Raw genomic sequence first — 49,434 nt, 5'->3', positions numbered from 1 at the left:
AATTTTATCATAGAAAGCTATTTAAAGCATTTATTATTTTAATTTACAGACTTTTTTTCACATTCTCTTAAAAAATAAAGTTTTAGTTTTAATTGGCAACAAAATAACTCCAGTGAAAATCACTGGAGTTACTTGAAAGTTTATTTATTTTTTCATCAACTCTATTTGACAAAGAGCGAAAATTTATTTGTGTTTTCATCAGAACTATTTAATAAAAAACCAAAAAATTAAATACTTTATTCTATATCCAATTAAATACAAATTTCTTCTATATCTTTTAGCATTTTATCTAGTAATAACTCTTGATAACCAGCTTTTTTCTCTATTTTTATCTCCTCTATCAACTCTTTGAAATAAGTATTTTCTATTTTATCCAACTTTTTCAATCTCTCATCAGAGATAATATTTTCAGAAATAGATATTTTATAATTTTCTTTTGAAAAACACCAAGGAACTATATTTTTATCTCTTTGAATAAGTTTTTCAGCTATCTCTATTCCCTCTGGATCAAAATCTCCAGAATAATATATTTTACATCCTGCTTCACACAACATATCAATTAAAATCAATGCTGCTGTTTTTAATTGCCCAGAGGTACATAAAATTGATATATTTCTATTTTTAAAACATTCACAAAGATAGGAGAAAACCATTTGATTTTCTACAATAAAAACTTTTTTATTATCACTATCAGCTTTTACTATTTTAGATAGATTAGATAATGTAACTAGATATTCTTCAGAGTTTTTTATAAATTCACTATATGCTCCATGTTCCTCTAATTTTGTATATAATCTTATTCCAAAACAAGCCACATAATTAGATACACTATCAACTTCAATATTAGCTTTATAATATACCTCTAAAATATTCTCTGCTCCCTTTGTCTCTTCAATATCAAATAACAAACATAGGAGATATATTAAAAAATTTCCAGCTATACTTCCCCTATCAAAATAGTGTGGAGATTTAGCTATTTCAGCTCCTAAAATAGCAATCTTAATTCTTTCATCTAAATTGCTTAAATAATTAACTGCTTTTAAGGATAAAAATATCATTCTCTCTGTTTCAAAGTTATCTTCTCCATATTTAAAAAGATACGATTTTTCAAGAATTATTGTATCTAATAATTTTTCTATCTCTTTATTATAAAGAGATTCTACTTTTAATTTTGCTCTTATATTTTCAAAAAATCTTATCCTTTCCTCTTCTATAAATTTTTTCTCCTCTTTTTGATAGATAATCTTCTCTTGAAAATACTCTTCTAATAGTTCTATTAATTCAACATTATTAAATCTTGACTCTTTCAAACCCTTTTCAAAATCTGACATTTTAAACTTTATTTTTTTATTGTCACTAACTATACCTAAAAATTTTTTTATAGCCTCTCTCTCTTCTAAAGTTGGATTGTTTAGTATAATATTTCCAGAGATTTTACCATAAGATCTCCATTTTTCTCTCATCTGTTGAAAAATATTTTTATATCCTCGATTATTTTTAAAATAGGAAACACACTCCTTTAAAGTTTTTTCCATTATTTTTCCTTTCAAATTTTACTAAAGTTCTAAACTTTTATTTTTTCCATTCCATAAGAAACGATTTACAAGTATCATCTTTTTATCTCTCAAATTAGTTAATTCAGCTATTCTTAAATTTTTCACTGATTCATAGCAACCCCATAGTTGTTGAGAGTTCATAATATAATCAAAATCTAACTTCTCTATCAATTCAAACATACTATCTATATTCTTATCATCTATTCCAGCAAATGCTTCATCTAATGCAATTATTCTTGGACAATCCTCTTTTGCTTTTTTATATTGAGCTGATGCTGCTGCCAATAGTGGAATATATATTGACATCGCCTTTTCTCCACCACTAAACTTATTATAAGCATCATTAGTTAACTCTTTTTTAGGTTTACCCTCTCTGTGAATATAGATTTTAAACTCAAACCACTCTCTATAATCTAAAACTTTTTTTATAGCTGCCATATAACTGTTCTCTTCTTTTTTATTATCTTCAAGTTCCTCTCTGATGAGTTTTAGTTTACTTTTAAAGTGACTAGATATTTTTTCTAAATCTTCATTTGGTAAAAGTTCAACATCTTTTCTTAATAAAACCTCTAATTCTTTTATATCTAGCTCATTTTCACTTAATTTTTCCTTTGCTTTCCAATCTAATGAAAATTTCAATTCCATCGAAGTATCCATCTCTAACATAATTTTTGTCATATCTTTTATCCACATTTTGCTTTCATAGATATAATCATTTATCTTATGCCCTATATTTCCAGTTAAAATATCTATTATTAATTCTCTATCTTTTGCCTCTATTGCTAACTCCCCTTGAATAATCTCATCTTGTAATATTTTTTCAAAGTCATATAAAGATATCTTCTTTCCATTTTTTATTACTCTGATAAAATTTCTTTTTCTACAGTAGTTTGGATCTTCATCAAAAATTTCTTCAATACCTATCATATACTTTTCTAAACTACTCTTATTTTCAATAAGTTTATCTTGTAGTTTTTTACTTACTGATTCTACAGCTCTATCTTTTTCTCTTTCTTTAACTAAATTTAAAATATCTTCCAATTTTTCTATTTTCTCAATCTTATCTCCATTTTTAACTTGAACATATCCTAATTCTAACTCTTCTTTATATAGTTTTTCTGTTTTTTCAACTACTATTTTTTTCTCTTCAAATCTCTTTTTCTCAATATTGTAATTTTTATCTTTCTCTTCTAAAAGCCCTTTTATATTAGAAATAATTTTTTCAGATTCCATATACTCTTTTTCCAATTGTGATTTTTCATCTTCTAATTTTTTTAACCTTTTTGTAGCCTCTAAATTTTCTGGAGAGTTTAAAATTTCATTTATTTTTTCTATTGAATTTTGATTTCTCTCTATCTCACTTTCTATTCTTCTCATAGCCATAGAAAAGTAATCTAGTAACTCTTCGTTTTTTATCTCAGAATCTTCTATTGTAACTATTTTATTTTCAGAGATATTGTAATTTCTAATATATGATTCTAAATCATATATAGCCAACATATACTTTTCACCAGTTATTTTTGCTTCTTCATACTCCTCAAATATTCTACTAAAAGGAAGTATTCTACATCTTTCAATAACCTTTTGATTCCACTCTCTCATACTTATTTTTATTTTACTTAGTTCTTCATCTTCTATTTCAAATCTCTCTTTGGCTCTTTTTAAATTTTCTTCACTTTCCTCTTTTAATTTTATTCCTGTATTAAGATTAGAAAATTTAGGTATATTTTCATATTCACTTTTTAAAATAGATAATTTACCATCTATCTCTTTAATCTCTTTTTCTAACTCTTTAATATAATATAGAAAATCAGCACATCTCTCTTCCTTTTCTAAAATAGTTTGTTCTAATTTTCTCTTTCTATTGTTTACTCCTATAAATGAAGCTTCTTCTCTACAACTACTATACCCTTCTAAAACTCCATTTTTAAAATATCCTGTCTTCTCTAAAACTATCCCTTCAAAACTAGAATCATTTTCTTTTGTAATGATACTCTTTAAAAAATCTTCCACTGGCTTTCTTAATTTTTCATCTATCTCTTCTATAATCAAACTTTTAAAACTAATTTTTTTATTTGGATTTTCAACTGTTTTAATAATTGTATCTGAATATTTTTCTATTATTTCATAAGCTCTTTCTCTATCTTCATAGGCTATAATTAAAGAGTCTAATAATCCGCTATCTTTTAATTGTGATTCAAGAGTATTTCTTTCTTCTTTAGATAAAGTTTCTGAAAAATCAATAGCTTCATATAAAGATATAAAATTTATTCCCACTCTTTGTAACTCTTCTCTACATTTTACAACTTCCTCTTTTCTTTTAGGTGGTTCTTCCTCTAATTCTTTTAATCTATTTAACTCCTCTATCTCTCTATCATACTCTTCAGTTTTTATTTTTAATAGATGATTTTTACTTAATTTTTCCTCTTGAAGTTCTTGATTTTTACTATTATAATTTTTTTCTACTACTCTTTTGATCTCTTCAGCTTCTATTAATCCCTCATATTTTTTTACTAGCTCAATTATCTTTTCTAAATCATTTTTAGATAGCTTTAAAAATTCATTTTGATCTTTCATTGTATAGAAATCTTCAATAAGAGAATCCCTAGCTCCATCTTCTAGAAGTATTGCCTTTTGCAACTCATCTTCTTTATATTCCATCTCTAACTTTAAATTATTTACCCTATTTTCTATTTCTCCACTTTTAATTGATAATTCCCTATATACTTTTAAAGCTTCTAGTCCTAAATCTATCTGTTCTCTATAAACTTCTAAATTATTTTTTACCTCTTCAATTCTTTTACTACTCTCTCTATCATATATAATATTCTCATTTTCTATGCTACTATTAAATAATAAAGTTTCATTTATCTCTTTCATCTCTTTTAAATGCTTTGAAATTTTATTTTTTATCTCATTTAATTTCTTTTCTTCTTCATGCTTATTTATTGAATCTTTTTTCAATCTTTCCTTATACTCTTCACATTTTTCTTTATTTTCTAAAAACTCTTTTTCATTATCCTTTAGTCTCTTTTCAAGTTCAGCTAAATTTCTTACATGTTTTTCTAAATCCATAGCTTCAACTATTTTAATCTCATCTTTTATCTCATCTAACCTTTTTAAAATATTTTCTATCTCAATAGTTGTATCTGTTTTTTGATTTTTTAGCTTCTCTATCTCCTTGAAATTCTCTCTTAAAGTTTTTTCTAATTTTTCATACTCATTTTTTATTTCTTTATATGTATTAGCTTTTTTCCACAAAATAAATCTATTATATTTATCATACTCACTTTTCAAAGTTAATAGACTCTTCATCTCTTTTTGACGCTCTTCATTGTTTAATTGCATATTATCCATTGTTTCCAATGTATCAGCTAATATTCTTAAATCTTCATCTTCTAATACTTGAAGAGAATCTTTTAATATACGATAAACATCAACTGGTTTTATTCCTGTTGAAAGTTTAGATGTTCTTATTTTTAATAGAAAATTTATAAGCTTTTTATAGTAACCTATTTGCGAGAAACCAAAAAGTTCTTTATTTACCATCTCTATATATTCTCTTTGAGTAGTAGCAAATTTATTTTTATCCCCCAATCTTCTTAATAAATCTTTCTCAGAAAAAGGTGTTTTTACTCCCCCACTATCTTTATATAATTCAAAATCTTCTCCTATTCTTCTACCATCATTGAGTATAAATCCCCAAAAAGACATCTGTTTTCCCTTAGAGGCTTTTTGCCCTATACCTAAAGTTAGATACTGTTCTGTTGACCCTTTTTTCAATTCTAAGAAAATATATCCTGTCTGTTCATCCTTTTCTCCATCTTGTAAAAAATAGTACTCCATTTTTCTACCTGTAGAACCGAAAGGATCTAATCTCTCTGGACTTCTATCTCCATCTAAAATAAAACTTACTATACTTTGAGTTGTTACAGATTTTCCCGATCCATTTGACCCTCTTATCAAAAGTTTTCCATCTTTTAATTCAAATATCTCCTCATCATAGAGCCAAAAATTTACAAACCCTATTCTATTCATTTTCCAACGATTACTCATCATTTACCCCTTTTTTACTTTTCTATATTTTCCTATCACTTTTCCAACTGCTGGATAAATAATTAATTTATCCTCAGATACCTTCTCTATAAATTTCCACTCTTCCATATATTCAATTATATTTTCATATAATTTTTCCAGTTTCATATCTCTATACTCTTTACTCCAATTTATTCCATATCTATTCTTACTTTCTTCTATAAGTGAGATCATCTCTGCTTTAGAAATTTCTACAAAATCCTTTATCTCTCTTTTTAACTCTTGATTAACAATTTTCTTTCTCAATTCTCCACAAATTAAAAGTACTATATCTGAAAGTGTACCTCTTTTTTTAGGATGAATCTCTCCTAATAGATCTTCATCATCAAAACCTAAAAAAGCAGAGTTTTTATGAACATGTAAATTTCCTAAAAGATATTTTTTTAAATTACCTTCTAAAGCTGGTTTTTGATTTCTAATATAGATACTATCTGCATCTTTTGTTTCCTCCCAATAAACAGCAGGAGTAGTAAGAAGATTTCTGTATATTCTATTAGTACGTTGTTCCCCCTTGTCCATGCTTATATCCTCTATTTTCTCTGTCTCAAAATCTTTGTATGAAGTATAATTAGATATATCCTTTTGAAAATCTACTGCAAAATATCTAGAAAACCCTGTTTTTTCATAGAGAACATCTATTTCAACACTGTTATTATATTTATTAATATCCCCATCATTTTTTCTAATTAATCCTATACTTTCAGCATATTTAAAAGATCTTACTAAAGATTGTCTATGTGAGTAATTCAACCAATCTATTTCAATATACTCTTTTATATAAATCTTTATTCTATCTGTTAAACTACTTAAAAGAAATTGCTCTCCATCCTCTTTGTCTTCTAAAATCATCAACAGACTACATAGTATACAGTAATCCATTGTATCTTTAAATTCAGCTATCCCCATAAAACTCTCTGCTCTAGCTGGAGTCTTTTCCAATTTTATCAATCTATTATTAAAAATAAGCTTCCAGCCTAATTTTTCTGAAAAAAATCTCTCTATCTTTAATCTATTATCTTTTATCTCATAATACTCTTCTCTATTATTATCTCTAATTAACCAAAAGTTTTCTAGCAGTAATCTTATTCCTTTGCTTTCTTTCAATATCTCACTCAAATTAATCCTCCAAAAATTCAAATATATATTTCGGCATTTCTAAATTTCCATCTTCACATTTTAAAACCATCTTCTCATTTGTTTCTATGATTTTATACCTTTGACCATACTCAGTTCTACTAATTTTATCACTAGAAAGATTAGCCATTGTAATTAAATTTAAAATAAATTTTCTAAATTCAGCTGAAATCTCTCCATCAATTTGTGAAATATCTAAAATTCCCTTATCTAAATATTGAGTTATCATTTTTCTATCATTTTCTAATTTTCTCTTATATTCTAATCTCAATTTTTCTTTCAATTCTCTTCTATCTTCAAATCCAGTTTTTTCAACTCTTGGTTTATAAGTTCTATTGTGTGATTCTAAAATATACTCCATATAGTTTCTATTTTTATCCTCTCCCTCATCATACACACTACTTTCACTACTTATTGTATTTGGAGCTCTTAAATTAAAGTGTCTTATCTTTTGGATTCCAAATAGGTGTGATGCTAATTTATGTGCTTCTTTAATATCTTGACAATCAATAAATAAACCTATAAATTTTCTATACTCTGCTTTTCTCTCATTTCCCCAATTCTCTCTTTGAGTTATAAAAAAGGCTTCTTGTACAATTCTTCCTATTATCTCTTCAGTAATATTCATAATCTGCCTATATTCACTTTTTCTTTTTTCATTTGAAATGAACCAATTTTTTAGTGATTGCCATTTCCCTATAATATTTTCTCTCAATCTATTCTTAAAATTTTCATCAACTTTGAACTCATTATTTAGGTTTAATTCTTGTTTCTCAAACTCTTTTTCTATTATTAATTCCAATATTTTATCTTCCATTTGAAACTCTATTTTCTTTAAAGTTTCTTCCATCTTACTACTATATTTTTGTAAGTTTTTTATAAAATTTTTAAGAATATTAATGAATTTTTCCTTGTAAAGTAAAAATTCTGTTGTTTTCATAAGTTCTTCACTTTTTTTACTATAAAACTCTTTTAAATAATCTTGATAGTTTTGATTTATCTGTTTAAAATCCTCTTGAATAATTCTCCAACAATCATAAATACTATCATCACTCACATTTCGGCTAAATAAAAAACTAATTTCCTCTAAATTACTAATCATTCTTGAAATATAATTAGTTGATAAATTTCCTGATTCAAAATGAATATTTTCTAATGTTATTGTCATTCTCTCTATTACTACAGCTTTTTCACTCATTGAATATCTATATTCGCGATTTTTAAATTCCTCTATGGTATTTACTTTTTTAGTATCTTGAATAGCTATTAAATTTCCCCAATCTACTAAAGAATCTAAATCTGATTTTATCTTCTCCATTGTATAGTTTTCAAATTCTGGAAACCCCTCTATTTTATTCAATATATCCTCTTTATATAGATGGAAGTTCATCTTTTCATATTCGTTGAAAAAAATCCTCATTATTCTTCGATACTGTTCACTTTTGGTTGTTGATAAATAAGCTGTTTCCTTTATCTCTCTTAAAATATTCATTTAATCTCTCCATTTTTATTTTTTCGTTGTTTTAATTATAACATAATTAAAAATTTTTTTATATTGCTAATATAAAAAGTGCCAATGTTAAAAAACATCAGCACTTAAAATTTTAGATTTTATAATTTTTTTAAATTAAGTTTTACTGGCATAGCATAAGTTGTAGTAATTTTTACGATTGTAATATTATCTACTATTTCAACAGAAATATTTTTATTTTCTTTTTCTAAACTATACTTTCCATTTAAAATAATAGTTGAAGTATGTGGAATAGAAGGATTACCATTCCATTTTCTTGAATATATACTTACCTCTTTTAATTTTCCATTCTTCTCATATTGACTCTCATCTTTTCCCTCATATAATCTTAAATCAGGATCTACAAAGCTTAACTCTAAAGAATTATCATTAGGTTTAATAAGTATTAAAGATGGTGTATCTACAGATTTAAGATATTTATCTTTAATATCTCCACTTTCAAATAAAGCATATCCTCGCATTTTAGATATTTCATCTTCTACAATATGAGCATTGTAATCTTGTTGTAAAACTTGATAATTAGAGTTTTTCTTAAATCTTTCTTGTTCTTCTTTATCTCCTTTTACTAAAATAGCATATTGATATTTTTGATTTTTAGTATTTTTTCCATGATTGATATATGCCATTTCATAATAATTTTCTGTAGGAGTTCCTTTATTTTGATCTAAAGAGTTTTGTAATCCATTTTTATACTTTAATTTACCCTCTACAACTTTATATAGATTATTTTGAGTATCTAAAATAAAATCACTATTTTTTATTTTTTCAACTTTACTAATCCTGTTTTTATCACTTAAATAATTTTGGAAAAGAGTTGTATGAGTTTCATAATCACTTCTATTCTCTATATCACTTCCTAATAGAATTACTCTATTATCAAATAGAAAAACTGATTTTCTAGCTCTATGAGTATCATTGTATTTAGAGTGTTCATGAAGTTTCATAGCAAACATACCATTATTATTTAAAGAGTTTCCTCCAGAGAATGTTTCATCTGAAAGTAACATCTCCTCAACCCCACTATAAATATCAACTTGAGAGATTGGAGATTTTAACTTATCTATTGGTAAAGCAATTGCTGTTGTTCCTGGGAAGTGTGACCAATCCCATCCTTGTTGAACATAACCACTTTCAATTAAAGAGTTTTCTAAAATTTGGAAGTTTCCATAACTCATATATCTTCCAAATAGATTATTTTTAATATATGTTTCATTTCCTACTAAATATCTGCTATATCCTTTAACACCTATCAACCAATTATCTCTTCTATGAAGTTGTAGAGATGACATATTCATTGTCCAAGCTCCTTGAGGAGTAGTTTCAGCTTTAAATCCTAAAGAGCTTAACTCTTCAGCAAATCTACCTTGAGGAGCAAGTCTTAAATATGCACTAGCTAACTCACTATCATTTCCAACTTTTTTTCCTAAAGCTAAATATCTAAAAACTTCATCTGATATTTGGAATCTGTCATCTGGGTGTCTTCCACTAATTGAAATTAACCAAGTATGAGTATTAGAGTAAACTCTAGTCATAAGAACAGCTTTTTTTACAATATTAAATGAATAATCATCTAAGGCAAAAGCTGTATTTCCTAGATAATACATAATAGGAGTTAATCCTTCAAAAGCTCCTTTTGCATAAGCAGGATAGTTTTGCATATGGTGAAACATACTTCCATCTTCCTTAAATCCTCCAAGTAACCCTGGTGCATAATCAATAGATTTAGTAAGATAATGATTTAATTGATATAGTTGACTTGCTGTAACTTTATCATCCTCATTTAATAGTATAGCTATAAGCATTCCTGGTAACATAGTATTTAACACATCAGCATTAACACCTTTTATCTCACTATCAGGAGTATATAAAATTCCCATAGCACTATACCAAGTTACCATTTCTTTAGCTTGTTTTAAACTTTTATCTTTTAATAGTGGCTCTTTCATTAAGAAAATACTTTGATATAGTTCTCTAACTTGATACCCTAAATGGTGAATTGTCCCTTGACAACTTCCCTTAGCCCATCCTTGTTCATATAGATGATTAAGACCTTTTTTAAAAATTTCATATATCTCTTTTTTATATTTTTTATCCTCTGTAGAGTTATACATAAAAGCTAACTCTCTTAACCAACTACCATACTCTTTAATTTGTACATCTTTTAAATATGATTTTTCCTCTTTAGAAAAATCTTTGTAAAGAACAACTGTTTGTGGTGAAACAACTGTCGTAGTCAGATATTCTTGAAGTTTTTCTCTATTTTTTTCTATTAATTTTGAATTAACTTTTTCCTTTTTTATAATATCATTTTTAAATCTATTCTCTACACTTCTAATCCCTTTAATCTCTTCAGAAGTTAATTTTTGTATATCCTTATTTTGTGAAATAGCATTATAATTTTTGTACAAAGCCATCCAATGAGAATTTACAGCACTATCTGCTTGTAAATTTACAAAGTCAACTTGTTCATCTCTAGCATTATGTCTCGGATCAATTAAAATACTTGTATAAATTTGATCTATATAGATTTCTCCATTAACATTAGGAGCTATAAAAGTGATTTCATCCATATTTTCTTCAGCTTTTCCATTCATATCTCTATCATATTGAACCCACATTGTTCTCCAACCAGTAAAATTCATATTAATAGAAAAATAAGATTTTACCTCACCTTTCTTTTTAAATTGAACTTGCATCTTGTCATCTATAGGCTTTTTATTGTAGATCCACATAACAAAACTTGAACGAGCTTTTTCTTGTTTCCCTTTTTGAAAAACTTTGTATCCTACATCTCCTTTAATTGTTAAAATAGAATTTTTTTCAAAATCCCATTTTAATGATGAAGTTCCATCTTTAAATTTTTCTTTTGTTATTTCAATTTTAGAATTCTTACCAATAATAAAATTACTAGGAATCCCTTTTTCAAATTGATATAAAGTATTACTATAAGAAGAAATTGAAATAATAAAAACAAATAACAAATAAAAATATTTTTTGTACATAAATTTAAGTCCTCTCTTTATAATAGTATTGCTAATTTTACTATAATGTTATTTTCTTGAAAAGTAAATCATATATATTCTAGTAAGAAAATCGAAGATTATCTTTTTATAAATAATCCTAAAATTTTAGTCAATTTATTTAAATATATAGTTATTTTATAAAAACTACACCTATAATCTTAAAGAATTAAGATTTTAGGTGTAGTATAGTTAATATATTAAGTTATAAATTTCTTATAATTTTTTTAATTTAATATATTCTGATGTTCCGTTATTTCTTAAATCAATTTTAATTTTGATTTTTTCTTCTGATGTTATTGCTTGAATATTTTCTGTTGAAGATTCTATAACTTCATATTTACCATCAACTTCTAAAACTGATTTGTAATTTGCAAGTTGTGTTGGATCACTTACCCATAGTTCTAAAAACTCATCATTTTCTTTTAATAGAACTGATAATGTAGAATAAGCTTTTATTCCTAACTCTTTTGTTGGCGAATCTTTCCAGAAGTTTATTCCTGTTACTCCTGATTTTTTGTCTTTAATTATATGAGCTTCTTTATCTAACTTTACTATTTCAAATCTTGAAACATCATAGTTATCTACTTCTTCTTGTGTATACATTGGTAAAATTATATATGCAAAACCAGATTTTTTAGGATTTTTTCCATGATTAATATATGCTGTAAAGTAATCCTTTGTTATTTCTTCTGTTGATGTTCCACCAATATTTTTCCAACTTCCAGTTCTAGTTTCTTTTTTCAAGTTAAGTTGTGGAGCATAAACTATTTTATATCCAATATTTTCACCTTTATAATTTTCATTGAAGTTTAATGAAATATTTTGAGGATTTTCAATAACAGTATCTTCTTTAATCTCTTTTCCATTTAAAATTATTTTACCATCTTTAATTATTCTGTTATCTATAGTAGTATGAACTTCACCATCTTTACTATTTATATTAGAAGCTGCTATCAATATTGCTCCATCATCTGTCATGAAATATGATTTTCTCATTTCTGTAGCTTTATTCCATGATATCATATCCATTCCAACAAAAGCTTCTTTACCATTACAACTTCCTCCTACCCATGCTTTAGAAGTTGTTTGTCCTCTTCTCTCTCCTGATTTATCTCCTCTTTCTCTTAAACTATTTGTAACTCCAGGAAGATGATATCTATCTACTGTTGGCCAATATTCAGTAAATGTTTCTGAGTCAGTTCCGTAAACATATGTCATTCCATCTCCAATATACCAACCTTTTACATTTTCATTGTTCATAGTCTCATAGTTAGCAATTCTTGAAGAGTGCATTGATAGTACAAATTTTCCACCTTTTTCATTTATAGAAACTGCTCTATCCATAGCCCCATAAACTTTTGTTCCTTCAACTTTTAAAGTTTTTATACTATCATCATTTATTATATCTCTTATTATTGCTTTAGCAATTTTATTACTTATTTTATCAATAGTATTATATGAATTATTTTCAAGAGCAACAGTTTTTATTAATGATTTTATTTCATCTTGATACTCTTTTCCTGCTCCAATAGATAATAAAGATAATGAAGTAAGAAGATCTTTTCCTCTTGAAATATCACTTGAATTATCTCTTGAAGTTGCTCTTCCACTAACAGAATCATTTATTCCACCATTAATAAACAAATATTTATATCCATTTAAAATTGATTCATAAACATTATCTATTCTTTCGTCTTTAACTTCAAATTGTGTTCCTGTTGCAAGCCATAATACAGACCCAAGACCATCAAATAATACTGAAGCATATGTTCCATTATAAGCAACATTTCCATGTTGAATAAATGATCCATCTTTATAGAATCCATCTCTTGTTGTTACATACTCTCCAACATCAGCCACTGCCTTTGCTCCATCTATAACTTGAACTTTATCTTCCATTAATACTCCTCTTAAGAAAGATATTATAGAAGTATCTATTCTATTTCCTCCAGTTGAAACTCTTTTATCTGGAGATGTTGAATAAGAAGCTGATGGACTTACTCCTGAATACTCAGCAAATGGTTGGAAGTATTGTGAAGCTTTTAAATACTTCATTCTTTTTTCATAAGGAACATCATCATATAATAATACCATGATATCATTTAGATGTTTTGGGATACCAAGTTCCCATTGCCACCAGTTTCCATTTTCAGGTAATCCTTCATGATAAGCATTGTCATAAAGCCAATCAAGATACTCTATTAATTCTTTTTTTATTTCAGGATTTTTATAGTATTTTGTATTTGGAGTAGCATATGCTTTTGCAATATTTTTAATATTTTCATATGTTCTCATTACATGAACTCCATCGCCCATGTTTTCATATCCCTCTATTAAAAAAGTTCTATCTTGATTTTTATTTAATTTAGCATAAGAAGTATCTGCTTGTTTTTCATTTCCTAAATATGTTTCCTCTAGCTCTTCTTTGCTCATCTTAGCTATATTCGATTTATTAGGAACACCTGTTAAATATTCTAGCCAATTTTCTCTTATTTTTTTATAATCTGCTCTTTCTGATTGATTTATCTCTATTTTTTGACTTTCTTTAACAGCAACTTTCTTTTCCTCAGAGAAAGAAGTTATTGTTAAAGCTAATAATGTGAATATAAATATTGATTTTTTCATTTTCTATCTCTCCTTTTCTCTAATTAAAAGCTGTAACTAATTCCAATATTTGGTCTAAATGAATAACTTCTTGTAATATCTCCATAGTTTGCTTTTGAATGATCTTTAACTTTATTTTTAATATCTAATAATGTTCCACCTATATTTAAAACAACTCCTGGAGCAACTGGGTGATAATAGTTAAATCCATATCTTACTTCATAAGATTCTCCTGTTTTAATTCCATTTTTATCACTATACCATTGTCCATTTCCTAATGGTACTCTTATGTCAAATTTAAAGCTAGCACCATTTCCAAAATAATAGATTGCAGTTGGTCTAAGTTGTCCTAATTGATATCTTGCTGATGCTCCATAAAAATCTGTAACAGGATTTCCATTTTTATCATAGCTTGTTATCTTTACATTTGAATTATCATACCATCTATCATCTCTAAAGTAGATTAAACTCATTCTCCAATTATTAAATCCAGTGTAGATTATTCCATACTCATTTTCCATTAGGAAATCCATTTGCCCCTTTTTCTCTCCAGTATAGTTATATTCAAATACTCCTGTTGTTTTTCCTGTAAATGTAAATCCATTTCCTAATTCATATGTAAAGTTTGGAGTTAATCTTAATTGATGAACCCCTCTTTGAGCTCTTCTAGCATATTTTTTATCTGAGAATCTAGGTTTATTAGAAGTTTCATTTCTATATCCTATATTGATTCCATATTTTCCTTTAGAATATGTATCTGTCCATCTAGCTTCACCATGAATTCTTGAAGCATGACTCTCTTCTTCATTTCCTTTACGAGTTCCAAATAGATCATTAGACTTATAATATCCTTCAAAATAGTATGACCATGCTGTTTTTTTATCGTTTAAACTTAAAGTAAATTTAGGTTTATATTCATTTGAAGTTGCATAATCTCCACCTACAAGATTTCCATTATAATCCCAATAAGTTCTATCTGTAGCATCTTCATTTTCAAGCATTAAACCAAATGTTCCTCCCCATCTATCTGAAGCTGGTTTATTATTTTCTAATCCATAGAATAAAGGAGCAATTAGATTTTTACCCATTGTATCCATTTTATATTCAAACCCTGCACTTACTAAATCTGCATCATATTCATCAGAGAACATTGAAGTATATCTTGCATTAACTGCTAAATCTTCTGTTAAATTTAACTCTCCTAAAATACTATATGAGAATATATTCTCTCTTTCTGTTGTTTCAACTTTATACTCTCTTGAAATTCCTTTCATATCTATTCTTTTTCCATCTTTTATATGTCCAAGTTCTGTTTCCCAAGCAAAATCTGCTCCTATTCTATATTTTTTATCAAAAATATATCCAGAATTTTGAACCATAAATCCTGCATTTGGAACTATTGAATAATATGATTTATCATTAGAACTTCCTTTTCTTACTGTTAATTCTTCTGCTTTAGCATGATTATTATCCTCATCTTCAGTTATCATTCCTTGCATAATTGCATTTACATCAAGCCCTGTATAAAAATATGCTCTATTATAACTATCATCTTTTAATGTATAAATTAATTTTGATCCAATACCAAGTGTATATGTTGGATAATTTGATTTAAATTGTTCATTTACACTATCTTTTCCTTCCCCAAAATTAATATTTCTAGTTACTCTATTATGTGTATATACAAAATTAGCATTTGAATTTAAAGACCAATTATCATTAAATGTATGATGATAATATCCTCCAAAATATGCAGCATCTACATCTATATCTCCATACTCTCCTGCATCAGCTTTTCCTGTTGATCCTCCATAAACAATTCCTAATCTTCCATTTTTTAGAATTTGTTTTTCAGAAATTCCAAATGCCCCTTTTTCTCTATAATCAACATCCATAAGTCCACCAAATTTATGGTTATTATCAATATATGCTACATCTTGTATCCATGAACTAACTGGTCTACTAACTAAATAATCTCTTGTTAATACTCTATTTTTTATTGTATTTGAAAGTGTTCTAGAATTTACAGCAGCTATATCAACTGTATATCCATGAAGCCCTCCTGAAAGTTGAGTTAAAGCTTTATTAAACTCTCCTTCAGTTTTTATTGATTCTAAAGCATCTCCAGCTTGATTATATAACCCTTTATTACTAATTGTAGTATTTTGAAAAGCATCTGTAAAATCTTTTAATTGTGACTTATTTAAAATTTCAAAATAATCTTTTTTATTAACAACTAATTTTCCATTTTGATTTTTATATTTCCATATAACTGTATCTTCAAAATTATTTATATCAAACTTAACATTTGTTCCTAAAATTTCATTAACATCATGATCTCCTTTCCCTACTCCTTGAATTTTTAAAGAAACATTTTCTTTAAAATTTACTTCTTTCGCATCAATTAACTTATTAGTATCTCCATTCATACTAATAGTTAAACTAGAATTTGAAATTGTTAAATTTCCTAATTCTTTTTTTCCATCTACTTTATTTAATTCATTTTTAGTTGAAGTTAAATATTTTTCTGTTTTATTATTATAATATAACTCTATTTTAGAGTCTTCTATTTTAGCTTCTCCACCTCTAACTGTAATAGCATTATAATTTTTTACATCTAAATCTTTATACGATTTATCTCCACCCTCAAGAGCCAAGATATCTACTCCAGGAGTTTTTTCTGTAGTACTTCCTTGAATAGTTCCAATTATACTACTTCCATTTTTTAAATATGTAGTTGCATTTCCACTACCTATATTATTAACTGCAATTCCATTTGTAGCAATAACATTTCCGCTATTTACAAAAATAGCTCCTACTGTTCCAGTTTTATCAAATTGAATACCAGTTCCATTACTTACTGTTAAATTATTATTATTTGTAAAAGAAACCCCATTTTTTAATAATGAAACTCCTACTCCACCTTTAACTATTATATCTTTATTATTAATAACACTTCCATTTATACTTCCTAGTTTAACTCCAGTTCCACTATTTACAGTTAAAGTCCCATTATTCTCAAATCTATTTTCCCCTTTAATTTTATCAGGAGCATATAAGTCTACACCTATACCACCATTTATTGTTATATTTCCTTCATTTATAAATAAATTTTTTCCATTTCCTAAAGGATTTTTTTCCGGATCACCATCTTTATCTTTATAAATATTAGTTTTTACTCCTGTTCCACCATCTACTACAATATCAACTTTATTTGTCACTTTTAAACTTTTATTATCTCCAGAAGTCAACATAATCCCAACATCTTTTGTTTTTACAGGATTTACTTCTTTTGTCTGTTCTTTTTCATTACCATATTTATTTGGATCTTTACTTTCTTGTCCATTATAACTATTATAATTAGCTCCAAAACTTGTAGTATTTATTAGTAATATAGCCATTGCTAATAAATACATTTTTTTCTTTTTTTCCCTCATTTCTCCTCCCAAAACATATTTTATGAATAATTTTTCATTCAAACGAAATTCTTTATAACTTTTCGTTTATTTTTCAAACATAATAATAACATTTTTATTCATTAAAATAAATCGCTAACATTCTATCGACGTTTTTCTAGTTATCATTTTTTTTATTTTATTATAAAATATTATTATTTCATTTTTTTAGTGTTTTTTATTCAATTAAATAAAATCTTAAAAAAGTAAAATCTGTTTTTTTTATCATTACTTTATTTTTAAACTTTCTATTTTTTTATACTTTTTTATTTAATTTTCTCTTAAGAGTTTTAAAAAATTTTTTAACTTATAATTTTTTTCTTAATTTTATTTTTAATCAACAAAATTCTATCAACTTTTTTCTATTTATTTATTATTTTAGATTATATTTTTAGTATAAAGTATAGCTAAATAAAAAAAAGTTAGTACTAATTAAGTACTAACTCCATTCTTTTTGATCTATTTATTCTAATCTTTCAATATCTCTTCTAACTCTACTTCTAATTTTTTTAAAGCATTAGCTCTATGACTAATTACATTTTTCATCTCTGGCATCTCAGCCAATGTTTTTCCATATTCAGCCACATAGAAATGAGGATCATATCCAAACCCTGTATCTCCTCTTGGAGTATCAATTATCTCTCCTTCTACTTCTCCTCTAAAAGAGTAAGCTCTTCCATCAGGTTTACCTAAAGTTATTACACTTACAAAGTGTGCCTTTCTATTTTCTATCCCTTGAAGATTTTTAATTAATTTTTCATTATTTGAAGCATCTGTTGCTCCCTCTCCAGAATATCTAGCAGAATAAACCCCTGGCTCTCCATTTAGTGCATCTACACAAAGTCCAGAATCATCAGCTATTGTTATCATTCCAGTAAATTTAGCTATCTCCAATGCTTTTTTAGCTGAGTTAGCTTCAAATGTATCTCCATCTTCCACTACTTCAGGAATTTCAATTCCATCTTTTATTGATAAAATTTCAATATCCTTTACATTTTTAAAAATAGCTTTTATCTCATCTATTTTATGTTTATTTCCAGTTGCTAAAAATATTTTCATAATTATTCTCCTATTACTCTATTTTGTAATTCAATAATCTCATTAATTCCAGCTTCTGCTAAATCAAGAAGTTGATTTAATTCAGCTCTTGTATAAGTTGCCTCTTCTCCTGTTCCTTGTACCTCTACAAATCTTCCCTCTCCATTCATAACAACATTCATATCAACCTCTGCTGCTGAATCTTCAGAGTATTTAAGATCTAACATTGGAGTTCCACCAACTATTCCTACACTTATAGCAGCAACATTTGATATAATTGGATTTTCAGCAAGTATTCCTTCATTTACTAATTTTTTCATAGCTAAAGCAAGGGCTATATATCCACCAGAGATAGAAGTTGTTCTTGTTCCTCCATCAGCTTGGATAACATCACAGTCAATAGTAACTGTTCTCTCTCCTAATTTATCTAAATCTATAGCTGTTCTTAAAGCTCTTCCTATTAATCTTTGAATCTCCATAGTTCTTCCAGATAGTTTTCCTTTAGCAGATTCTCTTTGATTTCTCTCTCCAGTTGCTCTAGGTATCATTGAATATTCAGCAGTTATCCACCCTTTACCTTGTCCTTTTAAAAATGGTGGTACTTTTTCACTAACTGATGCTGTACATATAACTTTTGTATTTCCAAACTCAATAAGTACAGATCCTTCAGCATAAAGGTTAAAATCTCTAGTTATTTTTATCTTTCTAAGTTGATTTTCTGCTCTTCCATCTTCTCTATATTTTACACTTCTTAAATCTTCTTCTATTATTAATTCTTTTGTTTCCATTCCTTTTCTCCTTATTTTTTATACTAACACTGCTTCTTTTTCTAACTCTTCACTCTCTATATTTTTTTCTTGCTTACCAAATTGTATCTCATATAGATGTCTATATAGTCCATTTAATCTTAAAAGTTCTTGATGATTTCCTACCTCTTTTATCTCTCCATTTTCCATTACAACTATCTTATCTGCATTTATAATTGTAGATAGTCTATGAGCTATTACAAAAGTAGTTCTATTTACCATAAGTTTATCTAAAGCATCTTGAACCAATCTTTCTGATTCTGTATCCAAAGCAGATGTTGCCTCATCTAATATCATAATCTCTGGATTTTGAATTAGAGCTCTAGCTATTGCTATTCTCTGTTTTTGTCCACCAGAAAGCATAGTTCCACGCTCTCCTACCTCTGTTTTAAACTGATTAGGCAACTCCATAATAAAGTCATAAGCATTTGCCATTTTAGCTGCTTTTACAATATCTTCCTCTGTAACCCCAGCCTTTCCAAAGGCTATATTATCATAAACAGTTCCACTAAATAGGAAGCTTTCTTGAGGAACGACTCCAATATAGTCTCTATATTTTTTTAATGAAAGATTTTTAATATTAATTCCATTAACTTCTATATTACCTTCTGAAACTTCAAAAAATCTAGGTATCAGATTTACAAGAGTTGTTTTTCCACTTCCACTTTTTCCAACAAAGGCTACTACTTCCCCTGCTTTAACATCAAGATTTATATTTTTCAATATCAATTCTGGTGAATCATCATAATGAAATGATACATTATTAAAACTCATAGTTTCAATTTTACCATTAAGTTCTTTTTCATCTCCATAGTGATCTTGCTCAACTGGAACATCTAATATTTCAATTACCCTATCTGCTGATGGTAATGCTTCTTGAAGATCATTGTTTTTATTTACAAGTCTTTTTAATGGTTGGCTCATCAATCCTAAAGCTGTAACAAAAGATATTAGATCTCCAGCACTCATTGTTTTAGCTACTAAAATTTGATATCCCCCATAAGAAGCTACTAATAGTACCATTATAGTTGTAATAACTTCATTTATAGGAGAAACTTTAGCCTTTATCTTAGTGCTTCTATATGATTTTTGAAACTCATCCATACTTATCTCTTTATATCTCTCAACCATATCATCACTATTATTAAAAGCTTTAATTACAAATACTCCTGATAGTGTTTCTTGAATAAAAGCTGTTACTGCTCCTGAAGTATCCTGTCTAATTCTTCCAGATTTTCTAATCTTCTTAGTGTATTTTTTTACTACTCTAATCATTAAAGGCATAACAATTAAAGCTATTAATGCAAGAATAAAATCTACTTGAAACATTCTAAAAGTTAAAGCTATAACTGTTAAAAACTCTTTAAACATATCAAATATGATAAATCCTATTCTTCCCAATGTTGCAGAGTCACCAGATAATCTAGCCATTATATCTCCAAGTTTATTTTGTTTAAAATAAGACATTGGAAGATGTTGTAAATGTGTGTATACATCTATTTTTATATCTCTTTTTATTGTCTCTGTAACATAGTTAGATGATATTGAAGCAAAATATCCTGTTAAAACTTTAGTAATAGTAGCAACAAAAATTCCAACAATTACTAGAACCATCATTTTAGCATTTTTATTTACCAATACATCATCTATAAGATATTTACTTAACCAAGCTGGAACTGCTCCCATTGCTGAACTTATAGTAGACATTACTATAACTGCAAACATAACCCACTTATATTTAAAACTATACCTTAAAAAAGTATTTAAGGATTTATTTTTAAAAATTCCTAATTTTTCCTTCATTATTCTCCTTTTATAAGAAACTCCCCATAACTTTTTATTATATTATTACCAGAAAGTTTTTCTCTCACCTCTGCTATATCCTTTGCAACCTTTTCTTTGCAATTCTCAAAATGATCTAAATATTTTTCTATCTCTTGAACATTACATCTCTCCTGTAAAAGTTCTGGATAAACTTCTCTATTTAATGTTAAATTAGGTAAAGAAACAAAACCTAATTTAAGTATATGTCTTGCTATAAAGGCATTTATAAATCCTGTTTTATATATCACTACTACAGGTATTCCCAATAGAGCTAACTCCAATGTTACAGTTCCTGAAGCAGCAATAGCAGTTTTACACTCTTTTACATATTGAGCCAAAGTTTTATCTTCAATCTCAACTTCAAGATTTTTATAGATAGTTAAATCCTTCTCTATCCATTTTAAATGTTCTCTACTTGATAATTTCAATAAAAATTTCTCATTTTTTCTCTTTTCTATTAGTTCTAACATAATAGGAAAAAGTGATTTTATCTCCTGCTTTCTACTTCCAGGTAATAGTAAAATCTTATCTCCTGTTCTTTCAACTACTGAGTATTTATCTACAAAAGGATTTCCAAAATATACAACTTTTACTCCCTCTTTTTTATAAAAATCAACTTCCCAAGGAAATATGACCATTATATGATCAGCCTTTACAAGTTTTTTTATTCTCCCTTTTCCCCATATCCATAATTTTGGTGGAATATAGTAGAATACTTCAACTTCAGGAACCTCTTTTTTTAAAAGCTCCAAGAACTTTAGATTAAATCCTCCATAGTCTACTAAAATAACTTTATCTATCTTCTCTTTTTTTATAAATTCTATATATTCATTGGCTTTTTTCTTCAAGAAACTATATTTTTTTATTATCTCTGTAAAACCCATTATAGCTAACTCTGTTATATCTTGAATAATCTCTACCCCTTGAGCTTTACTATGCTCTCCTGCTACTCCATAGAACTTTATATTTTTATTCTCTTGATGTATAGCTTTTACAAGATAGGAAAGATGGAGATCTCCTGATACCTCTCCTGTTGATACAAAAAATTTCATAAGCATCTCCTTTAAACCTTTACTCCCATTATAAAGAGATTATTTTCTTCAGCTAATTTTATAGCTTCATCTCTATTTAAAAATAGCATTTTTCCAGCTTCCCCAACTATTCCTCTAGCTTTTATTGCAACAGCTCTCTTTATAGTCTCTATTCCAACAGCAGGTATATCAACTCTCATATCCTGTTGAGGTCTAGACATTTTAACTATAATTGTTCTATCTCCTGCTAACTCTCCTCCACGTAAAATAGTTTTATCTGTTCCTTCGATTCCTTCAAGAGCAACTACTGAGGAATCCTTACATACAACTGTTTGTCCTGCATCTACTTCACTTAGAGCTTTAGCAGCTTCCATCCCTATTTTTATAGTTTTAAACTCTTCAGAAGTTGGAACTATTTTAGTATAGCATCTATCTTCAAACATAAAATTTTTCAAAAGATAATTTTGAGGTAAAACTTTTATTCCATTTAATCTAAAAAATGCTATAACTGCAAAAAGGAGAGTCTCATCCTTCTTGTCAGGTAATCTCTTCAGAAGTTCCTCTCCATATTTGTCTAATTTCATCTCTTTAAAAATAAGTTCTTTTTCTACTTTTCCAAGCATCACTATTTGATCTATTCCATTTAGAAGAAAATGTTTTATTATTCCTCCTACTTCCCCAATATTAAATGCTTTAAAAGAGCTGTATTCTTTAATTTCAGGTTCAATAGTATCAAAAAGTCCTATTGGGAAAACACTGATATTTTGCTTTTCAGCCTCTTGCAAGAAATAAAGGGGTAACTTTCCATTACCTACTATTATTCCTATCTTTTCCATTATCTTGTTATCCCCCTGTTACTTCCATTGATAAATTCTAGAAGATATTTTATATTTTTATCCTCTCCATATTGTTCTTCAGCTTGTTTAATTGCCTCTTTTAATGGAAGTCCATTTCTAAATATTATTCTGTAAACTTTTTTAAGATTAGAAAGCTCCTCATCAGTGAAACCTCTTCTTCTTAAGCCTATACTATTTAATCCTCTTATCTCTGCTTTATTTCCTTCAGCTAATACAAAAGGACAGATATCTTGATTTACAGCACTAGCTCCACCAATCATAGAATATGATCCTATTCTACAAAATTGATGTACTGGTGTAAGTCCTCCTATTATAGCAAAACTATCTACTACCACATGTCCAGCTAATGTTACATTATTTGCAAGAATACATCCATCACCAATAATAACATCATGAGCCACATGAACATAAGCCATCAATAGATTTCCACTTCCTATTCTTGTTTCCCATCTATCATCTGTACCTCTGTGGATAGTTACAAACTCTCTTATTGAGTTTCTATTTCCTATAATAGTTTTTGTTGGTTCATTTTTATATTTTAAATCTTGAGAAGCTTTTCCAATAGAAACAAATGAAAAAATTGTATTTTCTTCTCCTATTTCTGTTATTCCCTCTATAACTACATGAGATTGTAAAACTGTATTTTTTCCTATTTTTACATCTTTTCCTATAATACAGTAAGGTCCTATTTTTACTCCATCTTCTATAACTGCTCCCTCTTCAATGATAGCAGTGCTATGAATTTCTACCAACCTAAACTCCCCCAATCTTATTTATCTGTTATACAGAATGTAAATGTCGCCTCACAAGCTACTGTTCCATCTACTTTTGCTACTCCATGAGCTTTTACAAAGTTTCTTTTTATTTTTTCTACTTCAACTTCATAAATTACTTGATCTCCAGGTCTTATAGGACTTTTAAATTTTGCCCCTTCAACTCCTACAAAGTAAGGAACTTTCCCTTCAATTCCATCCATTACAAGTACTCCTAAACATTGAGCCATTCCTTCAACAATAAGAACTCCTGGCATTATAGGATGTCCTGGAAAGTGTCCATTAAAGAACTCCTCATTGATAGTTACATTTTTTAATCCTTTTATTTTTTGTTCCTCTTTATTAACCTCAATAATTCTATCCACTAATAAAAATGGGTATCTGTGTGGAATTCTTTTCATAATTTCTAAAGTATCTAACATGTTTTCCTCCTAAGTTTTCTTTTACTAATTTTTCTTTAATAATTTTGCAAATTCTATATCTAAAGCATGTCCTGCTTTGATTGCTATTATATGAGCTTTAATAGGTCTATTTAAAACTTTAAAATCTCCTATTATATCAAGCATTTTATGTCTTACAAACTCATCTTCAAATCTTAATCCATCTGGATTTAAAACTCCATCTTTCTTAATAACAATAGCATTTTCAAGAGTTCCTCCAAGAGCTAGATTATTTTGTTTCAAATACTCTATCTCATAATCAAAACCAAAAGTTCTTGCTGGTGCTATCTCTTTTTTATAAGTTTCTAAATCTATATCAAACTCAGCTAATTGTGATTTTAAGAAAGTGTGATTAAATTTTATTGTATAAGTTATCTTATATCCATCATATGGTAATGCCACTATGTTTTTATCATTTACACTTAAATATATCGGCTCTTTAAGTACTATAGGTTCTACTTTTTCAGCTAACTCTTTAATTCCAGCCTCTTCAAATAGTTCAATAAATTTCTTAGCACTTCCATCACAGATAGGAAGTTCATTTCCATTTAACTCTACTATCAAATCTGTTATTCCTGCAACATATAGCGCTGATAAAAAATGCTCTATTGTATAAACCTCTGCTCCATATTCATTGTGAAGATTTGTCCCTCTAGTTAGATCAAAAGTATTTTCTATATCAAGAATTATCTGATTCTTTCCCTCTTCAAGATCTTTTCTTACAAAAATAATCCCTTTATCATGTGGAATTAATTTCATATCTATATTTTCACCTTTGTGAAGCCCTATTCCTGAATAGCTTATCTCTTTTGCTAATGTCTTTCTATACATCTTAACCCCTTTCTTAATTTTTAGTTAAAAATTTATCTGCAACTGCCATAGCAATCTCTCTTTTTCCATCAACAAAATTTATCTCAACTTTCTTTTCATTTACCCCTATGACAATTCCCAAACCAAATTTTTTATGGAAAACTTTTTCTCCAATTGAATATGGAAATGATTTTGTTTGTGCATTTTTTTTCAAATCATCAAGAGTTATTACCTTTTTAAATTGTGATAGATCTGATTTTGGCTTTTCTCTTTTAATTTCTATAACTTTTGTATTACGTTCTAGTAAGTTTTCTGGAATCTCATCAATAAATTTTGATGGAGTTCTAAAACTTTCTTGTCCATACATAAATCTATTAGCTGCATAAGAGATGTATAATCTATCCTCTGCTCTTGTTATAGCAACATAACAAAGTCTTCTCTCCTCTTCTAGCTCTTTAGGTTCAAACATTGCTCTTTGTCCTGGAAAAATTTCATCTTCCATTCCTGCTATAAATACATTTGGAAACTCTAACCCTTTTGAGTTATGGATAGTCATCAGTTTTACATAATCTCTCTCCTCTTCAAGATTATCAGTTGCACTTACCAATGAAACATTTTCAAGATACTCTCTTAATGTCATAGTTTCTACAACTTTTTCCATTTCTGTAATAGAGTTTTTTAACTCTTCTATATTCTCTCTTCTACTTTCTGCATCTTCGTATGTACTATCTAAATAATCATAATATTTGATCTTTTTAACTAAAGTTTTAAAAAGTTCAGAAACAGTTTCGCTTTCACTAATCTCTCTAAAATATTCCATCATATCATAAAACTCTGAAAGAACTATTCTCATATTAGCAGTTAAAGTAGTTATCTCCTGAGATTTTCCTAATGCTTCATAAACTGAAATTCCATTTTCTTTTGCAAAGTCATTTATTTTTTCTAAACTTTTATCCCCTATTTTTCTCTTAGGAACATTTAAAATTCTAGTTAAATTTAGACTATCTTGAGTATTATTAATTACTGAAAGATAAGCAATAACATCTTTTATCTCTGCTCTTTGATAGAATTGCATACCACCAAAAACTTTATATGGGATATTATTTCTTAAAAATCCCTCTTCAAAAAGTCTTGATTGAGCATTTATTCTATATAAAATTGTAAAATCTCTATATTTTTTACCCTCTTGGACTTTTCCTTTTAAAATTTCATTTATAATTAAAGAAACCTCTTCTCTTCCATCTACACATGAAAGAACTTTTATCTTTTCTCCACTTGTCTTTTTAGTCCAAAGTTTTTTATCTCTAGCACTTGTATTATTTTTTATTACAGCATTAGCTGCATCTAGTATCACTGATGTTGAACGATAATTTTCCTCTAATTTTACAACTTCTGCATCTGGATAATCTTTTTCAAAATCTAATATATTTTGAATATTAGCTCCTCTAAATCCATATATACTTTGATTTTCATCTCCAACAACACAGATATTTCCATATTTTTTAGCAATTTTATTAATAATATTATATTGAATATTATTTGTATCTTGATACTCATCTACCATTATATATCTAAATTTTTCCTGTATTCTATTTAGAACATCTGGTATTTCTAAGATTTTTTTAGTATTTACTAAGATATCTGAAAAATCCATTCCATTATTATTTTTTAAAACTATATTGTATCTTCTATATACTTCAGCTATAATTTTAGCATTTTGATTATAATTTCCCTCTGATTTTTCGTACTCTTCTATTGGAGTCTCTTCCTCTTTTAATTTAGAAATTTTTGATACTATTATTCCTTCAGTTAAGTTTTTATCCTTAACTACTAACTCCTTTAAAATACCTTTTACTACCCTCTTTTGATCATCTGTATCATAGATAGTAAAGTTTGCTCCATATCCTAAACGATCTCCATATATTCTAAGAAGTCTTAACCCAAAAGAGTGAAATGTAGATATCATTGTTTTTTTAGCATCTTCACCAATTAAATCCTCTACTCTCTCTTTCATCTCTTTAGCTGCTTTATTTGTAAATGTAACAGCTAAAATACTATATGGAGAGATTCCTATCTCTCGTATCATATGAGCTATCCTATATGTAATAGTTCTTGTTTTTCCTGATCCTGCCCCTGCAAGTATTAACAATGCTCCCTCTATTTTAGATGCAGCTTCTCTTTGTCTATCATTTAATCTGTCTAATATACTCATTAAAACTTTCACCTCTTTGAATATTAATTATACCATAAAACTACTGCTCTTATCAATGTAAACTCTCTATTTAACCAAAATCTTAGGTTAGTTATAAAAAAAGGAAGAAGCTTTGCTTCTTCCTATGTGAACTTTTTTAGTGCCATGAAAACTGAGTGAAGCAGATTCTATACCCGTAATAAATACCTTAGTGCTGCTTCCTTCCAGACCTGACACGGTTCGATACTATTACGCCATAAAATTCCCCAAACAATTTCCATGACGATTAATTATATCAATTTTTTCCCTATCCGTCAATCATTAATTTTAAAACCTTTGAAATAACTCATTTAAAATGTCCTTTTTATTTTTTGATTTAAGATATTTTATCTGTTCATCAATCTTTTCAAGTTCACCTATTTGAATATTTAAATTTTCTTCTGAAACTTTTCTAATCTCTTCCTCTTTTTCTCTCAATAATTTTTCATATTTTAAAATCTCTGATTCACTAGCTTTTTTCAAATCTTCAGATATTTTTTTCTTCCAATATCCATTATTGCTATTTAAGATTCTTGTAATCTCTTTAGATAGATTACTTTTTACATATACTCTTCTTGTTTGAGAATCATAGCCATAGCTAATCTTTCCATTTTTTACCTCACTTAATAGAGGAATTATCATCTCTTTAAGCAGTGGCATTTTTAAATTCATAGTATCTACAATACTTCTTCCATTCAGATTCATATTATTAATATTCAGATTTCCTGAAGTGATTATATCTTCCTTAGATAAGATAGTTTTTTGAGTCATTGCAGCTGTTCCACCATTTATATAATCATTAAACTCTTTTAACTCATCTAAATCAACTTTTTGAATATCTATATTTATATATCCCTCAGGAACGTCTAAATTGAAATAACCATCCATTTTCCCGTGACTTTGATTTTTATCTCCTGTTAACATAAAACTTATATTTTCTGTATTTCTTGAAATTCTACTAGAGATATTATGTACCTCTCCATTTAACATAAATCCATATGTTTCAGAAGTAATATCCAATTCCTCTATATATAATTCCCATTTATTAACAGCTTTTTTATCCTCTTCTTTTCTTAACTCTAGTTCTTTTACTACCTCTCTATACTTAACTACAAGTTCATACATTTTTTTCTCATACACTTGGTTTAAGTAGATATTTACTAATGTATCTAAGTCCTTTATTACAATTTCACCATTTTTTACAAAATTATCAATACCTTTATCCACAGAAAATTGAAGTTCTGGGGAGTTTTTCATATCTTGAAGATCTAACTTCATCTGTTCTTTCTCTACTGAAAGTTTTTCATTTAAAGCTTTAGCAGATTGAAGAATCTCTTTAACCTCTCTATCCATTTTAAAAATATCTAATGGATTTTTTAAGTTACTTACTTTTTTCAGATTTTTTCTTATCTCTTTAAATTCTACTCCATTTTCTATCTCTTTTATTCTAGTTTCCCAATAATTTTTCTTTTCATCTAACAGTGAATTATTTTTCTCATACTCTGATTTTAATATATTGTTTAGGCTTAAATCATTTATTCTAATTTGATCTAAATAGCTATTTTCAATATTTTTTACTATTTTATTTTTACTCTCTTCTGTATCTGCTGGAATTACAACTTGATAAGCATCTAAAGGCTTTTTATTAAAGTTTCCATCTATACTTCCATCAGTCTTTCTATCTGTTAAAAAATCAAATTTAATAATATGTGCTTCACTTATAAGAACCTTCTTATCTGAGATATATACATCATAATCAGCATTAAACTCCCCAATAGTTACAAAGTTTTTCATTCCATCTCTTTGACTTGTAAAATCAATATCTTTTACAACTATTCTCTTACTAAAAGGTGAAAAATCAACACTTCCAATATCAACCTTTCCTTTATTTAACTCTGTTAATTTCTCCTCAAGAATATACTTTACTATAAGATCTTTTGATAGATATGCTCCACCTAACAAAATAACAAAAGCTCCTAAAACTCCCATTCCAATCTTTTTTATATTCATACCTTCAACTCCTTAACTGAATTTTTTAGCTAAAATTCTAGTTTTTCCCTTTTTAGTTTCTCCTAAGATTGATTCAATTATAAATTTTCCTTTTTTCCTTATAGAGATAATATCCTTCTCCTTGATTACTCTGCTTTTTTCTTTTTCCATTCCATAATTTAACAATACTTCCCCAGCTTCTATTTTTTCACTTCCATCATTTCTTGAGAAGTTCCCTAATGCTGAAACTATCACATCAAATCTCATTGATGCTACACTTTCTACAATATCTATAAATTCACTTTCAGGTATCTCTTGAAATTTTATCTCCTCAATCTTTACTGGAGTTTTACCTATCTCTTTTAAATTATCAACTAAAAAATCAAATAGCTCTTCATTTATTATACCATAACAAACACCATTTTTTACTATTAAATCCCCTAATATCTCTCTTTTTATCCCTAAAGACATTATTGTCCCTAAAAAATGTTTGTGCTCTAACTCTTTAAATTTTGAACTATTTATTATTTTAAAATATTTTACAGGAAATTCTAAAAATTCTCTATCAAAATCTTTTGGGATTATTCCTATCATTCTTTTTTCACAGCTATCATTTAATCCAATTGTTTCAAAATCTACCCCTTCATTTATACTATTCAATCTACTCCAAAATTGTGGTGGGTAAAAATATTTAGTATATACTGGATAATCTATCTGCTGACATAGCTCTATATCATCACAGAAACTTCCTATTAAGGTACTATCTATTTCAGAAAATAAACTTTGCAACTTTTTTCTATCCAAAATTTTCTCCTCTCATTCTTACAAAAATTTTCATATTTAGATTTTATCTAATTTTTTATAAAAAATAAATAGTTTTTTTATTATTTATACATCTTAATTTCTATGAGATTCTAATATTAAATTGAAAAAAAGTTTTTTTTATGTTAAAATTAACTGATTATTTGTTAATTAAGGAGATGAATTTTTTATGGTAAAAAGAAAATATATAGCCCCTAATGCTATTACTGCTGCTGGACTATTCCTAGGTTATATGAGTATTACTGCTTCTAGTAAGGGAGAATTTATTCAAGCTATATGGTTTATTATCTTAGCAATGGTTTGTGATGGACTAGATGGAAAAACAGCTAGAAAATTAGATGCTTTCAGTGAATTCGGTAAAGAGTTTGACTCTTTCTGTGATGCTGTATCATTTGGACTAGCTCCTAGCCTTTTAGTTTATAATATTCTTATGGCAAATGTTGCTAGAAGTGCATTTATTCTTCCAGTTTCATTCCTATATGCTCTTTGTGGTATTATGAGATTGGTTAAATTCAACATTATAACAGTTGCTTCTAGTGAAAAAGGTGACTTTAGTGGAATGCCTATTCCTAGTGCAGCATCAATGGTTTGCTCATATATTCTTTTCTGTGATACTATGAGAAAAAATTTCGATGTGGATCTTTTTAATTTAGATATTTTTATTGCTATAACTGTAATAGCTGCTGTACTTATGGTTAGTACTATGAAATTTAAAACTCCTGATAAAGCTTTTCCTTTTATACCTAAAAAGTTCGCAGGACCATTTATTTTAGCAGTAGTTGTTACTTTAAAATATAGCTTATTCATTGTTACATTTACTTATGTTATTTTAAACATAATGACTCATATTACTAGAAGATTTGAAAATAATCACGAAGATCATGATGATACTGAAGAGATAATAGAAGTTATTGAAGAGGAAGTTGAAGAAAAATAACTTTTAATAGTTACTTAGAGTCAAGTTTAGTTATTTACTAACTTGGCTCTTTTTTTATTTAAACTATAATTTAGCTAACTAAATTCATTTTTTCTTGTGTATCGTTAGGTTTTGACAAAGTCCCTTTGCTTTTAGCGATTATTAGTCAAGTTAAGTTATCTAAATTTCTTTTAAATATCAGCTAAATTCCATGTCAAAGAATAAAGAGAGAGTAAAACTCATCTGACTAAAATTCCGAAACTCGACTTCGTCTCAAACACGTCGGAATTTTTAGTGTCAGATTTCATAACTCTCTCTAATATTCTTCTCCAAATTACATTTAGCTGATATTAAGAATAACTCTAATTAAAAAAGTAAATTATCCCTAACATCAAGTTGACGTAATTTAGAAGTGAATATTAGAAGCCCTTAGCGAAATGCAGTTAAGAAAATGCAACGTGTTTGAGCGAGCTTGCGAGTGAGTTTTGCATTTTCAACGGAATGAGCCTAGGGATTCTTTATTCACTGACATGGAGTCAAATTGATGTTAAAAAATATAAGTTTTATAAACGTAAATTAGAATGATAAATTATAGTTTATAAACTTATCCTTCAATTAAAAAAAGCACTTAAAATCTTAACTTAATAAAATTCTAAGTGCTTTTATCTAATTATTTAAAAAATCTAAATCTTTATTTTGATTATAATTACGTTGAATAATTGTTCCATCTTTCTTATAAACTCTACTCTCTTTTATTCTACCACCATCATAAAATTTAAAACTTATTCCTTGTGGTTTATCATCAATATAATTTATAATCTCATCTAAATATCCACCTTCATCAAAGGTAACATAATTTCCCTCAATTTTATCATCTACATACATCGCTCTATACTTTAGTTGTCCATTTTCATAGAACCTAAAATACTCTCCATTTTTCTTATTGTCCTTATATACTATCTTTTCTTTAATATTTCCATTTTCATAAAAAACAAGCCATTCTCCTTGTCTCATTCCATTTTGAATATCTCCTCTTTCATAGATCTTTCCATTACTATAAGAAGAGTGATAATTCTTATTTACATTTGAACAACAATTTCCATATACTACCATACAAGACAACACTAAAAATAGAGCCATCAAACTTTTTTTTAACATATCTTTCTCCTAAAGATGTCTATCTTACCCTATTTATTTCTTGATTCATTTATACGTCTAATAGCTATATCTCTTGCTTTTATATATTGTTCTTGAGTTATATATTTTTGCATCTCTATTTGACTTCTAATTCTATCTTTTAAGATATTAGCTTCAATATCTCCTATTCTATCAAATAGTGCATCTATCTCAGCTAAATTTTGTTCTGCTCCATCAAGAACATACTTATTTACTTCTAATTCAAGTTGTTTTTTCTCTAAAAGTAGCATCTTATAGTTTGTACTTACTTTTCCAACCATACCTTTAGCCTTATTTATATTCTCTTGTGAAACTCCAACTTTTTTAAAATCTTCATCTGATACTATTCCAAGCCCACTATTATCAGCAAGTGCTAAAGATGAAAATGCCATCATAATAAATAGACCACTTAAAAACTTTCTCATTTATTCTCCTCCACTAAATCTGTACATCTAATCCGAATAAATCTTCTGTATTTATTTCTACTTTTTTATCATCAAACATTGAGTCTGAAAAAATATGATCTAAAGTAATATCGTTTTTATCTAAAAACTTCTCACTTACATTTCTATTTATTACATACTTATCCATAGAATTTAAATTTGTTTCTTTAAAAAGCATTTGATAAGTTGAACTTGTAAACATTCCTAGCACAAATAAAGATAATGAAAATAAAGATTTTCTCTTATTTTTTCTCTTTTCCTCTTCTAATAGAGTTTTGTAAATATTAGCTCTTACTCTCTCTTTAGGCGTCATATTAATTTCCTCCCATATCTCTGATAGCTTTATAATATACTGATTTCACTGTGGATATATTCATAGCTTTCATATCAGCTATCTCTTTTAACTTATATCCATAAATATCTTTTAAAACTACTATCTCTCTCTCTTCTAAAGATAACTCTTTTAATTTTTCTTCCAATATAATAGGTGTATCTATATCTGAGTTACACTCTAAGGCTAAAATCTCTTCATTTATGTCTAATTCAACCTTTCTTTTCCTGAAAAAGTCATAAATTTTGTTAATAGCTATTTTATAGATCCATGTATAAATATTACTATCTGCTCTAAATTTGCTCAGATTTTTATAAACACTCATAAAGACCTCCTGAGATATATCCTCTGCATCTTCAGGATTCTTTACCACACCTAATATTTTGTAATATATCCTATCGAAATACTGCTCGAAAATCTCATCAAAGTCCATGTTCTTATACCCTCACAAAGTTATTATATTAATTAGACGTTCCTTTTTCTTAAAAAGTTTATACTTAATAAGTTTTTTTGCTATTTACCTTTACTCCTCCACTTATCCCAAAAGTTTTTCCTTCTAAATCTATTATAGTGTCTTCTTGAAGATCTATAATTTTAGAGTTAAGCATCGGTCTCTCTGAAAAACTTCTTCCTGAGTCTCTGTCATCTCTATCTCTATAACTAAAATCAAATGCTCCACTTATTATAGGTGTTTCTTGATAAGTCATTCTATACTCTCCAGGCTCTAAATAATAGGGAACTCCTGAATCCAAAACAACATTTTTTATTCTTACTGAGCGAACTTGATTTCTATTATAGTTAACTATAAGTTGCTTTCTTCCTTCTGATTTTATTAAAGAAACCTCTTTACTACTTTTTATAGAGGCACAACCTGTTAATAAGATTAAAAATATTAGATTAATTATCCAAATCCCTTTTATCTTTTTCATTTTTCTCGTCCTCCATTATCATCTTTTTCAATTCAACTAATATTTCAGACTCTTTTACTTTTTTTACTATTTCACCCTTTTTAAATAGCACTCCTTCACCTTTTCCACCAGCCACACCATAGTCAGCCTCTCTAGCTTCTCCAGGTCCATTTACAACACAACCCATTACTGCTATTTTTATTTTACGTTGCTCATTTTCAAATTCCTTCTCAACTTTTTTAGCCAATCCAATTAAATCTATCTCTGTTCTTCCACAAGTTGGACATGATACTATCTCAACTCCTGTTTCCACTAATCCTAAAACTTTTAAAATCTCCTTGGCTACTTTTATCTCCTCAACTGGATTTTCTGTTAAAGAAACTCTAATTGTATCTCCTATTCCATCTACAAGAAGGCTTCCTATTCCTATAGCTGACTTTACTGTTCCTTGAAATGCAGTTCCAGCTTCTGTTACACCTAAATGTAATGGATAATCTACAAGTTCATTAATCTTTCTATAGGCCTCTACCATCATCTTTACATTACTTGCTTTTAAAGAGATTACAATATCATGGAAATCATATTTTTCCAAAAGATTTATATGATATATTGCACTTTCAACCATTCCTTCAGCAGTTGGTTTACCATATTTTTTTAGTATATCTTTTTCTATTGAACCAGAGTTTACTCCTATTCTTATAGGGATCCTCTTCTCCTTTGCCATTTTAACAACTTTTTCTACATTTTCATCTGATCCTATATTTCCAGGGTTTATTCTTAACTTATCTATCCCATTTTCCATAGCTGCCAGTGCAAGTTTATAATCAAAATGAATATCAGCAACTAAAGGAATAGATACTCTCTTTTTTATCTCTTTTATAGCCTCTGCTGCCTCTAAATTATTTATTGTCATTCTAACTAATTCACAACCAGCTTTTTCTAACTCTTTAATTTGTGCTACTGTTTTCTCTACATCACTTGTGATAGTGTTTGTCATAGATTGAATTACAACTCTATTCCCACCACCAATTATAAGATTTCCAACTTTTACTTCTCTTGTGTTTTTCAAAATTCTTCAACTCCTTAATAAAAAAGTCCTGAAATACAGGACTTTAGTTTTATTATTTTTTTCCAAGATGACTCATTGGATTTTGTGTTTTTCCATTTTTTCTAATTTCAAAATGCAGATGAGGCCCTGTTACTCTTCCTGACATTCCAGTTTTTCCTATTAACTCTCCCTTATTAACATTTTGCCCTACTTTTACACCTATTTTATCAAGATGAGCATATCTTGTCTCATATCCTGAAGAGTGTTTAAGTATTATTATTTTTCCATAACCATTCATATATCCTGCAAAACTAACTCTTCCACTTTGTGCTGCACGAAGAGGAACATATCTAGCTTTTAAATCAACTCCTGAATGGAATATATATCTTTTTAAAACAGGATGAAATCTACTTCCATATGGACTGTTTACTCCTCTATATTCAACTGGATATCTAAATCCTGCTGAAGCTACAACAGTTCCACTTGATGATCCACCACTTTTCTTTCCAGAACTTCTATTTAAAGCTTTTAAGTCTGGATTTTTTAGAAATATACTTTGTCCTATCTTTAAACTTTTCTCTTCTACTTCATTATATGCAAGAATATCATCTACCTTCATTTTAAATTTAGATGCTATCTTGTAAAGAGAATCTCCCTTTTCAACTTTATAAAAAATTCCATTCTCAGATACAACAGTTAACTTTTGCCCTATCTTTAAATTTTTTACAGAGATATTAGGATTGTTAGCAAGTAGCATATCCATAGTCATTCCATTAAGAGAAGCAATTTCAGAAATTGTATCCCCCTCTTTAACTATATACTCTCTTTTTTCAGGAATTTTCTTTTCTGATTTAGTATCTTCTACTACTATTCCTTCCTCTACAACCTCTGTTGTTTCAGCTTTCCCATCCTCTGTTCCCTTTATCTTCTCTAATGATTTATATTCATTTGGAAAATTATACTCTTTCTCAAATGTATAAAAGCTATCTGCTAATACAGAAACTCCTCCATTTTCCTCATTAGTTTCCTCATAGTAATCTGTAAATTTTTTTAAATCTACTACCTCTTCTTTAAAAGGATTTAATAACTCTATTCCAAAGTAAAAAGCAACTGACAATAATAAAAATATTTTTAATTTAGATTTCATTCTTACCCCTCTTATCCCCTTTATCATATATTTCTAAGAGCTTATCATTACTTTCAGTACTTTTTATTGTATCTATAAGTTTCTTTGCAGCAGTTGCTCTGTCAAAATCTGCTAAATATCTTCTAATACTCCAAATACTTTCTAGCTTTTCCTTTGGAATTAAAAGCTCTTCTTTTCTTGTTCCAGAACGTTGAATATCTATGGCCGGAAATATTCTCAATTCTGCCAAATTTCTATCTAAATGTATATCACAGTTTCCTGTAGATTTAAACTCTTCATAGATTATATCATCCATCTTACTTCCAGTATCTACTAAAACTGTAGCTATTATAGTAAGGCTTCCTCCACCTCTAATATTTCTTGCTGTTCCAAAAAAGTTTTTAGGATAGTAAAGTGCTGTTGGATCTATTCCTCCTGAAATTAGTTTTCCACTTGATGGCATCACTATATTATAAGCTCTTGCTAATCTTGTCAATGAATCCATAAGAATAACAATATTTTCTCCATTTTCTACTTTTCTTTTAGCCTTTTCAAGTATTGTTTCTGTAACTTTAGTGTGATTTTTAGGATCTTCATCAAAGGTAGAAGCATACACTTTTGCACCTGTTACATTTTCTTTTATATCTGTAACCTCTTCTGGTCTTTCATCTATTAAAAGAATCCAAACCTCTGCATTTTTATCTTTTGCTAACATTGCATTTGCTATGCTACTTATTAACATTGTTTTCCCAGCTTTTGGTGGAGCTATTATCAATGCTCTCTGTCCCTTTCCTATTGGAGCAATAAGATCTATTATTCTTCCAGAAATATTTTCTTTATCTGTTTCCAAAATAAATCTTTCAGTAGGATAAGCTGGTACAAGATCTTCAAAAGGTACTCTAGCTTCTGCCTCTTCTAAAGTTCCATTATTCACTAACAAAACTCTTCTTAAAGCATAGTTTCTATCATCTTCAACACTAGATCTTACCTCTCCAACTACTCTATCATCTGTTCTCATCTTAAATTTTCTAATTTGTGAAGCAGACACATAGATATCTTTTTCTAAGCTTGTATTTCTTAAAAACCCATACCCATCAGTAAGTACTTCTAATGTCCCCCAAGCTATATCCATTCCCTCTTTTTCGTGGATATCTTCTGCTATTAAATTTTTTAATTCAGCTTTCTTTGTCCCCGATTTATATACTATCCCCAGCTGCTTTGCTATCTCTTGAAGTTCTTTTAAAAGAAATTCATCTAGCTTTTCTATATCCACTCATATCACTTCCTATTCTACAATTTCACCATATAAAGTCCAAGTTTTGCAATCATTTATCTTTACATTTACAAAAGTTCCTTCTAAAACTTTATCTCCTTTAAATAAAACTATCTTATTAGTAGATGTTCTTCCTGTTAAAACCTCTTTGTTCTTCTTACTTTCTCCCTCTACTAAAACTCTAACAGTTTTACCTTTATAGCTTTCACTCTCTGCTAGAGAACATTGATTTTGTACCTCAATCAATCTTTGAAGTCTATCTTTTTTCACTTCAGGATCAATTTGATTGTCCATTGTTGCTGCTTTTGTTCCCCTTCTTATAGAGTACATAAACATAAATGAATTTTCAAATTGAATCTGTCTTACAACATCTAAAGTATCTAAGAAATCTTCCTCTGTTTCTCCAGGGAATCCAACTATAATATCAGCTGTTAAAGCTACTCCAGGTATTCTCTCTTTTATCTTATTAGCTAAAGCTATATATTGTTCTTTACTGTATCCTCTATTCATCATTTTTAATACTCTTGTTGAACCTGATTGTAGTGGAAGATGTAAAGATCTAGCTATCTTTTCATTTTTAGCTATTACATCTATAACTTCATCTGTAAAATCTCTAGGATGTGGAGAAACAAATCTTACTATAAAATCTCCTTCAACTTTACAAATCTCTTCTAAAAGTTTTGCAAAGTTATCTCCATTTTTAAACTCTTTTCCATATGAATTTACATTTTGTCCAAGTAATATTATCTCTTTATAACCTTTTTCAACATATTGTTTTACATCATGAATTATCTCTTGAAGTGGAACTGATCTCTCTCTACCTCTTACATAAGGTACGATACAGTATGAACAGAAATTGTTACAACCATAAGTGATTGAAATTGAAGCTGTTTTCTTTGAATCGAATTCTGCATCTAATCTTGGTGGTAATTCATCTTCACAATCAGTATATACTAGATGCTTTGATGTCTTATGTTCAATATCATCTAAAGCTTGAGGAATTCTTCCTATATTTTGATTTCCCATTATTATATCAATATATGGGAATTTCTTTAGCAACTCTTTTCCCTGTTCTTGAGCAAAACAACCAGTTACACCTATTATTGTTCCTCTTTGTTCTCTTATATGTTTTAATTCACCTAATTTTCCATATATTTGTGTAGCTGCTCCCTCTCTTACTGTACATGTATTAAGAAAAGCTACATCTGTTTCATCTATATTTTCAGTTATTTCATATCCTAAATTTTGAAATATCTTCTTTATTTTTGCACTTTCATTTACGTTCATTTGACAACCATAAGTTATGATTGAAGCTTTTTTCACTATTTTCCTCCTAAATTCTTACTAATCTTGTATATATTTTAATTAGTCTCAGTTGAGACAATCTCAATTTTTATTATAACAATTTTTCAACTCTTTTACAAATAATATTATAAAAAATTTTTGTATTATCAAAATATATTATTCTATTAAATAGTTACATATTTTTTTGTCAAGAATATGTCAAAAATAAAAAAAGCCCTAGTAAAAAACTAAGGCTTTTAATATCATTTTTTAATTAAAGAGTTAAGATTTTTACATCATCAGCAACTTTTAATTCAGTTCCAGTTGATGCTTTTATATCTTCAATTGAAGAGTAAGGACTTACTTCAGTAATTACTAATCCTTCTGGAGTTACTTTAATAACACCTTTTTCAGTGATGATTAAGTCTACTACACCAACAGCTGTTAGTGGAAGAGTACATTCATCAAGAATTTTTACTGCTCCTTTTGAAGTATGTTCCATAGCAACTATAACTTCTTTCGCTCCAACAACTAGGTCCATAGCTCCACCCATTCCTGGAACCATTTTTCCTGGTACCATCCAGTTAGCTAAGTTTCCTTTTTTATCTACTTGAAGAGCTCCTAGAACAGTAGCGTCTACGTGTCCTCCTCTGATAATTCCAAATGAAGTAGCTGAGTCAAAGAATTGTGCTCCTGGAAGAACAGTTACAAATCCTCCTCCAGCATTGATCATATCTTTATCTTCTTTTCCAGCTTCTGGAGCAGCTCCTACTCCTATAATTCCGTTTTCTGATTGGAATACTACATCCATTCCTTCTGGTACATAGTTAGCTACTAATGTAGGTAATCCTATTCCTAAGTTTACTACGTATCCATCTCTAAATTCTTGAGCAACTCTTTTTGCTATATATTCTCTTGTTGTTTTTTTATCTAATTCCATTCTATTTCACCTCTCCTATTTTACTATGTAGTCTACGAATATTCTTGATGTCATTACGTGATCTGGATCAATTTCTCCTGCTTTTACTAAGTTTTCAGCAAAAACTATAACTGTATCTGCAGCAGTTGCCATCATAGGGTTAAAGTTTTTAGTAGTTTTAGCATAAATTATGTTTCCTAGTTCGTCTACTATTGAACCATTAAGTAAAGCTACATCTGCTTTTAGAGGTTTTTCTAATAGATAGTCTTTTCCATCTACTGTTATAACTTCTTTTCCTTCTTGTACTATTGTTCCTACTCCTGTAGGTGTAAGGAATCCTCCTAGTCCATTTCCTCCACATCTGATTCTTTCAGCTAGAGTACCTTGTGGAACTAGTTCTACTTCCATTTCTCCAGTGTGCATTCTTCTACCAGTTTCAGGGTTTGTTCCGATATGAGAAGCAATTACTTTTTTTACTTGATTGTTTACAACTAATCTTCCTATTCCTCTGTCAGGGTATCCAGTATCATTTCCAATAACTGTAAGGTCTTTTACTCCTTTTTCTATTAGTGCATCGATTATTTTTTCAGGAGTTCCAACACCTAAGAATCCTCCAATAAAAACTGTCATTCCATCTTTTACATGAGATACAGCTTCTTCCATTGTAACTAATTTGTTTTTCATTTTGCCCTCCTACCACTTATTTTATTTAAATATTTCTCCTGCTTCTTTATACCACAGAAGTAAATCTAAACTATCCATTGGAATACTTATAAATTTACAATAAGCTTTCATTTTTTCTTCAATCTCTAAATATAATTTAGGGGTTAAAGACTTAGGAACATCTTCTATTACTTCTAATTTTACTAGATTTTTTAAAATATGTCTATCTAAAATAGCAATTTCTTTTCCAAAACCTACATTTCTTAAAAAATGCCCTGCTTCTTTATATGCCATTCCTTTTATGTTTTTTACTATCCATTCTCTCTTCTTTTTTACATCAGTAATAGAATTGAAAAAATCTTTAGTAATCATCTCTCCCTTTTCATTTTGCATCTGCTCTCTTAGAGCAACTAAATACTTAGCCTTATTATTTTTAAATCTAACTATATTAAGATATTCAACAATATCTTCAGCACTTCCATTGAATAATAAACCATTTTCTCTCAATGTAGTTATAGCTTTCCAAGCATTTACAGCTTTTGATTGGGGAGTAAGGATACAGAAAGAAAGTTCTGCATGAATATCTTCATTACTCCCTTTCTCCCATATCTCTTTAAATTCTTTTAATCTCTTTTCTATATCTTTTTGTTTCTCTTTATATATTTTTTCTATCTCGTAGAAATACTCATTTTTTTTCATTTTAATTCACTAGAATAATAGGAATCCTGCTGAAATAACAAATCCTGAACAGATTAATACTATTAGGCAGTATCCCATAATATCTTTAGCTCCTAGTCCTGCAATTCCTAATGCTGGTAAAGCCCAGAACGGTTGAATCATATTTGTCCAAGCATCTCCCCAAGCAATAGCCATAGCTGATTTAGCAGCACTTACTCCAATTTTTAATCCTGCTGGCATAACGATAGGAGCTTGAACTGCCCATTGTCCTCCTCCAGAAGGTACGAAGAAGTTTACTAATCCTGCACTCCAGAATGAGAAGATTGGGAAAGTTGTTGGAGTAGAAATATTAACAAAGAAGTTTGACATTAATATTGCTAGAGATACTCCATCAGCATTTGTTCCAGTCATAATTCCCATGATTCCTGCATAGAATGGGAATTGTAGAAGGATTCCTGATGCCCCTTTAGTAGCTTCTCCAAAAGCATCTATGAACTTTCTAGGAGTTCCATGAAGAATAATTCCTGTAAATAGGAATATAAAGTTAACTAAGTTAAGGTTTAAGTTAAATCCTTTTGTAATAAAGTATTGAATAATATATACCCATCCCATAATTCCTAAAATAATTGAAACTACTTTACTGTTTTCAATTCTTTCAGCTGGAGTCATATGTTCACGATTAATTGGCTCTTCTTCAAATTCAGCTAGTAGTTTTGGATCAACTGTAACTACTTCATCATCAGCTGGATACATAGCTCTATTTAATAAAGGAAGCATAATTAATAATCCACAAATAATAAATATATTCATTGGTGAAAATAGTGTTTCACTTGTAGGAATATTAGCTGTAATTGCTCCTGCAGTTTGTTTTGCTAATGCTGCTGGATTATCACTTGCTATTTGTAGAGGAATTGACCCTGAAAGTCCTCCATGCCACACTAAGAATCCTGTATAAGCTGAAGCAATAAGAAGTCTGTAATCTACTCCTTTTACTTTTTTAGCTATCTCTTTTGCAAAAATTGCACCTATAACTAATCCAAATCCCCAGTTTAAAATACATGCTACTGTTGAAACGATTGTTACTACAACAATTGCTTGTCTAGGTGTAGATAATTTTGAAGCCATACTAGATAATAGATTTTTGAAAACCTTTGAACTAGCCATTGTATGTCCTGTTACTAGTACTAATGCCATTTGCATAGAAAATGCTAGTAAAGACCAGAATCCTTTTGTCCAGTGACCTATGATCGCCATTGGTGTTTGTTTTGTAAATACCATTGTCCCTACAAATACTATGAAAGTTAACAATGCACAGAATATATAAGGATCTGGTAAGTATTTTTGCATTATAGAAACACAAAATGATGTAAATCTCTTAAATGCATTTGAGTTTGCTTTTGTACTCATTTTTTCCTCCCTAAATCTATTAAATATTTTTTAAATATATTTTTACATATCTCTAGTATATACTTTCAAAGTTATAAAGTCAACACTAGAATACCAAAATACTTTCTTTTTGTTTAAAAAATAATCATTTTAGGTCAGATTTCTTCTATATCTTCATTATCATTTTTTTTATATGAATCTAGACTAGATTTTTCTAACTCAAACCAAAAGTTTATTGTATTTTTTTCTGTTATATATACACCAAAAGCACTCTTATGATTTTCTAAAATTCCCCTTACAATAGCAAGTCCTAAACCATGTCCATCTCTATCTCTAGCCTTGTTTACTCGATAGAAAGGTGTCCAAATATTTTCTAAATCATCTTCTGATAAATTTTCACTTTCATTACTAATAATAATTTTATATTTATTTTCAATATCGTCAACAGTTATAGTTACCTCTCTATCTCCAGTAGAGTATTTAAGAGCATTTACTACAAGATTTTCTAAAACTCTATCTATATATTTTTCATCACAATAAGCAAAAATATTTTTTTCACCAATATATTTAATTTCTCTACTTTTAGAGCTATATTTATCTCTGATATCTTTTATCATTTGATATAGATCAACTTCCTCTTTCTCAATTTTGAAATACCCAGAATCCATTTGAGTTATAAGAAGTAGTTCTTTTACAAGAGAGTCCATCTTCAAACTTTCTTCAACTATAATTTCACAATAGAAATTTCTATCCTCTTCAGTTTCAGCTATATTCTCCATTAATCCTTGAGCATATCCTTGAATAATTGCAATAGGTGTTTTAAGTTCATGGCTAACACTGGCAATAAACTCTTTTCTAAGTTTATCCAATCTCTTTTCATTTTCTATATCTTCCATCAACTTTTTATTAACTTTATTGATTTCATCAATATTTTTTTCAAGAGTTCCACCCATTTTATTGATGGCATATCCCAACTCTCCTATCTCATCTTTTCTCTCTTTTTCAAATTTAATATTAAAATCAAGAAGTGATATTCTTTGAGTGATCTCTTTTAATTCTAAAATAGGATCTGTCATTTTTTTGGAAAATACAAAGGACATTGAAGAACCAATAATCAACGCTAGAACTATTATTAAAAGATGATAACGTGTTGATATCTCTAATCCCTCTTGAATAAAGCTAAGTGGAGTTATAATCTCAATATATCTATCCTTCATATAAGGCATAAACAATATTAAAACTTTTCCTCTATAATCAAGAAGTGTTATCTCTTTAAAAATATACTCTCTATTTTTTAAACTAACTATTATTTCTTCAATCTCTTCCTTAGGTAATACTGCTTCCTTTTCTAATTTATATAATTCATCTGTTCTTTTGATTAAAATTGCTACATTTGAGTGCATCTCTAAATTTTGAAAATCTATAACATATTTAGGATCAATTAAAATTTGCCCCAATTCAACTAACTTTTCCTTTTTATTCTTTATATAAAATTTTTCTAAGTATATTGTATTAGTAACCATCAATCCTAATATAATCATCAATACAACACTAAACATAAGGAAAAATATTTTCCATCTTATCTTCATTTCTCTACCTCGAATTTATATCCAAACCCTCTTACTGTTTGAATAAAATCATCTCCTATTTTCTTTCTCAATCTTTTTATGTGTGTATCAACAGTTCTTGAATCTCCAAAATAATCCCAACCCCATACAGAGTTTAAAATTTTCTCTCTTGAAAGAGCTAGCCCCTTATTTTCAATAAAGAAATATAGAAGATCATACTCTTTAGGTGTTAATTCTAAAACTACATCACCTAATCTTACCTCTCTCTTAGAAGTATCTACAACTAAATCTCCAAATTGTAAACAAGCTTTTTCAGCTATCTTTCCATCTCTTCTAAATAGAGCTTTAACCTTTGCCACCAATAGTTTTGGATTAAAAGGTTTTACCATATACTCATCCGTTTCAAGTTCAAATCCAAAAAGTTGATCACTCTCATCTGCTCTTGCTGTCAACATTATTATTGGCACTTGAGATTCCTCTCTTATTTTTCTACATACACTCCAACCATCAATTTTTGGCATCATTATATCAAGAATTACTATATCATAGTTATTTTTAAAGAAAAGCTCCAATCCCTCTTCTCCATCTCCTGCCTCATCTACACTATAACCTTCACGAACTAAATAGTCCTTTATTAACTTTCTTATCTTCCATTCATCATCAATTACTAATATTTTCTTCATAAGTTCCCCCATTAAAGTTATTTAATCATTTTGTTCAAAGTATATAAAAGATCTGTAATAACCTTATTTTCTTCTCCTGCTTTGATACCTTTTACTACACAATTTTTTATATGTGACTCAAGTATCTTTTTAGAAAGCCCATCTATCTCTCCTTTTACGTTTGAGATCTCATTAAGAATGTCATTACAATGTTCAGCTTCAACTAAAGCTTTAATCTTTCCTACTTCTATTTCTATTTTTCGTACTATTTCTGGGAATTCCTCTTTTATCTTCTTATTACTCTTATCTATCATCTTATTTAAAGTATACACTAATTCTGATATTGTAATATTTTCTTCTCCTGCTTTAATATCATTAACTACACAGTTTCTAATATGTGATTCAAGTATAAGTTTTGCTACACCATTGAGAGCAGATTTTACAGAGGAAATTTGATTTAAGACCTCATCACAACTTACCTTGTTTTCTAACATTCTTCCTATTCCTCTTATTTGCCCCTCTATTCTATTTATTCTTGATTCTATCTTCTTTTTAAAATCAGGACAACTTTTATTTATACACCCTTTTCCTGTACAAGAATTTTTTAATTTTTCCATCTAAAATCACCTCTCTACTATCTCTTAAACTTTCTCAATCTCAAAGCATTTGAAACTACTGAAACTGAACTCATTGCCATAGCTCCTCCTGCTATCATTGGATTTAGTAGATGTCCAGTGAAAGGATATAACACTCCTGCTGCAACTGGAATTCCTAAACTATTATATATAAATGCCCAAAATAAATTTTGTTTAATATTTCTCATAGTTGCATTACTTAACTCCATAGCTACAATAACATCTTTTAAAGTTTTTTTCATAAGAACTATATCAGCACTTTCCATAGCTATATCTGTTCCTCCACCTATGGCAATACCTATATTAGCTTGAACCAATGCTGGAGAGTCATTTATTCCATCTCCAACCATAGCCACATTTCTACCTTGCTCTTGAAGTTCTTTTACTTTTAAATATTTATCTTCTGGTGTTACTTCAGAGAAAATAATATCAATACCAACTTGTTTTCCTACTGCTTCAGCTGTAACCTTATTGTCTCCTGTAATCATACCTATCTTATATCCACGTTCTTTTAACTCTCTTATTGCCTCAATAGACTCCTTTTTAACAGTATCAGCAACTGCTATTACTCCTAAAAATTCTCCATCTAATGCCATATACATAGGAGTTTTTCCTTGAGATGCCAATCTATTAAGTTCCTCTTCCATTGTTACTTCTATTCCCTTATTTTTCATAAGTTTTATATTTCCAATGAAAATTTCACTTTCTTCTATCTTTCCGCAAACTCCTTGTCCTGTAATAGATATAAAATCTTTTACTGGTGGAAGTTTAATTCCTCTCTCTTTAGCTTCTTCTACAATAGCCTCTCCTAAAGGATGCTCAGAGTGTAGTTCTAAAGCTGCTGCAACTTGTAAAATATCATCCTCTTTTAAATTTTTTACAGATATAATATCTGTAACTCTAGGTTTCCCTTCAGTTATTGTTCCTGTTTTATCAAAGACAATAGTATCAACCTTATGTGCCTTTTCAAGAGCTTCTCCAGATTTAATAAGTATACCAAGTTCAGCTCCTCTTCCTGTTCCAACCATTATTGCTGTAGGTGTTGCAAGCCCCAATGAACATGGACAAGCTATTACCATTACAGATATAAATATTGTAAGAGAAAATATAGCTGGTGTATCATTTATTTCAACAATGCCTCTACTTCCTAAATAATACCAAGTTGTTCCTGCTATTATTGCTATCAACATAACAATTGGTACAAAATATGCTGATATTCTATCTGCTATCTTAGCAATAGGAGCTTTTGAACCTTGAGCATTTTCAACTAACTTAATAATTTTAGATATCATAGTATCTTTTCCAACTGCCACTGCTTTTATCTTTAAGCTACCATTTTTATTAATACTTGCTCCAAAAACCTTATCTCCTATAGTTTTATCCACAGGTATGCTCTCTCCAGTAAGCATAGATTCATCAATAGAGCTTTCTCCCTCTACTACCTCTCCATCAACTGGAATACTCTCTCCAGGTTTAACTAAAAGAATATCCCCTTTTTCTACCTCCTCAATATCAACTTGTATTATCTCATCATTTCTCACTAAATTTGCTTTTTTACTCTTTAAGCTCATCAATTTTTTAATAGCTTCTGAAGTTTTACCTTTACTTATTCCCTCCATATGCTTTCCTAAAAGAATCAAGGCTAAAATAACAACTGCTGATTCAAAATATAGAGCATGGACATAGTGATAGTCCCCTTCCATAATTTTAAATGTTCCATAGATACTATAAATTAAAGCTGATCCTGTACCTGTTGCTATCAATGAATCCATACTTGGACTCTTCATAAATAGTTGTTTTATACCAACAGTATAAAATCTTCTTCCTATATATATTACTGGAATTGCTAAAATCAATTGAATCAAAGCAAAATTTAATGGGTTTATCTCAGGAGAGATTACTTGAGGAACTGGAAGTCCTACCATTGATCCCATTGAAATATAAAAAATAATAGCAGAAAAGAATATTGCCACTTTAAATTCAATAAACTCTCTTTTTAATTGTTCCTCTTTCTCTTTATCCTTGATACTCTCTGTAATATCGTTATGTTTTGTTCCCTTGTATCCTAATTTTTCCATTATATGAAGAATCTCTGAAAGTTTTATTTTTTCTGAATCATAAACAACTTTTCCCCTGCTATTAGCTAAGTTTACAACTATTGATTTTACCCCTTCAAGTTTAGAGATTTTTCTCTCTATCTTGCTTACACACATCTGGCAACTTATTCCATCTATGTCTAGTTCTACCTCTTTTAAATCTTGTATCTCTTCTATTTCATATCCTAATTTTGTAACTGTTTCTTTTATTGTATTTTCATTTAAAATATTTTCATCATATTCTATTGATAATTTTTCTGTAGATAAGTTTACTATTGCTTCTTTTGTTCCCTCAAGTTTTTTTAATTTTTTTTCAATCTTATTAACACAAACTTGGCAGCTTACACCGCCAAGTTGATAACTCTTTTTCATTAGTCTAATACCTCATACCCTAGAACATCATATCCAGCATCATCTAATGCTTCTACAATTTTTCCAAAGTCATAGTTTTCTACCATATCTACAGTTGCTTCACCTATTTTTACTTCTACTACTTCTAAATCTCCTAGCCCTTCTAATGCTTCTTTAACGTGAGCTACACATTTGTTACATCCCATTCCATCTATTTTTATTACATGTTTCATAATATCTTCCTCCTTTAAATTTATAGGGTATACCCCTATAAAAAGAATACTCTATTTATTATTAAAAGTCAATATTTTTATGCTCTATTTTTTATATACCCCTATTATAAAGTAAAAAAGTTACCCATTACGAGTAACTTTAAAATTACATTATTTGATTTTTATTAACCTCTCCTTAAAAGTCCTGTAGTTTTCCATTTTCCTTTTATATAATAGTAAATTGAAAGTAAAGTTCCTAAAATCCATCCTGCTGGAAATGCCCAATATATCCCTATATAACCAATTTTAGCAGCAAAAACATATGAAAAAGCAACTCTTAATACTAAGTCTGCAAAGGTAGTAGCCATAAACTCATTCATATCCCCTGCTCCTCTTAAAACTGCATCAGCTGCTATTTTAATACAAACTACTGTATAAAATGGTGCTGTTGTTCTTACAAAATCTATTCCTATATTTAGTATTTCAACCTCTTTTTCTATATCTATAAACATTCCTAAGAGTTTATCTCCAAATAGATATACAACTACCAAAGCTGTAACGGATATAATCTCTGTTAGCCAAACTGTTACCTTATACCCCTCTTTTACCCTATCAATTTTCTTTGCTCCTATATTTTGAGCTACAAAACTAGAAGAGGCATTTGCTAAAGTTGCCAATGTCATAATTACAAAAGTATGAATTTTAAATGCTGCTGCATATCCTGCAACAACTGCTGAACCAAAACTATTAATTAAACTTTGTACACATAGTTGTCCTACTGACACAAATGATTGTTGAAATATACTTGGCACTGCTATCTTACAAATTAATTTTAACATTTGCAGATTAAATAATGGTACTTTTTTATCTACTTTTATCTTTTTCAATCTATAAAATAAAAATACTATTGCTAAAATTGATGATAATCCTTGAGCTAAAAATGTTGCCCAAGCTATCCCTGATACACCCATTTGAAACTTTGTCACAAAGCAAATATCTAAAGCCACATTTAATAATGATGAAAAGATTAGAAAATAAAGTGGTGTCTTAGAATCTCCTAATCCTGTAAAAATTGCTGTTGCTGTATTATACATAAAAAGAAAAATAAGTCCCCAGATATACACTTTCAAATATAATCTTGAATCAGCAAATATATTTTCTGGTGTATTTATCATTCTCATTATATCACTACAAAATAGTGTACCAAAAATTGTTAAAGCTATACTTACAATGGTAATTGCTATAACTGAAGTTGATACTGAAGTTTTCATCTTCACAAGTTTATTTGCTCCAAATGTTTGAGAAACTACAACAGCAGCTCCAACACTTGCTCCATTTGCCACTGCTATAAATAGCACTGTTATTGGATAGGAAGCTCCTATTGCTGCTAAAGCATCTACTCCTATAAACTTTCCTGCTACTACACTATCTACAATATTATAGAATTGTTGAAACATCATACTAAAAAGCATCGGCATTGAAAACCTTAAAAGAATTTTAACTGGTGAACCCTCTGTCATATTTTTTATCATCTTACTTATCCCCTCAATCTATTTTACTACAATGTAGTATTATATACTTTTATATAAAAAAATCAAAAATTTTATGATTTTATCCTATTTTTTTAGATTTCATGTTCTAAAAAAAATTAAAGAGAGTTTTTTTCGTCTAAACAAAAGGGTGTATAATTTTTGGTGTTGGTACTTAAATGTATTAACACCTTTTTTACTTTTTTTCAAAA

The 49,434-nt window shown here is 28.5% G+C and carries 38 protein-coding genes and 1 other RNA gene; 1 reads left to right on the top strand and 38 read right to left on the bottom strand.

The window, feature by feature from the left end; all coding sequences use genetic code 11:
* Positions 1-251: 251 nt before the first annotated feature.
* The 19 genes from I6E31_06045 to I6E31_05955 form a co-directional block, all read right to left on the bottom strand.
* Positions 252-1,535: a DUF2399 domain-containing protein gene (locus tag I6E31_06045; GenBank protein MCF2639536.1), complete on the bottom strand. Its 1,284-nt coding sequence runs from the start codon at positions 1,533-1,535 to the stop codon at positions 252-254.
* 21 nt (positions 1,536-1,556) lie between these two features.
* Positions 1,557-5,612, bottom strand: a complete 4,056-nt coding sequence (locus tag I6E31_06040) for a TIGR02680 family protein (protein ID MCF2639535.1) — start codon at positions 5,610-5,612, stop codon at positions 1,557-1,559.
* Positions 5,613-5,615: 3 nt separating this feature from the next.
* Positions 5,616-6,755 (bottom strand): TIGR02678 family protein, encoded by a 1,140-nt coding sequence (locus tag I6E31_06035; GenBank protein ID MCF2639534.1) that lies wholly within the window; start codon positions 6,753-6,755, stop codon positions 5,616-5,618.
* 13 nt (positions 6,756-6,768) lie between these two features.
* Entirely contained in the window at positions 6,769-8,277 is a 1,509-nt protein-coding gene (locus I6E31_06030) for a TIGR02677 family protein (GenBank protein MCF2639533.1), read from the bottom strand.
* Between the two features lie 119 nt (positions 8,278-8,396).
* Complete coding sequence (locus I6E31_06025) at positions 8,397-11,318, bottom strand: hypothetical protein (protein ID MCF2639532.1); 2,922 nt, start codon at positions 11,316-11,318, stop codon at positions 8,397-8,399.
* Positions 11,319-11,552: 234 nt separating this feature from the next.
* Positions 11,553-13,964 carry a polysaccharide lyase 8 family protein gene (locus I6E31_06020; protein MCF2639531.1) on the bottom strand — a complete coding sequence of 804 codons (2,412 nt, stop codon included), beginning with the start codon at positions 13,962-13,964 and terminating at the stop codon, positions 11,553-11,555.
* A gap of 23 nt (positions 13,965-13,987) precedes the next feature.
* Complete coding sequence (locus tag I6E31_06015; GenBank protein ID MCF2639530.1) at positions 13,988-17,380, bottom strand: hypothetical protein; 3,393 nt, start codon at positions 17,378-17,380, stop codon at positions 13,988-13,990.
* A gap of 486 nt (positions 17,381-17,866) precedes the next feature.
* Positions 17,867-18,457: an XTP/dITP diphosphatase gene (locus I6E31_06010; GenBank protein MCF2639529.1), complete on the bottom strand. Its 591-nt coding sequence runs from the start codon at positions 18,455-18,457 to the stop codon at positions 17,867-17,869.
* A gap of 2 nt (positions 18,458-18,459) precedes the next feature.
* A complete protein-coding gene (gene rph / locus I6E31_06005) occupies positions 18,460-19,224 on the bottom strand; it encodes a ribonuclease PH (GenBank protein ID MCF2639528.1) in 765 nt (254 codons plus the stop codon).
* Positions 19,225-19,242: 18 nt separating this feature from the next.
* Positions 19,243-21,045 carry an ABC transporter ATP-binding protein gene (locus I6E31_06000; GenBank protein MCF2639527.1) on the bottom strand — a complete coding sequence of 601 codons (1,803 nt, stop codon included), beginning with the start codon at positions 21,043-21,045 and terminating at the stop codon, positions 19,243-19,245.
* Complete coding sequence (lpxB, locus tag I6E31_05995) at positions 21,045-22,118, bottom strand: lipid-A-disaccharide synthase (GenBank protein ID MCF2639526.1); 1,074 nt, start codon at positions 22,116-22,118, stop codon at positions 21,045-21,047. The genes I6E31_06000 and lpxB overlap by 1 nt, the downstream gene beginning before the upstream one ends.
* Positions 22,119-22,129: 11 nt before the next feature.
* Entirely contained in the window at positions 22,130-22,933 is an 804-nt protein-coding gene (gene lpxI, locus I6E31_05990) for a UDP-2,3-diacylglucosamine diphosphatase LpxI (protein MCF2639525.1), read from the bottom strand.
* Positions 22,933-23,706 carry an acyl-ACP--UDP-N-acetylglucosamine O-acyltransferase gene (gene lpxA / locus I6E31_05985; protein ID MCF2639524.1) on the bottom strand — a complete coding sequence of 258 codons (774 nt, stop codon included), beginning with the start codon at positions 23,704-23,706 and terminating at the stop codon, positions 22,933-22,935. Before lpxA ends, lpxI begins: the two co-directional genes overlap by 1 nt.
* Before the next feature lie 17 nt (positions 23,707-23,723).
* On the bottom strand, positions 23,724-24,149 hold the full coding sequence (gene fabZ / locus I6E31_05980) for a 3-hydroxyacyl-ACP dehydratase FabZ (GenBank protein MCF2639523.1): 426 nt from the start codon (positions 24,147-24,149) through the stop codon (positions 23,724-23,726).
* Between the two features lie 24 nt (positions 24,150-24,173).
* Entirely contained in the window at positions 24,174-24,998 is an 825-nt protein-coding gene (lpxC, locus tag I6E31_05975; GenBank protein MCF2639522.1) for a UDP-3-O-[3-hydroxymyristoyl] N-acetylglucosamine deacetylase, read from the bottom strand.
* A gap of 13 nt (positions 24,999-25,011) precedes the next feature.
* Complete coding sequence (locus I6E31_05970) at positions 25,012-27,189, bottom strand: exodeoxyribonuclease V subunit gamma (GenBank protein ID MCF2639521.1); 2,178 nt, start codon at positions 27,187-27,189, stop codon at positions 25,012-25,014.
* A 151-nt stretch (positions 27,190-27,340) separates the two neighbouring features.
* Positions 27,341-27,439: signal recognition particle sRNA small type (ffs, locus tag I6E31_05965), an RNA gene on the bottom strand.
* Positions 27,440-27,495: 56 nt separating this feature from the next.
* Positions 27,496-29,211: a hypothetical protein gene (locus tag I6E31_05960; protein MCF2639520.1), complete on the bottom strand. Its 1,716-nt coding sequence runs from the start codon at positions 29,209-29,211 to the stop codon at positions 27,496-27,498.
* A gap of 18 nt (positions 29,212-29,229) precedes the next feature.
* Complete coding sequence (locus I6E31_05955; GenBank protein ID MCF2639519.1) at positions 29,230-30,000, bottom strand: RNA-binding protein; 771 nt, start codon at positions 29,998-30,000, stop codon at positions 29,230-29,232.
* Between the two features lie 187 nt (positions 30,001-30,187).
* On the opposite strand from I6E31_05955, the gene pssA reads away from it, so the two are divergent.
* The gene (pssA, locus tag I6E31_05950) at positions 30,188-30,955 is read left to right on the top strand and encodes a CDP-diacylglycerol--serine O-phosphatidyltransferase (GenBank protein ID MCF2639518.1); all 768 of its coding nucleotides are present in this window, start codon (positions 30,188-30,190) and stop codon (positions 30,953-30,955) included.
* A 645-nt stretch (positions 30,956-31,600) separates the two neighbouring features.
* On the opposite strand, the gene I6E31_05945 is transcribed toward pssA, so the two are convergent.
* The 19 genes from I6E31_05945 to I6E31_05855 all read right to left on the bottom strand — a co-directional run bounded on the left by I6E31_05945 (position 31,601) and on the right by I6E31_05855 (position 49,222).
* Positions 31,601-32,092 carry a toxin-antitoxin system YwqK family antitoxin gene (locus I6E31_05945; protein ID MCF2639517.1) on the bottom strand — a complete coding sequence of 164 codons (492 nt, stop codon included), beginning with the start codon at positions 32,090-32,092 and terminating at the stop codon, positions 31,601-31,603.
* 29 nt (positions 32,093-32,121) lie between these two features.
* Positions 32,122-32,535, bottom strand: coding sequence for a hypothetical protein (locus tag I6E31_05940; protein ID MCF2639516.1), 414 nt, complete (start codon positions 32,533-32,535; stop codon positions 32,122-32,124).
* A gap of 13 nt (positions 32,536-32,548) precedes the next feature.
* Complete coding sequence (locus I6E31_05935) at positions 32,549-32,866, bottom strand: hypothetical protein (GenBank protein MCF2639515.1); 318 nt, start codon at positions 32,864-32,866, stop codon at positions 32,549-32,551.
* Between the two features lies 1 nt (position 32,867).
* On the bottom strand, positions 32,868-33,317 hold the full coding sequence (locus I6E31_05930; protein ID MCF2639514.1) for an RNA polymerase sigma factor: 450 nt from the start codon (positions 33,315-33,317) through the stop codon (positions 32,868-32,870).
* A 64-nt stretch (positions 33,318-33,381) separates the two neighbouring features.
* Positions 33,382-33,804: a hypothetical protein gene (locus tag I6E31_05925; GenBank protein MCF2639513.1), complete on the bottom strand. Its 423-nt coding sequence runs from the start codon at positions 33,802-33,804 to the stop codon at positions 33,382-33,384.
* The gene (gene ispG, locus I6E31_05920) at positions 33,782-34,864 is read right to left on the bottom strand and encodes a flavodoxin-dependent (E)-4-hydroxy-3-methylbut-2-enyl-diphosphate synthase (GenBank protein ID MCF2639512.1); all 1,083 of its coding nucleotides are present in this window, start codon (positions 34,862-34,864) and stop codon (positions 33,782-33,784) included. The genes I6E31_05925 and ispG overlap by 23 nt, the downstream gene beginning before the upstream one ends.
* A gap of 49 nt (positions 34,865-34,913) precedes the next feature.
* On the bottom strand, positions 34,914-35,987 hold the full coding sequence (locus I6E31_05915) for a M23 family metallopeptidase (GenBank protein MCF2639511.1): 1,074 nt from the start codon (positions 35,985-35,987) through the stop codon (positions 34,914-34,916).
* Positions 35,977-37,233, bottom strand: a complete 1,257-nt coding sequence (gene rho, locus I6E31_05910) for a transcription termination factor Rho (GenBank protein ID MCF2639510.1) — start codon at positions 37,231-37,233, stop codon at positions 35,977-35,979. The genes I6E31_05915 and rho overlap by 11 nt, the downstream gene beginning before the upstream one ends.
* A gap of 18 nt (positions 37,234-37,251) precedes the next feature.
* The gene (miaB, locus tag I6E31_05905; GenBank protein MCF2639509.1) at positions 37,252-38,562 is read right to left on the bottom strand and encodes a tRNA (N6-isopentenyl adenosine(37)-C2)-methylthiotransferase MiaB; all 1,311 of its coding nucleotides are present in this window, start codon (positions 38,560-38,562) and stop codon (positions 37,252-37,254) included.
* 235 nt (positions 38,563-38,797) lie between these two features.
* Positions 38,798-39,463, bottom strand: coding sequence for a CoA transferase subunit B (locus I6E31_05900; GenBank protein MCF2639508.1), 666 nt, complete (start codon positions 39,461-39,463; stop codon positions 38,798-38,800).
* Positions 39,464-39,478: 15 nt separating this feature from the next.
* Positions 39,479-40,126, bottom strand: a complete 648-nt coding sequence (gene atoD, locus I6E31_05895) for an acetate CoA-transferase subunit alpha (protein MCF2639507.1) — start codon at positions 40,124-40,126, stop codon at positions 39,479-39,481.
* 21 nt (positions 40,127-40,147) lie between these two features.
* Positions 40,148-40,804, bottom strand: a complete 657-nt coding sequence (locus tag I6E31_05890; GenBank protein ID MCF2639506.1) for an N-glycosylase/DNA lyase — start codon at positions 40,802-40,804, stop codon at positions 40,148-40,150.
* 9 nt (positions 40,805-40,813) lie between these two features.
* The gene (locus tag I6E31_05885) at positions 40,814-42,190 is read right to left on the bottom strand and encodes a short-chain fatty acid transporter (protein MCF2639505.1); all 1,377 of its coding nucleotides are present in this window, start codon (positions 42,188-42,190) and stop codon (positions 40,814-40,816) included.
* Between the two features lie 134 nt (positions 42,191-42,324).
* Positions 42,325-43,758, bottom strand: coding sequence for a GHKL domain-containing protein (locus I6E31_05880; GenBank protein ID MCF2639504.1), 1,434 nt, complete (start codon positions 43,756-43,758; stop codon positions 42,325-42,327).
* Positions 43,755-44,420 carry a response regulator transcription factor gene (locus tag I6E31_05875; GenBank protein MCF2639503.1) on the bottom strand — a complete coding sequence of 222 codons (666 nt, stop codon included), beginning with the start codon at positions 44,418-44,420 and terminating at the stop codon, positions 43,755-43,757. Before I6E31_05875 ends, I6E31_05880 begins: the two co-directional genes overlap by 4 nt.
* A gap of 17 nt (positions 44,421-44,437) precedes the next feature.
* Positions 44,438-45,016 (bottom strand): metal-sensing transcriptional repressor, encoded by a 579-nt coding sequence (locus tag I6E31_05870; protein ID MCF2639502.1) that lies wholly within the window; start codon positions 45,014-45,016, stop codon positions 44,438-44,440.
* Between the two features lie 17 nt (positions 45,017-45,033).
* On the bottom strand, positions 45,034-47,502 hold the full coding sequence (locus I6E31_05865) for a heavy metal translocating P-type ATPase (protein MCF2639501.1): 2,469 nt from the start codon (positions 47,500-47,502) through the stop codon (positions 45,034-45,036).
* Complete coding sequence (locus I6E31_05860; protein MCF2639500.1) at positions 47,502-47,714, bottom strand: heavy-metal-associated domain-containing protein; 213 nt, start codon at positions 47,712-47,714, stop codon at positions 47,502-47,504. Before I6E31_05860 ends, I6E31_05865 begins: the two co-directional genes overlap by 1 nt.
* Before the next feature lie 164 nt (positions 47,715-47,878).
* Entirely contained in the window at positions 47,879-49,222 is a 1,344-nt protein-coding gene (locus tag I6E31_05855; protein MCF2639499.1) for an MATE family efflux transporter, read from the bottom strand.
* Positions 49,223-49,434: the final 212 nt, after the last annotated feature.

Origin of the sequence: Fusobacterium varium (assembly GCA_021531615.1) — a bacterium.
Classification (GTDB): Bacteria; Fusobacteriota; Fusobacteriia; order Fusobacteriales; family Fusobacteriaceae; genus Fusobacterium_A; species Fusobacterium_A varium_C.
Note: the sequence above shows the minus strand (reverse complement) of the source record. Positions and strands in the feature narration are given on the sequence as shown.

Coding starts and splice junctions, on each gene's coding strand:
- I6E31_06025 (MCF2639532.1), bottom strand. CDS start 11,318: ATGTACAAAAAATATTTTTATTTGTTATTTGTTTTTATTATTTCAATT.
- I6E31_05890 (MCF2639506.1), bottom strand. CDS start 40,804: ATGAAAAAAAATGAGTATTTCTACGAGATAGAAAAAATATATAAAGAG.
- I6E31_06020 (MCF2639531.1), bottom strand. CDS start 13,964: ATGAAAAAATCAATATTTATATTCACATTATTAGCTTTAACAATAACT.
- I6E31_05945 (MCF2639517.1), bottom strand. CDS start 32,092: ATGTTAAAAAAAAGTTTGATGGCTCTATTTTTAGTGTTGTCTTGTATG.
- I6E31_05930 (MCF2639514.1), bottom strand. CDS start 33,317: ATGGACTTTGATGAGATTTTCGAGCAGTATTTCGATAGGATATATTAC.
- I6E31_05900 (MCF2639508.1), bottom strand. CDS start 39,463: ATGGAATTAGATAAAAAAACAACAAGAGAATATATAGCAAAAAGAGTT.
- I6E31_05935 (MCF2639515.1), bottom strand. CDS start 32,866: ATGACGCCTAAAGAGAGAGTAAGAGCTAATATTTACAAAACTCTATTA.
- I6E31_06000 (MCF2639527.1), bottom strand. CDS start 21,045: ATGAAGGAAAAATTAGGAATTTTTAAAAATAAATCCTTAAATACTTTT.
- I6E31_05875 (MCF2639503.1), bottom strand. CDS start 44,420: ATGAAGAAAATATTAGTAATTGATGATGAATGGAAGATAAGAAAGTTA.
- atoD (MCF2639507.1), bottom strand. CDS start 40,126: ATGAAAAACAAATTAGTTACAATGGAAGAAGCTGTATCTCATGTAAAA.
- fabZ (MCF2639523.1), bottom strand. CDS start 24,149: ATGTTAGATACTTTAGAAATTATGAAAAGAATTCCACACAGATACCCA.
- lpxB (MCF2639526.1), bottom strand. CDS start 22,118: ATGAAATTTTTTGTATCAACAGGAGAGGTATCAGGAGATCTCCATCTT.
- I6E31_06015 (MCF2639530.1), bottom strand. CDS start 17,380: ATGAGGGAAAAAAAGAAAAAAATGTATTTATTAGCAATGGCTATATTA.
- I6E31_06045 (MCF2639536.1), bottom strand. CDS start 1,535: ATGGAAAAAACTTTAAAGGAGTGTGTTTCCTATTTTAAAAATAATCGA.
- pssA (MCF2639518.1), top strand. CDS start 30,188: ATGGTAAAAAGAAAATATATAGCCCCTAATGCTATTACTGCTGCTGGA.
- I6E31_05940 (MCF2639516.1), bottom strand. CDS start 32,535: ATGAGAAAGTTTTTAAGTGGTCTATTTATTATGATGGCATTTTCATCT.
- I6E31_06010 (MCF2639529.1), bottom strand. CDS start 18,457: ATGAAAATATTTTTAGCAACTGGAAATAAACATAAAATAGATGAGATA.
- I6E31_06030 (MCF2639533.1), bottom strand. CDS start 8,277: ATGAATATTTTAAGAGAGATAAAGGAAACAGCTTATTTATCAACAACC.
- I6E31_05865 (MCF2639501.1), bottom strand. CDS start 47,502: ATGAAAAAGAGTTATCAACTTGGCGGTGTAAGCTGCCAAGTTTGTGTT.
- I6E31_05880 (MCF2639504.1), bottom strand. CDS start 43,758: ATGAAGATAAGATGGAAAATATTTTTCCTTATGTTTAGTGTTGTATTG.
- lpxI (MCF2639525.1), bottom strand. CDS start 22,933: ATGGAAAAGATAGGAATAATAGTAGGTAATGGAAAGTTACCCCTTTAT.
- I6E31_05885 (MCF2639505.1), bottom strand. CDS start 42,190: ATGAGTACAAAAGCAAACTCAAATGCATTTAAGAGATTTACATCATTT.
- rph (MCF2639528.1), bottom strand. CDS start 19,224: ATGGAAACAAAAGAATTAATAATAGAAGAAGATTTAAGAAGTGTAAAA.
- I6E31_05870 (MCF2639502.1), bottom strand. CDS start 45,016: ATGGAAAAATTAAAAAATTCTTGTACAGGAAAAGGGTGTATAAATAAA.
- I6E31_06040 (MCF2639535.1), bottom strand. CDS start 5,612: ATGAGTAATCGTTGGAAAATGAATAGAATAGGGTTTGTAAATTTTTGG.
- I6E31_05860 (MCF2639500.1), bottom strand. CDS start 47,714: ATGAAACATGTAATAAAAATAGATGGAATGGGATGTAACAAATGTGTA.
- lpxC (MCF2639522.1), bottom strand. CDS start 24,998: ATGTATAGAAAGACATTAGCAAAAGAGATAAGCTATTCAGGAATAGGG.
- I6E31_05970 (MCF2639521.1), bottom strand. CDS start 27,189: ATGAGTATATTAGACAGATTAAATGATAGACAAAGAGAAGCTGCATCT.
- I6E31_05915 (MCF2639511.1), bottom strand. CDS start 35,987: ATGAAATCTAAATTAAAAATATTTTTATTATTGTCAGTTGCTTTTTAC.